Origin of the sequence: Pseudomonas sp. SWRI77, assembly GCF_014269105.1 — a bacterium.
GTDB lineage: Bacteria > Pseudomonadota > Gammaproteobacteria > Pseudomonadales > Pseudomonadaceae > Aquipseudomonas > Aquipseudomonas capeferrum.
Window position 1 is genome coordinate 114,050 of sequence record NZ_JABWRV010000009.1, and the last position, 55,394, is coordinate 169,443.

55 protein-coding genes (2 of these 55 running past the window's edge) are annotated in these 55,394 nt (G+C 63.5%); 22 read left to right on the top strand and 33 right to left on the bottom strand.

Features of this window, described 5'->3' with window-relative positions:
- From HU766_RS11595 to metG, 7 genes are all read right to left on the bottom strand, one after another.
- A protein-coding gene (locus HU766_RS11595) for a hypothetical protein (RefSeq protein WP_033702662.1) crosses the window boundary here: on the bottom strand, positions 1-86 show its beginning. 91 nt of this gene lie to the left of the window's left edge; 86 of the gene's 177 nt are visible here — the first part of the coding sequence; it begins with the start codon at positions 84-86; its stop codon lies off the left edge, out of view.
- A gap of 104 nt (positions 87-190) precedes the next feature.
- Positions 191-829, bottom strand: a complete 639-nt coding sequence (gene nth / locus HU766_RS11600; RefSeq protein ID WP_033702661.1) for an endonuclease III — start codon at positions 827-829, stop codon at positions 191-193.
- Between the two features lie 4 nt (positions 830-833).
- On the bottom strand, positions 834-1,358 hold the full coding sequence (locus tag HU766_RS11605; RefSeq protein ID WP_186656779.1) for an Rnf-Nqr domain containing protein: 525 nt from the start codon (positions 1,356-1,358) through the stop codon (positions 834-836).
- Positions 1,351-1,953 carry an RnfABCDGE type electron transport complex subunit G gene (locus HU766_RS11610; protein ID WP_186656794.1) on the bottom strand — a complete coding sequence of 201 codons (603 nt, stop codon included), beginning with the start codon at positions 1,951-1,953 and terminating at the stop codon, positions 1,351-1,353. Before HU766_RS11610 ends, HU766_RS11605 begins: the two co-directional genes overlap by 8 nt.
- A complete protein-coding gene (locus HU766_RS11615) occupies positions 1,950-2,918 on the bottom strand; it encodes an RnfABCDGE type electron transport complex subunit D (RefSeq protein ID WP_238338604.1) in 969 nt (322 codons plus the stop codon). Before HU766_RS11615 ends, HU766_RS11610 begins: the two co-directional genes overlap by 4 nt.
- On the bottom strand, positions 2,915-3,463 hold the full coding sequence (locus HU766_RS11620; protein WP_033702989.1) for an Rnf-Nqr domain containing protein: 549 nt from the start codon (positions 3,461-3,463) through the stop codon (positions 2,915-2,917). The genes HU766_RS11615 and HU766_RS11620 overlap by 4 nt, the downstream gene beginning before the upstream one ends.
- Before the next feature lie 87 nt (positions 3,464-3,550).
- Positions 3,551-5,596 (bottom strand): methionine--tRNA ligase, encoded by a 2,046-nt coding sequence (metG, locus tag HU766_RS11625; protein ID WP_186656809.1) that lies wholly within the window; start codon positions 5,594-5,596, stop codon positions 3,551-3,553.
- Between the two features lie 158 nt (positions 5,597-5,754).
- On the opposite strand from metG, the gene apbC reads away from it, so the two are divergent.
- Positions 5,755-6,849 (top strand): iron-sulfur cluster carrier protein ApbC, encoded by a 1,095-nt coding sequence (gene apbC / locus HU766_RS11630; RefSeq protein ID WP_186656823.1) that lies wholly within the window; start codon positions 5,755-5,757, stop codon positions 6,847-6,849.
- Positions 6,850-6,980: 131 nt separating this feature from the next.
- Here apbC and HU766_RS11635 read toward each other — a convergent pair whose 3' ends face one another.
- A complete protein-coding gene (locus HU766_RS11635) occupies positions 6,981-7,190 on the bottom strand; it encodes a cold-shock protein (RefSeq protein WP_012273869.1) in 210 nt (69 codons plus the stop codon).
- 338 nt (positions 7,191-7,528) lie between these two features.
- On the opposite strand from HU766_RS11635, the gene dcd reads away from it, so the two are divergent.
- Both dcd and HU766_RS11645 read left to right on the top strand, forming a co-directional pair.
- Entirely contained in the window at positions 7,529-8,095 is a 567-nt protein-coding gene (gene dcd / locus HU766_RS11640) for a dCTP deaminase (RefSeq protein WP_012313046.1), read from the top strand.
- Positions 8,096-8,189: 94 nt separating this feature from the next.
- Positions 8,190-8,414: a hypothetical protein gene (locus HU766_RS11645; protein WP_033702655.1), complete on the top strand. Its 225-nt coding sequence runs from the start codon at positions 8,190-8,192 to the stop codon at positions 8,412-8,414.
- A 10-nt stretch (positions 8,415-8,424) separates the two neighbouring features.
- Here HU766_RS11645 and pdeM read toward each other — a convergent pair whose 3' ends face one another.
- The 11 genes from pdeM to HU766_RS11700 form a co-directional block, all read right to left on the bottom strand.
- Positions 8,425-9,078: a ligase-associated DNA damage response endonuclease PdeM gene (gene pdeM / locus HU766_RS11650; protein ID WP_186656829.1), complete on the bottom strand. Its 654-nt coding sequence runs from the start codon at positions 9,076-9,078 to the stop codon at positions 8,425-8,427.
- Positions 9,075-11,528: a ligase-associated DNA damage response DEXH box helicase gene (locus HU766_RS11655; protein ID WP_186656839.1), complete on the bottom strand. Its 2,454-nt coding sequence runs from the start codon at positions 11,526-11,528 to the stop codon at positions 9,075-9,077. Before HU766_RS11655 ends, pdeM begins: the two co-directional genes overlap by 4 nt.
- A gap of 68 nt (positions 11,529-11,596) precedes the next feature.
- Positions 11,597-12,712, bottom strand: coding sequence for a succinylglutamate desuccinylase/aspartoacylase family protein (locus tag HU766_RS11660; RefSeq protein ID WP_186656840.1), 1,116 nt, complete (start codon positions 12,710-12,712; stop codon positions 11,597-11,599).
- An 83-nt stretch (positions 12,713-12,795) separates the two neighbouring features.
- Positions 12,796-14,454: an ATP-dependent DNA ligase gene (locus HU766_RS11665; RefSeq protein WP_186656842.1), complete on the bottom strand. Its 1,659-nt coding sequence runs from the start codon at positions 14,452-14,454 to the stop codon at positions 12,796-12,798.
- The gene (locus HU766_RS11670) at positions 14,451-15,467 is read right to left on the bottom strand and encodes a ligase-associated DNA damage response exonuclease (protein WP_186656844.1); all 1,017 of its coding nucleotides are present in this window, start codon (positions 15,465-15,467) and stop codon (positions 14,451-14,453) included. Before HU766_RS11670 ends, HU766_RS11665 begins: the two co-directional genes overlap by 4 nt.
- A gap of 100 nt (positions 15,468-15,567) precedes the next feature.
- Entirely contained in the window at positions 15,568-15,909 is a 342-nt protein-coding gene (locus HU766_RS11675; protein ID WP_186656846.1) for a hypothetical protein, read from the bottom strand.
- Between the two features lie 104 nt (positions 15,910-16,013).
- A complete protein-coding gene (locus HU766_RS11680; RefSeq protein WP_186656848.1) occupies positions 16,014-18,455 on the bottom strand; it encodes a penicillin acylase family protein in 2,442 nt (813 codons plus the stop codon).
- A 209-nt stretch (positions 18,456-18,664) separates the two neighbouring features.
- Complete coding sequence (locus HU766_RS11685) at positions 18,665-18,868, bottom strand: SEC-C metal-binding domain-containing protein (RefSeq protein WP_033702646.1); 204 nt, start codon at positions 18,866-18,868, stop codon at positions 18,665-18,667.
- A 7-nt stretch (positions 18,869-18,875) separates the two neighbouring features.
- Positions 18,876-19,352 carry an LEA type 2 family protein gene (locus HU766_RS11690; protein WP_033702988.1) on the bottom strand — a complete coding sequence of 159 codons (477 nt, stop codon included), beginning with the start codon at positions 19,350-19,352 and terminating at the stop codon, positions 18,876-18,878.
- Positions 19,353-19,354: 2 nt separating this feature from the next.
- Positions 19,355-19,831: a YchJ family protein gene (locus HU766_RS11695; RefSeq protein WP_186656851.1), complete on the bottom strand. Its 477-nt coding sequence runs from the start codon at positions 19,829-19,831 to the stop codon at positions 19,355-19,357.
- Positions 19,832-19,833: 2 nt separating this feature from the next.
- Positions 19,834-20,328, bottom strand: coding sequence for a DUF6231 family protein (locus HU766_RS11700; protein WP_033702644.1), 495 nt, complete (start codon positions 20,326-20,328; stop codon positions 19,834-19,836).
- 161 nt (positions 20,329-20,489) lie between these two features.
- On the opposite strand from HU766_RS11700, the gene HU766_RS11705 reads away from it, so the two are divergent.
- From HU766_RS11705 to HU766_RS11715, 3 genes are all read left to right on the top strand, one after another.
- Entirely contained in the window at positions 20,490-21,182 is a 693-nt protein-coding gene (locus HU766_RS11705; protein ID WP_033702643.1) for an OmpA family protein, read from the top strand.
- 157 nt (positions 21,183-21,339) lie between these two features.
- A complete protein-coding gene (locus HU766_RS11710) occupies positions 21,340-21,615 on the top strand; it encodes a DUF1145 domain-containing protein (RefSeq protein ID WP_033702642.1) in 276 nt (91 codons plus the stop codon).
- Positions 21,608-22,366 carry a collagen-like protein gene (locus tag HU766_RS11715; RefSeq protein WP_186656853.1) on the top strand — a complete coding sequence of 253 codons (759 nt, stop codon included), beginning with the start codon at positions 21,608-21,610 and terminating at the stop codon, positions 22,364-22,366. Before HU766_RS11710 ends, HU766_RS11715 begins: the two co-directional genes overlap by 8 nt.
- A gap of 36 nt (positions 22,367-22,402) precedes the next feature.
- Here the strand turns inward: HU766_RS11715 and HU766_RS11720 are convergent, their stop codons facing one another.
- Positions 22,403-22,867, bottom strand: coding sequence for a CopD family protein (locus HU766_RS11720; protein ID WP_033702640.1), 465 nt, complete (start codon positions 22,865-22,867; stop codon positions 22,403-22,405).
- 98 nt (positions 22,868-22,965) lie between these two features.
- Between HU766_RS11720 and dinG the strand changes: the two genes are divergently transcribed.
- The 5 genes from dinG to pdxH all read left to right on the top strand — a co-directional run bounded on the left by dinG (position 22,966) and on the right by pdxH (position 30,450).
- Entirely contained in the window at positions 22,966-25,110 is a 2,145-nt protein-coding gene (dinG, locus tag HU766_RS11725) for an ATP-dependent DNA helicase DinG (protein WP_033702639.1), read from the top strand.
- A gap of 81 nt (positions 25,111-25,191) precedes the next feature.
- Positions 25,192-27,429 carry a beta-galactosidase gene (locus HU766_RS11730; RefSeq protein WP_186656856.1) on the top strand — a complete coding sequence of 746 codons (2,238 nt, stop codon included), beginning with the start codon at positions 25,192-25,194 and terminating at the stop codon, positions 27,427-27,429.
- Between the two features lie 120 nt (positions 27,430-27,549).
- Entirely contained in the window at positions 27,550-28,695 is a 1,146-nt protein-coding gene (locus HU766_RS11735) for a serine hydrolase domain-containing protein (protein WP_186656859.1), read from the top strand.
- Between the two features lie 98 nt (positions 28,696-28,793).
- The gene (locus HU766_RS11740; protein ID WP_186656861.1) at positions 28,794-29,783 is read left to right on the top strand and encodes an OmpA family protein; all 990 of its coding nucleotides are present in this window, start codon (positions 28,794-28,796) and stop codon (positions 29,781-29,783) included.
- A gap of 19 nt (positions 29,784-29,802) precedes the next feature.
- Entirely contained in the window at positions 29,803-30,450 is a 648-nt protein-coding gene (gene pdxH / locus HU766_RS11745) for a pyridoxamine 5'-phosphate oxidase (RefSeq protein ID WP_033702635.1), read from the top strand.
- Positions 30,451-30,488: 38 nt separating this feature from the next.
- Here the strand turns inward: pdxH and HU766_RS11750 are convergent, their stop codons facing one another.
- Complete coding sequence (locus tag HU766_RS11750; protein WP_033702634.1) at positions 30,489-30,722, bottom strand: hypothetical protein; 234 nt, start codon at positions 30,720-30,722, stop codon at positions 30,489-30,491.
- Between the two features lie 150 nt (positions 30,723-30,872).
- Between HU766_RS11750 and HU766_RS11755 the strand changes: the two genes are divergently transcribed.
- Positions 30,873-31,337, top strand: coding sequence for a glycine zipper 2TM domain-containing protein (locus tag HU766_RS11755; protein ID WP_033702633.1), 465 nt, complete (start codon positions 30,873-30,875; stop codon positions 31,335-31,337).
- 80 nt (positions 31,338-31,417) lie between these two features.
- On the opposite strand, the gene nhaA is transcribed toward HU766_RS11755, so the two are convergent.
- From nhaA to HU766_RS11795, 8 genes are all read right to left on the bottom strand, one after another.
- Positions 31,418-32,593: a Na+/H+ antiporter NhaA gene (gene nhaA / locus HU766_RS11760; protein ID WP_186656864.1), complete on the bottom strand. Its 1,176-nt coding sequence runs from the start codon at positions 32,591-32,593 to the stop codon at positions 31,418-31,420.
- A gap of 248 nt (positions 32,594-32,841) precedes the next feature.
- The gene (locus HU766_RS11765) at positions 32,842-34,449 is read right to left on the bottom strand and encodes an NAD(P)/FAD-dependent oxidoreductase (RefSeq protein WP_033702631.1); all 1,608 of its coding nucleotides are present in this window, start codon (positions 34,447-34,449) and stop codon (positions 32,842-32,844) included.
- A 103-nt stretch (positions 34,450-34,552) separates the two neighbouring features.
- Entirely contained in the window at positions 34,553-35,227 is a 675-nt protein-coding gene (locus HU766_RS11770) for a membrane protein (RefSeq protein ID WP_033702630.1), read from the bottom strand.
- Positions 35,228-35,363: 136 nt separating this feature from the next.
- Complete coding sequence (locus tag HU766_RS11775) at positions 35,364-36,065, bottom strand: ABC transporter ATP-binding protein (protein ID WP_033702629.1); 702 nt, start codon at positions 36,063-36,065, stop codon at positions 35,364-35,366.
- Positions 36,066-36,833, bottom strand: coding sequence for a high-affinity branched-chain amino acid ABC transporter ATP-binding protein LivG (gene livG, locus HU766_RS11780; protein ID WP_033702628.1), 768 nt, complete (start codon positions 36,831-36,833; stop codon positions 36,066-36,068).
- A complete protein-coding gene (locus HU766_RS11785; RefSeq protein WP_033702627.1) occupies positions 36,830-38,086 on the bottom strand; it encodes a high-affinity branched-chain amino acid ABC transporter permease LivM in 1,257 nt (418 codons plus the stop codon). Before HU766_RS11785 ends, livG begins: the two co-directional genes overlap by 4 nt.
- Positions 38,083-39,006 carry a high-affinity branched-chain amino acid ABC transporter permease LivH gene (gene livH, locus HU766_RS11790; RefSeq protein WP_008097482.1) on the bottom strand — a complete coding sequence of 308 codons (924 nt, stop codon included), beginning with the start codon at positions 39,004-39,006 and terminating at the stop codon, positions 38,083-38,085. Before livH ends, HU766_RS11785 begins: the two co-directional genes overlap by 4 nt.
- Positions 39,007-39,191: 185 nt before the next feature.
- The gene (locus tag HU766_RS11795; protein WP_012313074.1) at positions 39,192-40,307 is read right to left on the bottom strand and encodes a branched-chain amino acid ABC transporter substrate-binding protein; all 1,116 of its coding nucleotides are present in this window, start codon (positions 40,305-40,307) and stop codon (positions 39,192-39,194) included.
- A 360-nt stretch (positions 40,308-40,667) separates the two neighbouring features.
- On the opposite strand from HU766_RS11795, the gene HU766_RS11800 reads away from it, so the two are divergent.
- Complete coding sequence (locus tag HU766_RS11800; protein WP_033702624.1) at positions 40,668-40,973, top strand: DUF2288 domain-containing protein; 306 nt, start codon at positions 40,668-40,670, stop codon at positions 40,971-40,973.
- Between the two features lie 169 nt (positions 40,974-41,142).
- Positions 41,143-42,030 carry an NAD(P)-dependent oxidoreductase gene (locus HU766_RS11805; protein ID WP_186656866.1) on the top strand — a complete coding sequence of 296 codons (888 nt, stop codon included), beginning with the start codon at positions 41,143-41,145 and terminating at the stop codon, positions 42,028-42,030.
- On the opposite strand, the gene HU766_RS11810 is transcribed toward HU766_RS11805, so the two are convergent.
- Both HU766_RS11810 and rapA read right to left on the bottom strand, forming a co-directional pair.
- On the bottom strand, positions 41,930-44,194 hold the full coding sequence (locus tag HU766_RS11810; RefSeq protein WP_047583679.1) for an EAL domain-containing protein: 2,265 nt from the start codon (positions 44,192-44,194) through the stop codon (positions 41,930-41,932). The genes HU766_RS11805 and HU766_RS11810 overlap by 101 nt on opposite strands.
- Positions 44,195-44,418: 224 nt before the next feature.
- Complete coding sequence (gene rapA / locus HU766_RS11815) at positions 44,419-47,265, bottom strand: RNA polymerase-associated protein RapA (protein ID WP_186656868.1); 2,847 nt, start codon at positions 47,263-47,265, stop codon at positions 44,419-44,421.
- Between the two features lie 151 nt (positions 47,266-47,416).
- Here rapA and HU766_RS11820 point away from each other — a divergent pair, with 151 nt between their 5' ends.
- The 7 genes from HU766_RS11820 to HU766_RS11845 all read left to right on the top strand — a co-directional run bounded on the left by HU766_RS11820 (position 47,417) and on the right by HU766_RS11845 (position 52,253).
- Positions 47,417-48,112, top strand: coding sequence for a hypothetical protein (locus HU766_RS11820; RefSeq protein WP_186656871.1), 696 nt, complete (start codon positions 47,417-47,419; stop codon positions 48,110-48,112).
- Positions 48,113-48,173: 61 nt separating this feature from the next.
- The gene (locus HU766_RS11825) at positions 48,174-48,503 is read left to right on the top strand and encodes a hypothetical protein (RefSeq protein WP_033702619.1); all 330 of its coding nucleotides are present in this window, start codon (positions 48,174-48,176) and stop codon (positions 48,501-48,503) included.
- 67 nt (positions 48,504-48,570) lie between these two features.
- Entirely contained in the window at positions 48,571-48,732 is a 162-nt protein-coding gene (locus tag HU766_RS11830; RefSeq protein ID WP_077068735.1) for a hypothetical protein, read from the top strand.
- Between the two features lie 135 nt (positions 48,733-48,867).
- Positions 48,868-48,984, top strand: coding sequence for a cytochrome c oxidase subunit CcoM (gene ccoM / locus HU766_RS26505; RefSeq protein WP_003254862.1), 117 nt, complete (start codon positions 48,868-48,870; stop codon positions 48,982-48,984).
- 182 nt (positions 48,985-49,166) lie between these two features.
- Positions 49,167-51,155 carry an FUSC family protein gene (locus HU766_RS11835; RefSeq protein ID WP_186656873.1) on the top strand — a complete coding sequence of 663 codons (1,989 nt, stop codon included), beginning with the start codon at positions 49,167-49,169 and terminating at the stop codon, positions 51,153-51,155.
- Entirely contained in the window at positions 51,142-51,348 is a 207-nt protein-coding gene (locus HU766_RS11840; RefSeq protein WP_047583681.1) for a DUF1656 domain-containing protein, read from the top strand. The genes HU766_RS11835 and HU766_RS11840 overlap by 14 nt, the downstream gene beginning before the upstream one ends.
- Positions 51,349-51,383: 35 nt before the next feature.
- A complete protein-coding gene (locus HU766_RS11845) occupies positions 51,384-52,253 on the top strand; it encodes an HlyD family secretion protein (RefSeq protein WP_186656876.1) in 870 nt (289 codons plus the stop codon).
- 33 nt (positions 52,254-52,286) lie between these two features.
- On the opposite strand, the gene HU766_RS11850 is transcribed toward HU766_RS11845, so the two are convergent.
- Positions 52,287-53,501: a GAF domain-containing sensor histidine kinase gene (locus HU766_RS11850; protein WP_033702614.1), complete on the bottom strand. Its 1,215-nt coding sequence runs from the start codon at positions 53,499-53,501 to the stop codon at positions 52,287-52,289.
- 183 nt (positions 53,502-53,684) lie between these two features.
- Here HU766_RS11850 and HU766_RS11855 point away from each other — a divergent pair, with 183 nt between their 5' ends.
- Complete coding sequence (locus tag HU766_RS11855) at positions 53,685-54,005, top strand: DUF2025 family protein (protein WP_033702613.1); 321 nt, start codon at positions 53,685-53,687, stop codon at positions 54,003-54,005.
- Positions 54,006-54,049: 44 nt separating this feature from the next.
- On the opposite strand, the gene HU766_RS11860 is transcribed toward HU766_RS11855, so the two are convergent.
- On the bottom strand, positions 54,050-55,394 hold the 3' portion of the coding sequence (locus tag HU766_RS11860; protein WP_186656880.1) for an EAL domain-containing protein. The gene runs 1,244 nt beyond the window's last position; the window shows 1,345 of its 2,589 coding nt (coding positions 1,245-2,589); its start codon lies off the right edge, out of view; it ends in the stop codon at positions 54,050-54,052.

The window sequence follows — 55,394 nt, forward strand, 5'->3', positions numbered from 1 at the left end:
TTTGCAGTTTCTACCTGGGGCTCCGCTTCATCATCCACGGCAACAAAATCATCTTCGATTGACAGGTCGTCTTTATCGGCACTCATGAGTCGCTCCAAGCCAAGGGGCCATTGGCCGTCCTTATAACCAGAAAGCTGACGCTGGTAAAAAAGATTTTTTCAATCGTGCCGGGTGGTTTTTCGCTATCGGCTCAATCGTCAGACGTCTTCTGCTTGTATTCGCAGAGGTCTTCGATCCGACAGCTCCCGCACCTGGGCTTGCGTGCCTGGCATACGTAGCGCCCATGCAGGATGAGCCAGTGGTGGGCATCGAGCAGGTAGTCCTTGGGGACGAACTTGACCAGCTTCTTCTCGACCTCAAGCACCGTTTTGCCGGGTGCAATGCCGGTGCGATTACTGACCCTGAAAATGTGCGTGTCCACCGCCATGGTCGGCTGCCGGAACGCCGTGTTGAGCACCACGTTGGCAGTCTTGCGCCCAACGCCAGGCAGCGCTTCAAGGGCTTCCCGTGTTTCTGGCACCTGGCTGTCATGGCGCTCGATCAGCAGTCGGCAGGCCTCGATCACGTTCTTGGCTTTGCTGTTATAGAGCCCGATGGTCTTGATGTATGCGCTCAGCCCTTCGACGCCCAGGGCGTAGATCGCTTCTGGCGTATTGGCCACGGGGAACAGGCGAGCGGTGGCCTTGTTCACGCCTACGTCAGTGGATTGCGCTGAAAGCGTGACGGCGACGAGCAGTTCGAACGGTGTGGTATAGGCCAGTTCCGTTTTCGGGTCGGGGTTGTCTTCGTGCAGCCTGCGAAAGATCTCCAGGCGTTTTGCGGCATTCATGGAATCAGCGCTTTCCTTGACGACGTGGGTGGGCGGTGCCCGGACGCAGGTGATTGTACAAGGCCAACAGCAGTCCGAGCAGTAGCAGCGCGCCAGGGGCGAGGCTGGCAAGGTGCAGGCCCAGCCCTTCGGCTAGCCATTGGCGGCAGGCGCCGAGCAGCAGGCAGGCGGCCAGCAGGCCAGCCAGATTCAACAACAGTGAGCGCCAACGCCCTTCTTGTGGCAGCAGATAGTCTGCTACCAGGCACGGCAGGCACAGTAGCGCAGGGTACGGGCCCAGCAGCAGTGCTACCGGCAGCAGCCAGGCCCGCAGGGCCAATTGCAGGCAACTGGCCAGGGCCGCCAATAACAGCAGGCTTGCGAGCATGTGTGCGGCGCCCTTCAGGCGGTTGCGCAACGGCACCAGCGCTACTTGATGCAGGCCGATCATCATCACCGCGCACGCACCTATGGCCGTGGCCAAGGGCAACGTTTGCGTGGCCCCTAGAAGGGGGGCAAGGCTGGCGGCCAGCAGGTAGCCCTTATTCATTGGCAGGGTCCCCAAGGAGGTCGTGGCGATGTTCATCGAAATAGACCAAGGCATCTTGCAATGCCTCGATAACTGCCCGCGAGGTCACTGTTGCGCCTGCGAGTTGGTCGAAATCGCCCTGGTCACGCTTCAATGCCCAGTGATCACTCAGGCGGCGATTGGCAAATTGCTTCAGCCAGTTCACTTGCGGGTCGGCAAGGCGACCACCGAGCCCGGGGCTTTCCTGCTGTTCGACCACCTGGCTACCGATCAGTCGCCCATCAGGGGCGATGGCGATGCTTAGCACCACTGGCCCGGCATAGCCTTGGGCCTGGGTCACCAGGACGATGGCCGCAGGCTTACCCGCCAGCGTAGCCCGGTAGGCCGCCACGATGCGACTGTGCGGGCGATGCGAGGCAGGCCGTGGCAGTGGGGTATCCAACGGCAGGTTGTCGTAACTGCCCTCCGGCAGGACGGCGAGCCTCTGACGGCTCTGCAGCTGCTTTTCGGCTTGGCTGACGGCGGGGAGGGTCCACTCGCGCCAGATCAGCGTGGTCGACAATGCCAGTACCGCAGTCACCAGCAGCAACCCTGCCGTGCGCACATGGGGGCTCACCGGGCAGCCTGCTGGCGGCGCAAGGCAAGCCGTTCAAGGCTGGGGACCGCAAGGTTCATCAGCAGAATGGCGAACGCCGTGCCGTCGGGGTAACTGCCCCAGGTGCGGATCAGGTAGATCAACAGGCCCACAGCAAAGCCGAACACCAGCTTGGCCCAATCGCTCCTGGGGCCGGAGACAGGCTCGGTGGCGATGAAAAAAGCGGCGAGCATGGTCGAGCCAGATAACAGGTGCAGCAAGGGGGAGCCATTGGAGTCCGAGCCTGAGCCGTTCCAGGCCAGCAGGCTGAACAGCGACAACCCCGCCAGCAAACCTGCTGGCGCATGCCAGCTGAACACCTTGCGCTGCAACAGAAACAGCCCACCCAGCAAAAACGCCAGGTTGGCCCATTCCGCGCCGCGCCCGCCGATATTGCCGAAGCCCGGGTGGGTGGCGAACAATTCATCAACGGTCAGGCTGCGGTTATGGCGCAGGCCATCGAGTAGGGTCGGCTGGGCCCAGGCATCGATGTGCTCGGCGCCGCCAAATACCTGCTGCAGGGTCTCGTACAAGCCAGCTGGCTGACCTGGCCAATGGTTCATCTGTGAGGGAAAGCTCAGCAACACGAAGGCATAGCCCAGCATGGCCGGGTTGAACAAGTTGCGGCCGACCCCGCCAAAGGCCTGTTTACCGATGCCGATAGCCGTGCCAGCGGCGATCATGGGCAGCCACCAAGGGGCCAGGGTGGGCAACGCCGCCGTCAGTAGCACGGCGGTCACCAGTGCACTGCCGTCGGTCAGTGCCAGGCTGACGGGCTCGCCACGCAGCTTCAATAGCAGTGCTTCACAGAGCAGCGCTGCACTGGCGCATAGCAGCAGGTTGCACAGCAGCCCCCAGCCCTGCTGCCACAGTAGTGTCAGCAAACCGGGGAGGCAGGCCAGTAGCACCAGGGTCATGCTCGTGCGCAGGCGGGGGTCGGGCTTCATTGCGCAAAGAGTCCGTTGAAGCCGGAAAATGCCATGGCCATCACTCCGGCGCCAAGCAGCTCTATGGGCAGGCCGCGCAGGGCGACAGGGATGTCGGCCTGGGCGCTGCGCTGGCGCAAGTCGGCGAAAAGAACCAGAGCAAGCCACAAACCTGCGCCTGCCAGCAGGCCTTTGGTCAGTGTTGCCGACCAGGCATTGCCGTCACCTGCCCCTTGCAGCGCCAGGCCCAGCACGCTGGCGTTGCACAGCAGCAGCGTGGGCAGGTCAGCCACCGGCCAAGCAGGGCGCAGCCTTGCCAGTGCCCAGGGGATGCCGAAGGCCAGAAGCGCCAGCCAGGGCAGCAACAGGAACAGGCTCAGTTCGTGGAGTTGCCAAGGGTCGAGCACCAGCCACCTCAGCAGGTGGGCGCCAATCAGCCCCAGCACGATGGCCAAGGCGCACGCCAGCCCGAGCACATGCAAGCGCAGCCGGGAAGTCGGCTGTTGCGCCAAGCACAGATGATTGACCAGCGTGGCGCTGACCAGAACCAGAATGTAGTCACTCATGAACTGACGATAGCCGGGAATCACAGCGATTGTCCGGCATTCAGCGGGGGATGGAACTGCCCCGGCACTGAGGCCGGGGCAGGGGGCTTACTTGATGCGCTGGCCTGGTTTGGCGCCGCTGTCGGGGCTGAGCAGGTAGATCTCTTCACCGCCAGGGCCGGCAGCCATGACCATGCCTTCGGACACGCCAAAGCGCATCTTGCGAGGCTTGAGGTTGGCTACCATCATGGTCAGGCGGCCTTCCAGCTTGGAGGGGTCGGGGTAGGCCGACTTGATACCGGAGAACACGTTGCGGCGTTCGTCACCGATGTCCAGTGTCAGTTGCAGCAACTTGTCGGCACCTGCGACGGCCTCGGCCTTGACGATCAGGGCCACGCGCAAGTCGACGGCGGCAAAGGTGTCGAACTCGATTTCCGCCGACAGCGGCTCCTTGGTCAGCTCGCCATTGCCGGCCGGGGCCTGGGCCTGGCCGGCAGCAGCCAGCAGGTCTTCTTTGCTTGCGGCGACCATGGCTTCGACCTTGGCCGGTTCGATGCGGCTCATCAGCGCCTTGAAGGCGTTCAGACGGTGGTTTTCCAGGCGCGACTGGTGGTCGTTCCAGGTCAGCGGCGCGACATTGAGGAAGGCCTCGGCGTCGGCAGCCAGTAACGGCAGTACCGGTTTGAGGAAGATCACCAACTGGCGGAACAGGTTTACGCCTTGAGCGCAGATGGCTTGCACCTCGTCCTGCTTGCCTTCCTGCTTGGCCAGCGACCAAGGGGCCTTGTCGGCGATCCAGGCGTTGGCGCGGTCGGCCAGGGCCATGATTTCGCGCATCGCACGGGCGAAGTCGCGGCTCTCGTAGGCCTCGGCAATGGACGGTGCGGCGGCCAGGAAGGCCTCGGTCAGCTCAGGTGCGGCATCGCCGGCCACCATCACACCTTCGTTGCCTTTGTGAATGAAGCCTGCGCAACGGCTGGCGATATTGACCACCTTGCCGACCAGGTCGGAGTTGACCTTCTGCACGAAGTCTTCCAGGTTCAGGTCCAGGTCATCCACGCCACGGCCCAGTTTGGCCGCGTAGTAGTAGCGCAGGTATTCCGGTTGCAGGTGGTCCAGGTAGGTGCGCGCCTTGATGAAGGTGCCGCGCGACTTGGACATCTTGGCGCCGTTGACGGTCAGGTAGCCGTGCACATTGACTGCGGTTGGCTTGCGGAAACCCGCGCCTTCGAGCATGGCTGGCCAGAACAATGCGTGGAAGTTGACGATGTCCTTGCCGATGAAGTGGTACAGCTCGGCAGTGGAGTCTTCTTTCCAGAACGCATCGAAGTCCAGCTCCGGCCGGCGCGCGCAGAGGTTCTTGAAGCTGGCCATGTAGCCGATTGGCGCATCCAGCCAGACGTAGAAGTATTTGCCCGGCTCGCCCGGGATCTCGAAGCCGAAGTACGGCGCATCGCGGGAGATGTCCCACTCCTGCAGGCCCGAGTCCAGCCATTCGGCGAGCTTGTTGGCGACGGCCTCCTGCAAGGTGCCGCTGCGGGTCCACTGCTGCAGCATCGCCTGGAAGTCGGGCAGCTTGAAGAAGAAGTGCTGGGAATCACGCAGCACCGGGGTGGCACCGGAGATGGCCGACTTGGGGTTCTTCAGCTCGGTGGGGGCGTAGGTGGCGCCGCACTTTTCGCAGTTGTCGCCGTACTGGTCTTCGGCCGCGCACTTGGGGCAGGTGCCCTTGATGAAGCGGTCGGCCAGGAACATGCCCTTTTCAGGGTCGAAATACTGGGTCACCGAACGGGTGGCAATGTGCCCGGCCTCACGCAGGCGCGTGTAGATCAGGCCGGACAGCTCGCGGTTCTCTTCGCTGTGGGTCGAGTGGAAGTTGTCAAAGTCCACCAGGAAATCGGCGAAGTCGCCGCTGTGCTCGGCCTGGACGTTGGCGATCAGCTGTTCGGGCGTGATGCCTTCCTTTTCGGCGCGCAGCATGATGGCCGAGCCGTGGGCGTCGTCGGCGCAGACGTAGATGCACTGGTTGCCGCGTAGCTTCTGGAAGCGGACCCACATGTCTGTCTGGATGTACTCGAGCATATGGCCAAGATGGATTGATCCATTGGCATAGGGCAAGGCGCTGGTGACGAGAATCTGACGTGGCTCGGACATGGTGGCTCGGCTACTTATCTGGCTACGGGGTAAAAATGAGGGTGATCGGCCACTATAAAGGGCTGGCGAAGATATTTCACCCCACAGTCGCACCTGCTGACGATTGACGGGTTAGGATAGGCGCCTGTTTTACATTCAGTTTGCCAATGGGAGTCTCCATGAGTGCCGTCACCCGTGCCGCCGTCGAAGGCGTGCTTCGCCAGTACACCGACCCCTATCTGAACCAGGATCCGGTCAGCGCCGGTTGTGTGCGCGCCGTCGATATCCAGGGCGGTCAGGTCAGTGTGCAGTTGCAACTGGGGTATGCCGCAGGGTTGTTCAAGAACGGCTGGGCCCAGGTACTGCAGACAGCAATCGGCAACCTTGACGGCGTCACCAGTGCCCAGGTGTCGATCGACTGCGCGGTCGCCGCGCACAAGGCCCAGGCCCAGGTGCCGGCCATGGCCAACGTCAAGAACATCATCGCCGTGGCCTCGGGCAAGGGTGGCGTCGGCAAGTCGACCACTGCTGCCAACCTGGCCCTGGCCCTGGCCCGTGAAGGCGCCCGGGTAGGTATTCTCGACGCGGATATCTATGGCCCAAGCCAGGGCGTGATGTTTGGCATCGCAGAAGGCACCCGGCCACAGATTCGCGAGCAGAAGTGGTTTGTGCCGATCAAGGCGCATGGTGTGGAAGTCATGTCCATGGCGTTTCTCACCGACGACAACACGCCGATGGTATGGCGTGGCCCGATGGTGTCCGGTGCGCTGCTGCAACTGGTGACCCAGACCGCCTGGGATGACCTCGACTACCTGGTGATCGACATGCCGCCGGGCACCGGTGACATTCAGCTGACCCTGGCGCAGAAAGTACCGGTGGCCGGCTCGGTGATCGTCACCACCCCGCAAGACCTGGCCCTGCTGGACGCCAAGAAGGGCGTGGAAATGTTCCGCAAGGTCAACATCCCGGTGCTGGGTGTGGTGGAGAACATGGCCGTGCACATTTGTTCGAACTGTGGCCATGCCGAGCACCTGTTCGGCGAAGGTGGCGGTGAAAAGCTGGCGGCCCAATACGGCGTCGACCTGCTGGCCTCGCTGCCGCTGTCGATGCTGATCCGTGAGCAGGCCGACAGCGGCAAGCCGACGGCGATTGCCGAGCCGGAAAGCCAGATCGCCATGGTCTATCAGGAGTTGGCCCGCCAGGTGGGCGCGCGCATCGTCTTGCAGGAAGCGGCGGCACCGGCGATGCCGAGCATTACCATCAGCGAGGATTGATATCCTCGCCGCTGCAGCGGTCTCTGCAGGAGCGGCCCGGCAAGGCCGCTTCTACAGGGCATGCCATTGCAGGAGGCATAAAAAACCCGCCAGAAGGCGGGTTTTTTGAAAGCTTGTAAGCTTAGATCGACTTAGGCGATCTGAACTTCTTCAGCCTGCATACCTTTCTGGCCGCGGGTAGCGACGAAGGTAACAGCCTGGCCTTCTTTCAGGGTCTTGAAGCCGTCAGCTTGGATGGCTTTGAAGTGTACGAAGAGGTCGTCACCCGACTGAGGGGTGATGAAGCCGTAGCCTTTCTCATCGTTGAACCACTTAACGGTACCGTTTTGGCGATTGGACATGTTTCTGTCTCCTTGGACAAAGTTGATTACGGTCAGGAAAAACCCTGCCCGGGACTGAGTGCAAAGAGAGCAGAAAATTCAGAGATGGGCCGATCAGATCGTGCATCAAACTAGAGATTCTCGGTGTCACGTGCAGCACAGTGGCGTCACCTTACCCCACTTTCTGCAGCCTGCCAATGGCCAGAAGCCGCTTTACTGAAATTCAGATCGGCGGCGGCTGTAGGCCCCGCCCGGCGGGGATTATAGCCAGAATGCAGGATGGAACTTTGAAGCGAGCGCCGGGACCGGTAAGATGCGCCTCACGATTTTCACCTAGCAACTCTTCAGGACACCCCGCCATGAGCATCAAATCGGACAAGTGGATTCGCCGCATGGCGCAGGAACACGGCATGATCGAACCGTTCGTCGAGCGCCAGGTGCGCGGCGAGCACGACAGCCGGGTCATCTCCTTCGGCGTCTCCAGCTACGGCTACGACGTGCGCTGCGCCGACGAATTCAAGGTGTTCACCAACATCAATTCGGCCACCGTCGACCCGAAAAACTTCGACGCCGGCAGCTTCGTCGACGTCAAGAGCGACGTCTGCATCATCCCGCCAAACTCCTTCGCCCTGGCCCGCACTGTGGAGTACTTCCGCATTCCACGCAACGTGCTGACCATCTGCCTGGGCAAAAGCACTTACGCGCGCTGCGGCATCATCGTCAACGTCACCCCGCTCGAGCCGGAATGGGAAGGCCACGTGACCCTTGAGTTCTCCAACACCACCACCCTGCCGGCAAAAATTTATGCCAACGAAGGTGTGGCGCAGATGCTCTTCCTCGAATCCGACGAAGAGTGCGAAGTGTCGTACAAGGACCGCGGCGGCAAGTACCAGGGCCAGCGCGGCGTCACCTTGCCACGCACCTGAGCCGACGAGCGCGGGGAATTCCCCGTGTGTTTGGTACTCCAACGGGTAACTGCCGATGTGCATGACGCGTATCGGCGCCCGTCAGGAGCCGCCAATGAAACTCCATCCCGCAATCAGTGCCAAGCTGGCTGGCTTGCAGCCCAATCAGGTCGGGTTGTTGCCGTGGTCATTGCTGGCGCATCCGCTGCCGATGCAGGCGGGGGGCGTGCCTCACCAGCCAGGTCCCGATACCCCGCAACCATCGCAACCCGGTGAAACGCCCATGGAGCCAGGTGAACCGACCTTGCCCGATGAGCCGCCTCCCGCGCCGGTCGCCTAAGCCGCTGCTGCTATAGCGCCCATACCCGTTCAGCGCCGGTCAGGAACACTCGGCTGTTGCTATCGGGGTGGACGCGCCAGCCACCGGTGAACTCACCGAAGGCGGGTAGCAGGCTGACTTTGTCATCGATCAGAAAGCAAGGCAGGCGCAGTCGCTGCCTGGCTCGCCCCTGCAAGACGAACACAGGGTGAACATGCCCCGCCAGCACCGGGTACTGGGGGTGGGCGAGAGGCTCGTGCTGCAAGGCAAAAGGTGCCAACACCCACGGCTCTTCCACCACGTCGATACCCAGTTCAGCCGGCGGGTCGCCCGCGTGGCGATCATGGTTGCCACGCACCAGCACGATCCGTAGCTCGGCATGCCGTTGGCGCCACGCCTGCAGCCTGGCCAGCGTCGCAGGTGCGCGGCCGGTGCGGGCATGCAGGAAATCGCCGAGCACGACCAGTAATTGGCAGTCATGGTTGGCCAGCAGGGTATTCAGGCGTGCCAAGGTGGCTTCGGTAGTACCGCGCGGCACGGGTTGATGAAGGGCGCGATAGCTGGCGGCCTTGCCGATATGCACATCGGCTACCAGCAGGGCGCGGCGGGCAGGCCAGTAAAGGGCTTTGTCCGGCAACAGCCAAAGCGTTTCTTCGCAGTGTTCGATGGCCAGGTAATCATTCATCGCGTGCCACTCGCTGCGTTCTCCAGGTCTGCCACCATTCGCGCAATGCGGTCAGCCAGCTTTTCAGTGCTCAAGGTTTCGCGCATGCCTTCCACCAGCAAGGCGAAGGCCAATGGGCCGGGGCGGCGCAACTCACGCAGGTCCAGCCGCAGTTGGCCCATCTTCAGCAACTGGCGCTGCAGCCGATCGATCTCCAGTTCTTCGCGCAGCACTTCGTCCCGGGCCTGGCCCAGCAGCAGATTGTCGGCATCGTGCTTGCGAAACACCTCGTAGAAAAGCCCGCTCGACGCCTGGATCTGCCGGGTGCTCTTTTGCGCTGCCGGGTAGCCGCCAAACACCAGCCCGGCGATCTGGGCGATCTCGCGAAAGCGCCGCAGCGCCATCTCGCCCGCGTTGAGGCTGGCCAATACGTCCTCCAGCAGCTGCTCGGGCGATAGCGCAGTGGGCAAGTGCGCCGCCCAGTCCACGGCGCTCGGGCTGAGCAGTTCAAAGCCATAGTCACTGACGGCGATGGACAAAGACAGTGGCTGTACCCGGCTGACCCGCCAGGCAATCAGGTTGGCCAGCCCCAGGTTGGCCATGCGCCCGGCGAACGGATAGAGAAACAGGTGCGAGCCCTGGCGTGATTTCAGGGTTTCTGCCAGCAGCGTGCCGGTGGTTGGCAGGGCCGACCAGCGCGCCTGCAGCTCCAGCAGGGGGCGTACGGCGCGCATTTCCGGGCCGTCGTAATGTTGGTGGGCGGCGGCATCTAGCTGTTCGACCAGGGCGTCGGCCAGTTCGCTGGACAGTGGCATGCGCCCGCCATTCCAGCGTGCCACGGCGGCTTTGCGCGAGGTGCTGCGACGTACGTAGGCGGTCATGTTTTCGACCCGCACCAACTCCAGCACCCGGCCGGCGAAGACCAGGCTGTCACCCGGACGCAGGCGGGCGATGAAGGCCTCTTCGACACTGCCCAGCGACTTGCCGCCCCCGCCCTTGCTCCAGTACTTGAGCTGCAGGCTGGCGTCGCTGACGATGGTGCCGATGCCCATGCGGTGCCGGCGTGCCAGGCGCTCGCTGGCAACCCGCCAGACGCCGTCGGCCTGGGCCTCGACACGCTGGTAGTCCGGGTAGGCGCTGAGCGAGTTGCCGCCGTGGCAGACGAAGTCCAGCGCCCACTGCCACTGGCTGTCGCGCAACGTGCGAAAGGCCCAGGTGCTGCGCACTTCGTCAAGCAACTGATCGGGCCGAAAGCCGCTGCCCAGGGCCATGCTGACCAGGTGTTGCACCAGCACATCCATGCACAGGCGTGGCGAACTTCTGGCCTCGATCTGCCCGGCAAGCAGCGCCTTTCGGGCCGCCGCCGCCTCCACCAGCTCCAGGCTGTGGGTGGGCACCAGGGTCACCCGCGAGGGGCGCCCGGGTGCATGCCCGGAGCGCCCGGCACGCTGCATCAGGCGGGCGATACCTTTGGCCGAGCCGATCTGCAACACCCGCTCCACAGGCAAGAAGTCCACGCCCAGGTCCAGGCTGGAGGTGCAGATGACCGCTTTCAGCGTGCCTTGCTTCAGGTTGCGTTCGACCCAGTCGCGGGTATCGCGGGCCAGTGAGGCATGGTGCAGGGCGATCAGGCCGGCCCAGTCTGGGCGTGCATCGAGCAATGCCTGGTACCAGAGTTCGGCCTGGGCGCGGGTATTGGTGAAGACCAGGCTGCTGGCGCTATTGTCGATTTGCGTGCTGACCTGGTCGAGCATCTTCAGGCCCATGTGCCCTGCCCAGGGGAAACGCTCGATCTCTGGCGGCAGCAGGGTGTCGACTTGCAGTTGTTTGTCCTGTCGGCCTTGCACCAGCAACCCTTCGTGAGGCAACAGCACTTCAAGCGCATGTTGCAGGTTGCCGAGGGTCGCCGAAAGCCCCCAGGTCAGCAACTGCGGGTGCCAGTGGCGCAGGCGCGCCAAGGCCAGCTGCAATTGCACGCCACGCTTGTTGCCGAGCAGCTCATGCCACTCGTCCACCACCACCAGGCGCAGGCCAGCGAAGTCCTCGCGGGCCTGCGCCCGGGTCAGCAGCAAGGTCAGGCTTTCGGGTGTGGTGATCAATACGCTGGGCAGGCGTCTTGCCTGCCGCGCACGCTCTGCGCTGCGGGTATCGCCACTGCGGACTCCAACGCTCCAGTTCAGCCCCAGTTCATCGAGCGGTGCTTGCAAGGCGCGCGCGGTATCGGCGGCCAAGGCGCGCATGGGCGTGACCCAAAGCACCTGCAAGGGGGCCGGCTGGCGGCCAGAGATGCCGGCGGCGAACGCGCGAAGCGCTGCCAGCCAGACCGCGTAGGTTTTACCGGCGCCGGTACTGGCGTGCAACAGCCCGGATTCACCGCGCTCGACGGCCGCCCAGACACGCCGCTGGAAGGCGAACGGCTTCCAGCCGCGCTGGGCGAACCAGGCATTGGCGAGGTCGGTGGAGGCGGGCATGGGGGCAGGCGATCCTTCGAAGGTTGTGCTTCTACTGACCGCTTGCCCGGCCGATTGGTTTTACCGGATCAGTTACCCAGTAGGTAGCCGCTGCGGCACACCTGCTCGCCGGCCACATGGGCGATGACCATGCCCGCCGTCGCCATGCGCCGCACGCTGCGGGCGTACAGCAGGCCGGGTTGGCTGTTGCGCACGGCGGTTACCCGGTCGTTGAGCGGGTCGATGACTTCGGCGATCAACTGGTCGGCTTGCAGGTGCTGGCCTGGGCGGGCGTGGTACACCAGCAAGCCGCCCAGCGGCGCAGATATCGGTTCCACGGCGGCTAACGGCGTGGCCGGGCGGGGCAGCGGTGGAAGGGGCGCGTGGGCCCCTTCGATGACGCCGGCATGGGTCAGGAAGTCGAGTATCGCCTGGCAGTCCTTGCTGGCCAGTTCGTGGCTCACATCCGCCTGCCCGCGCAACTCGACGGTCACCGCACAGCAGCCCAGGGGGATCGGGAAACGCTTGCCGAAGCGTTGCTGCAACTGCCACCAGACCAGGCTGAAACATTCATCGAACGATTGCCCGCCGGAGTCGGTGGCCAGCAAGCTGGCCTGGGCCCCCAGGTAACGGGCCAGTGGCTCGATCTGAGGCCAGGCTTCGGGGGTGGTGTACAGGTGCTCGACCGCCTCGAAGTCGCAGTGCAGGTCCAGTATCAGGTCGGCGTCACAGGCCAGGCGCTGCAGAATCAGGCGCTGGGCCTGGAGGGGCGTGCGGGCGGGGTATGCGTCCAGCCCGCGGCGCAGGTATTCACGGATCAGGGCAATGTTGTGGGCCGGGTCCTGAGTCAGGTGCTGTTCGATTTGATCACCGATGCTGTCCGACAGGTCGACGAAATTGCGATTGAAGTTCTCGCCGCTTTGCAGTTCGAAGCGCCCCAGCGGTGCGTCCAGCAGTACCTGTTCCAGGCCTACCGGGTTAGCCACCGGCACCAGGATGATTTCCCGTTGCAGACGGCCCTGCTGCTCCAACTCGGCCAGCCGCCGCTTGAGGTGCCACGCCACCAGCATGCCGGGCAGTTCGTCGGCATGCAGCGAGGCCTGGATGTACACCTTGCCGCCACCGCGTGGGCCAAAGTGGAAGCTGTGCAGTTGGCGTGAGATGCCCGGTACGGGGGCAAGCAGGTCGTGGGTCGAATGGTGCATGGGGGTCCTGGCTACGTGGCGAAAACGGTCTGCGACACGGGTCGGCACAAAGATAGAAGCATAGTTTGCCACTCTGTGCCTCTTCAGATCAGCAATGCCTGCAGGGTGGCCAGGTCGTCGGCTTCTTCCACCGGTTTGTCCAGGCGCCAGCGCAGCATGCGCGGAAAGCGCACGGCGATGCCGCTTTTGTGGCGGCTGGACAGGGCAATGCCCTCGAAGCCCAGTTCGAAGACCAGCGTCGGGGTCACACTGCGCACCGGGCCGAACGTTTCAACGGTGGTCTTGCGGATGATCGCGTCGACCTTGCGCATCTCTTCATCGCTCAGCCCGGAATAGGCCTTGGCGAAGGGAACCAAGGCCCGCTCGGGGCTGCCCGGGGGCGCGTTCCACACGGCAAACGTGTAGTCACTGTAGAGGCTGGCGCGGCGGCCATGGCCGCGTTGGGCGTAAATCAATACGGCATCGACGCTGAACGGGTCGATCTTCCATTTCCACCAGGTGCCCATGTCCTTGGTGCGGCCTACGCCATACAGGGCCTCACGCTGCTTGAGCATCAGGCCTTCCACGCCCAGGCTGCGCGACTGCTCACGCTGCTCGGCGAGGTCGGCCCAGCTCAGCCCTTCGAGTAACGGCGAGAGCAGCACCGGCGCCAGTGGGTATTCTGCCACCAGGCGCTCCAGTTGCCGCCGACGCGCGTGCTGCGCGCGGTTGCGCCAATCCTCGCCCTGCCATTCCAGCAGGTCGTAGGCCTGCAGCACCACGGGGGCATCGGCCAACAGCTTCTTGCCCAAGGTCTTGCGGCCCAGGCGCTGTTGCAGCAGGGCGAAGGGCTGCACGGCCAGCGCACCGTGGGTGGCGCCAGGCTTCCAGACCAGAATCTCGCCATCGAGCACAACGCCATCCGGCAAGGTTTGCGCCAAGCTGTGCAGCTCGGGGAAGCGATCGGTGACCAGTTCTTCGCCGCGTGACCAGACCCACAGCTGGCCGTCACGCTTGACCACCTGGGCGCGGATGCCGTCCCACTTCCATTCGACCTGCCAATCGCTCGGTGGCCCGAGCAGCGCATCGAACTGCTCGGTTGGCGCTTGCAACGCATGCGCCAGGAAGAATGGATACGGCTGGCCGCCGCGCTGGCTGTGCTCATCGGCCGACTCGGCGGCCACCAAACGGTGGTAATCGGCGGCGCTGGGGCGGTGGCCGATGTCGGTGTAGCCGACCAGGCGTTGGGCCACGCGCTTGGCGTCGAGGCCTGCCAGCTGAGCCAGGGCGCGGGTGACCAGCAGCTTGGACACACCAACGCGAAAGCTGCCGGTGATCAGCTTCAGGCACAGCATCAGGCTGGGCCGGTCGAGCTGTGCCCAGAGCGGTGGCAGGCGCTGGCGGACCTCTTCGGCCGGCAACCCGCGAAGGGGCAGCAGGTGGGCCTCGACCCAGTAGGCCAAGCCATCGTCGCTGCCCTGGCTGTTCTGAGGCAGCAGCAACGAAATGGTCTCGGCAAGGTCGCCCACGGCTTGGTAACTTTCTTCGAACAGCCAGTCGGGCAGTGCTGCCAGGGCAGTGGCCAGTTCACGCAGCACACGGGTGGGCACCAGTTGCCGGGGGCGGCCACCGGCGAGGAAGTACACGGCCCAGGCCGCATCGTCGGCAGGGGCCTGGGCAAAGTAATCGCGCAACGCTTCGAGCTTGGCGTTGCTGGAGGTGGTCGCGTCCAGGCGCAGGTACAGCGCGGCAAAGGCCTTCATGCCTCGGCACCGGCGGGTGTCGACTCGTCTTCATCGCCGTATTCGGTGGCGAAGGCACGGGCATCCAGGCCCTGCTCGTTGAGATAGCGCACCAGCACGTTGACCGAACCATGGGTGACCATCACCCGCTGTGCACCGGTCTGGCCGATGGCCCACAGCAGCCCTGGCCAGTCAGCATGGTCCGACAGCACGAAGCCGCGGTCGACGCCACGTCGGCGGCGTGTACCGCGCAACAGCATCCAGCCGCTGGCGAAGGCATCGCTGTAGTCGCCGAAGCGGCGCATCCAGCTGCTGCCGCCGGCTGACGGTGGGGCCAGGACCAAGGCCTGGCGCAGCAACGGGTCGTTGCGTGGGATATCGCCGGCATAGCGGGTTTCTGGCAAGTACACGCCTGCCTCTCGGTACACCCGGTTCAGCGGCTCGACCGCACCGTGCACCAGAATTGGCCCGATACTCGCGTCCAGCCCATGAAGGATGCGCTGCGCCTTGCCGAAGGCGTAGCAGAACAGCACGCTGGCTTTGTCCTGATCGCGGTTGGCCCGCCACCAGGCATTGATGCCGGCAAAGACCTCGGCCTGGCTGGGCCAGCGATAGATCGGCAGGCCGAAGGTCGACTCGGTGATGAAGGTGTGGCACGCCACAGGCTCGAAGGCTGCGCAGGTGCCGTCGGGTTCGACTTTGTAGTCGCCCGAAGCGACCCAGACTTGGCCCTGGTGTTCCAGGCGCACTTGCGCCGAACCCAGTACGTGACCCGCCGGGTGCAGGCTCAGGGTAACCCCGTGGTGGCGGATGCGCTCGCCGTAGGCCAGGGTCTGCAGGTCGATAGACTGGCCCAGGCGACTGCGCAAGATACCTTCGCCAGAGGCGGCAGTGAGGTAGTGGCGATTACCGGTACGCGCGTGATCACCGTGGCCATGGGTGATGATGGCACGGTCCACCGGCCGCCAGGGGTCGATGTAGAAATCACCGGGCGGGCAGTACAGGCCTTCGGGGCGGGCGATTACGAGGTCCATGGCACGGCGGCTGGCAAAGGGCTTGCTAAGTCAGAGCGTGGCAGGTATCGGGAAGTTCGAAATTGAACGGGCAGCCCTGGAGCAGGGCTGCCTGGGGGCATCAGGAAATCGCTATCTTCCAACCGGACAACTGAGCTTCGGAAACGCTGATTTTTGCAACGCGCGCAATGTTGAGGCGCTTGCCATCGTGCATGAGGTAGGGGGAGGTGTGGAAGTGGTCCCACACAGTTTCGGCGTCTTCGGGCAGCAGGTCTTCGGTATTGTAGGTGAACGCGATGGTGGCTGGCGAAGTGGTGGCCGGGGCAGCGACATCTTCATCGCAGATCAACCGGTAGCTGGCTGCCTCGGTGCCGACCCAGATTTGGGCGTTCACGGTAGCGCCAGCCGGGACGTCAAGCGTTTCTGGCCAGGAAATTTCTATGTTCAGTGTTTCAGTAGTCATGGTGGCATCCTCATTGGAAATGGCCGCACTCGATAGGAACTACCCAGTGCGGTGCCGAGGATGCTAAGAGCCCGACGCGCTGTTGATCAGAGGGAAACTGGCCTCTAGCGGCCAGGTACCAGGGTCAGCCGCGGGTTGCCATAGGCCCGCGCAAAGTTCTGCGGTTGCAGCGGCAGGCTCATGAAACGGCCCTTGAACCAGGCGTCCAGCCCATCGCCGTAGTGCTGGCTGGCCGGGTTGCCGGACTGGCCGTTGCTAGTCAGTACCTGCAAGGGTTCGGCCTGGCCGAAGTCGACGACCATGCGTGCCGAGGCCGGCAGGCGCGTGTCGAAGTCATTGCCCCAGGCGTAGGGTGTCAGGGCCAGGGTACTGAAATCGCCACCGGCAGCCAGCGGTGAGCGGCTGAGGGTGTCCCCCAGGCCGTGATAGGCCGGTGCTGGCCAGCGGTACTGGTGCAGTTTGCCCCATTGCCAGGCGCGGCGGTCGGCGCCGAGTTGCGCAGTGCCTGCATCCACCGCAGCGGCCAGGCTGCGGGCGAGAATTGCCGGCTTGTCTTCCTTCTGCGGTGTGCTGCGGTCATCCCAGAACGGGCTGTCCTCGCGGCCCAGCAGGTGGTCGGCCTGGGCCGAGTAGGACAAACGGGCATTGCTGACGAACGCCTGCCAGGCAGGGCTGGACACCGGCCCGAGGTCGTCGAGGAACGTTTCGCGGGCGAACGCCTGGAGGAACAATTCGTACAGTGCGGCATCCGCCGACACCGGGCTCAGGCGGCCATCGAACGCCTTGAGCCTGGCCAGGGCGTCGCGGGCTTTGTCGCGCTCAGCGGGCGACAGTGCGTCGATCGCCTGCTTGAGCGGCTGGGCCATGCCCGGGGCGTCGAACATCTGCTTGAGCTTGTCGGCCAGCAGGGTGACTTGGTCGTTCTGCAGGGCCATCAGGCTGCGGCTGTCGTGGCGGCCGTTAGCGGCCAACTGGGCCAGGCGCTCGGCGCGTTCGGGGTAGTACCAGGTGTTGGACAACTGCATGCCGTAGCCGCGCGGCAGGCTGCGCTGGTTGGCGTGGCCGATCCAGCCGGCGGGCGGGTCCTGGTCGTAAGGGTGCAGCATCGGGTCTGCGTAACCGTCCCAGTCGTAGCGCCCGTCCCAACCGGGCGAGGGTAGCAGGCCCTGGCCTTCGCGGCGGTTGGGGTAGCGCCCACTGACCTGCCAGCCGATGTGATTAGGCTCGGCGAAGACGAAATTGAGCGCCGCTGCAGCGACTTCACGGGTGCTGTCGAAGGCGCGTTCGACCGTTTTGGCACGCGTCAGGTCGAACAGCGCGTCGAGGCTACGGTCGCCCTTCAATTGCGGCAGGGCCAGGGCCAGGCCCAGGCTTGCGTTACCCGGCTGGGCGAGCAGGGTGCCGTGGCGTGTGTCGTACATCACCTCGCGCAGAGGGCGTTGGCCGCGCACGAAGAAGGTTTCGCTGCGCGCCCGGGCCGGCTGCCACTTGCCATCGACCAGGTAGCTAAGCTGGTTGCCTTGGCGGCGCAGTTGTTCCAGGTACAGGTCCTGGTTGTCGGCCATCACGGCACTGCTGCTCCAGGCGACTTTGCCGTTGAAGCCGGCCAGCACGATCGGCAGGCCTGGCAGTGACAGGCCGGCGACCTGGTACTTGCTGGTGTGGATCTGCACCGGGCTCAAGGCCCAGGCCGCTTGGCTGTCGCTGGCCAGCAGGCTCTTGCCGCTGCGGCTGCGCTGGGCTGCCAAGGCCAGGTTGGCCGAGCCGGGGCTGCCTAGCAGGTCGAGGTCGGCGAGTTTCTGGCTGGCCGCCGCCAGAGCCGGCAAACCGGGTAGCTGGCGGGCCAGGTTCAGGCCCTTGAGCTTGTCCACTTCGGCGTCGGCCAAGGGCTCGTCCGGAGCGCCGGGCAGCAGCCAGGCTAGCTTGTCGCTGCCGACCTTCTGCGCCAAGGTCAGGGCGCTGAGTTCCTCTTGCAGGTTCACCGATTGGCTGAAGGCGTACAGGCTGAAGATCAGCGCCGAGTCTTCCGGCTTCCAGTACTCGGGGCGATGGCCGCTGTTGGCCAGGCCGGCGGGCAGTTTGTCGCGGTAGCGGAACAGGTAGGCGTTGACCCCGCGGGCGTAGACCTCGAAGAAGCGCTTGAGCCGTGGCGACGCGTCGGCGTATTGCTGGGCGGCGCTTTGCTTGAGGTTGGCGGCCCGCATCAGGCGGTCGATGTCCAGTGCTTCGCTGCCGGCCAGTTCGGCAAGGCGGCCCTGGGCGAGCAGGCGCATGGCGACCATCTGCTCGATGCGATCGCCGGCATGTACATACCCCAGGCTGAACAGGGCGTCATGGAAGTTGCCGCTCTCGATCAGCGGAGCGCCCATGGCATTGCGCCGTACCGAGACGTTTTGCGCCAGGCCCTTGAGGGGTTGCACGCCGGTGGTCGGTGGCACGCTGCCCTGATAGCCGCCCATCTGGCAACCGGCGAGTCCGAGCGTGCCGAGCAGCGTGGCAGCGGTCGTGAACCGCAGGCGGAAGGGAGGAAAGGCGGGGGCGGCCATGACAAGGGCTCCTGCAAGGCGTGGCGGGGGGTTGGAAGGCGCTAAGGTAGTGAGCGCGCAGGCGCGGTGCAAGGTGCTGAGGCGGTTTATTTACGAATGGTAGGGGGCTTCGAGGTGCTTGGCTTGGGTGTTGAGGTGCTGTCGAGATCGAGCGCCCTCATGCTCAAGGCATGTACGAGGCGCTCGATATCATCAGCACAGCGGTCGCATCAAGCGCCGTGGCACTTCTTGAATTTCTTCTCGCTGCCGCAGGGGCAAGGATCGTTGCGGCCAACGTCCTTCAGGGCGTTACGCACCGGCTCCTGATGGCCGTGGTTGCAGTGCGGGCCGTGCACATGGCCATGGTCGTGATCGTGCGGGTGATCATGATCGTGGTTGCAGTCAGGGCCATGAACATGGGGTTGCTGGGTCATTGCAGGGTTACTCCGGTAAGAAATCACCAGGGATTATCTCACCACTGCGCGACAAGTGCAGGTCCCGATGGATGAGAAGCCCCGTGGCCAGTTCCCCCTGCAGGGTGTAGTGCAGCGGTTGTTCGCTTTTGAGCAGCTTGGCCAGTGGTTTGAGGTGCTGCCACAAGTTGGTCCGCGCGGTGATCTTGAACGTGCGCCGAGCATGACCGCCAACGCTGCGCCAGACACTGGTCTCATCCTGCACCAGCAGCAGGTCGTTGAGCCGTATCGAATACGCCAGGCTACGGATGAACAGCCGGCTGTCGTTCGGGTTGTCGACACGCAGGTGCAGCACGAATTCCTGCTGCAGCAACTTGGCCTTGACCGTCTCGACCTTGACCAGATGTACCTCGGGTTCGCGCCAGTCGTCGCCGCCCCAGCTGGCGCAGCCGGCCAGCAGGGCCAGCAAGGCGCCAAGCACGAGTACGCGGGCCTGGGCGATCATGTTCAGCTGGCCACGTAGCTTGCGCAGCATTTCTTGAATTTCTGACCGCTGGCGCACGGGCAAGGGTCGTTGCGCCCGGCCTTGAGCCCGACCGTGGGGTCGATGAAGTACCAGCGCCCATCATGCTGGACGAACGCCGAACGCTCGCGGTGTTGGTGATCGCCCTCCTGATCGTGCCAGCGAGCGGTGAAGGTGACAAAGCCGTGCTCAGGCTGGCCACCCAGCACCTCGGCGTTTTCCACTTCCAGCCCCAGCCAGGTGCTCTGTGCGCTCCAGCTGGCCATCGCGGCACGGTCCAGTGCCGCCTGCTGGGCCGGCAGGGTGGTGTGCACCAGGTAATCGATCAGGCCCAGCACGTAAGCGCTGTAGCGCGAGCGCATCAGCGTCTGGGCATCGGGGGCCGGGGTTCCGGCATGGTAGTGCCCGCAGCAGGCGTCCAGCAGGTTGCCACTGCCACAAGGGCAGACCGAGACACTCATCATCACCACCAGTACTTTCCAAAATTTTCAGGGTTGGCCCAGAACCGTGCATTGAGCCAGTCCGGGACTTGCTTGTAGTCATGTAGATCATAGGTGAACAGGCTCAGTACCTGCCCTTCACGACGGAATTTTTCGCTGGCCGACAAGGCCAGGGCGAAGAAATCGGTGTCTTGCCAGCCGCAAGCCGAGAGGTCGGCCAGCACGGCAACCCGGCTGGCATTGAGGTTGCGAATGCCACCGAGCAGTTCCAGGCCCGTGCGTTTGGGCAGGTGTTCCAGGCAGTCCACCAGTACCGCCAAGTCGAAGCGCTGGTTTGCCAGGTCAACCGGCAGCGGCCCAGGCGCGGTCGTTGCGATCACCACCTGCGGGTGAGCCTGGGCAAAGGCGTCCAGCGCGGGGAAGCGTGTGCCTACCAGCAACAGGCGTTGGGGGGTGAAACGATCGAGCAGGGCTGCCAGGGCCTGCTGGGGGGTGCGCTGGGAGAAACCGTCGGTCATTGCCAATCCTCGTTCAAGTCGTCCAAGACTAGCGGGCCGCAGCGCGTGGGCAAAGCGTCATGTGACTGGTGTCGTGGCTTATTGCTGGCAGGGATGGAATGTGCGGTCTTTACTGCCAGAGATCGGCCTTATGCCGATTCCCCCTAGGAGATGCGACGAAAATGAGCATAGTACGCACAGCGATACCCCTGGTACTGCTCACCAGTGTGTTGACTGGTTGTGCAGGTTTGCAAAAGACCGACTGGCCGAAGTGTGCTGCCGTCGGGGGTGTAGGCGGCGCCGCCTTGGGCGCCATCGAGAGTTCCAGCTGGGCTGGCTGGGGCGCGTTGCTGGGCGGTGGCCTGGCGGCGGGCTATTGCTGGGCCCATGGCGATGGCGACGAGGATGGTGACGGCGTGCCGGACAGCCGAGACAAATGCCCAGGCACCCCGCGCGGCGTGCAGGTCGATGCCAATGGCTGCCCACCGGAGCCGGTCGCGGTGGTCGAGGAAGTGGTGGTGCAGAAGGAAGAAGTCATCGTCATCCGTGACGTGCACTTCGAGTTCGACTCTGCACGCCTGACTGCAGCCGATAAAGAGCGCCTCAATACCATCTCCACCCGCCTCAAGCAGGAAGCACCCAGTGCGCGGCTGAGTGTCAGTGGCCATACCGACAGTGTCGGGTCAGACAGCTATAACCAAAAACTGTCCGAGCGCCGTGCTCATTCGGTGACCGATTACCTGGTCGAAAGCGGCGTACCCCGCAGCAGCTTCGTCTCGGTGGTCGGTGCGGGTGAAACCCAACCTGTGGCAGACAATGCCACCGCCGATGGGCGCGCCATGAACCGTCGCACGGAGATCAAGATCCAGCGCTGACGGCCCGCGCCCGCGCCTTGGGCAGTGGCGCGGGCGCGCTTTCAAACCGGCAAGCCGGGTGTGGCCAATGACACAGGCAGCCAGTGCAGGTACTGTTGGCCGCACGGCCCGCTCGAACGGGCCGTTTAGACAGAACAATAAATGCAGGGGGCGGGGCATGAAATTCATCCTGGGCCTGGGCAAGGTCCTGACGGTTGTCTTCTGGGGTGTGGTGCTGTTCAATCTGCTGCTGCCACAACCACTGCCATTCAATCTTCTGATCAATACGGCAGGCATTGTCCTGCTGAGCCTGCATGTGCTCGAGGTGCTGTTCTTCAACGCCAGCCTGCGTGGCCGTAGCCACCGGTGGTTCGACCGTCTGCAGATCCTGCTGACGGGTATTTTCCATGTCATGTCCATTCCTCGTGCGCAGGAGGCGCCGCGCAATGCGTAATCTGATGTTGCTGGCCATGTTGGCTGCTCCCCTGGCCCAGGCCGAAACCCTTGAAGTGGCGTCCAATTCCATGCTGCGCCTGCCCGACAAGTCGGCCAGCGTGCACTTGGAGCATTTGCGCGTGGCCGATTCGGCGACGTTGCTGCTGCCTGCCACGCTGACCGAGTTGACCATCGATCATCTGCAATTGGGGCGTGATGCGCGTATCGCCATTGCCCCTTCTGACCACCCGTTGCGCATCGAGGTGCGCAACGCCCAAATGGGCGAGGGTAGCGAGATCAGTGCCCCGGGTGCGTCGGGCACCTACCAGCGTGCGGCCCGTTCCGGTCGAAGCCTGGACCTGAAGCTGGAGGAGGTCGATGCCGGGCTGTTGTCGATCGACGCACGAGGTGGCGCGGGTGCGCCCGGTTATGCCGGGCTCGACGGCGCCAACGGCCAGCCTGGCGGCTGTACCTGGGGCCAGGCCAGCCGCGGCGCCAATGGCGATGACGGAGGCAATGGGCACGATGGCGCGGCGGGTGGGCGAATTCGCCTGAGCCTGCCGCAAGGTTTTGCCCAGGAGCGCATCGTGGCGCGCCTGGATGGCGGTGCGCCAGGCCAGGCCGGTGCCGCTGGCAAGGCCGGCAAGGGCGGGGCGAGCAAAGGGTGCCTGGTGTATCGCACCGATGCCGGCGCCAGTGGCCGGCCAGGGCAACCGGGCCAGCCAGGCCTGGCCGGCGCTTCAGGTGAGTTGATCCTGCAACGCCTTTGACGTTAAAGGGCGGCGTGGCCCAAGGGGGCGCGTCGCCTACAGCATCAATCGCGAACTGGCCACTGCCACCACGGCGATGCCCAGCAGCAGGTTGATCCCGACCATGCGTCGAATCCTTCCCAGCACCGCAGCCCCCGCTGGCCAGTCCTCTGCTTGCACGGCCGTTTTCAGCTCCGGCAACAGTAACGCCTGGATGCGCATGAACAGGGCGAACATGGCGATACCGCCACCGATCATCACCTGCACGTACTTGGGCGCGGTCTCCAGGCCCGTGAAGCGCATGTGCAACATGCCGATACCACTTATCGCCAAGATCGCCACTGCCACCCAGACCCAGCCGAAGAAGCGTCGGAAAACTTCCACCCACAGCCGCAGGCGAGCAGGCCCGTCGAGGGCTGCAACCGTTGCCGGGCGCAGCACCAGCCAGGCGAAGAACATGCCGCCGACCCAAACCAGGGCGGCCAGGACATGCAGTGTGTAGGGCAGGGCAAAGGCAAGCATCCGGATCTCCATGCGGCATAAAGGGCAATAGCGGGGTATGATAGCCGCCCCATGCGAAACACTGAAAATATATCCAGCCCTTCGGGCGCCTGCAGACCATGATCAGCAACGAACTCAAAGCCACTATCCAAGGCGCCTACTCGCGTTTTCTCGAAGCCAAGAGCCTCAAGCCGCGTTACGGCCAGCGCCTGATGATCGCCGAAGTGGCCAAGGTACTCGGCGACATCGCCTGCGACGATGAAGGCCGCCGCGCCGGCGAGCCTGCCGTGGTCGCGGTGGAGGCCGGTACCGGTACCGGCAAGACGGTCGCCTATGCGCTGGCCGCGATTCCGGCTGCCAAGGCGGCCGGCAAACGCCTGGTCATCGCCACCGCCACCGTCGCCCTGCAGGAGCAGATCGTCTTCAAGGACCTGCCCGACCTGATGCGCAACAGCGGGCTGAACTTCAGCTTCGCTTTGGCCAAGGGGCGCGGCCGTTACCTGTGCCTGTCCAAGCTCGACGTGCTGCTGCAGGAAGGCCACGCGCAGTCGGCCACCGCCCAGTTGTTCGAGGAAGAAGGCTTTCATATCGAGGTCGACGAGCGCAGCCAGAAGCTGTTCAACAGCATGATCGAGAAGCTGGCGGGCAACCGCTGGGATGGCGATCGTGACAGCTGGTCCGAAGCCCTGGAAGACCAGGACTGGTCACGCCTGACCACCGACCATAGCCAGTGCACGGGCCGCCACTGCCCGAACTTCCAGCAGTGCGTGTTCTACAAGGCGCGCGAAGGCATGGGCAAGGTCGACGTGATCGTGACCAACCATGACATGGTCCTGGCTGACCTGGCCCTGGGGGGCGGCGCGGTGCTGCCCGACCCCCGCGACACCCTGTACGTGTTCGACGAAGGCCACCACCTGCCGGACAAGGCCATCGGCCATTTCGCCCATTACTCGCGCCTGCGCTCCACCGCCGACTGGCTGGAGCAGACCGCCAAGAACCTGACCAAGCTGCTGGCCCAGCACCCGCTGCCGGGGGACCTGGGCAAACTGATCGAGCAGGTGCCGGAGCTGGCCCGCGAGATCCGTACCCAGCAGCAGTTCATGTTCACCCTGTGCGAGCAAGTCGCGGACTTCCGCCCCAGTGAAGACACCGAGGGCCGTGAGCGCCCGCGCTATCGCTTCGAAGGCGGTGTGGTGCCGGAGCAGATCCGCGAGGTGGGCATCGAGTTGAAGAAGGGCTTTGCCCGCCTCAACGATCTGTTCACCCGCCTGGCCGACCTGTTGAAGGAAGGCATGGACGGTGAAGTCAATATCGGTATCGCCAGCCATCAGGCCGAGGAATGGTACCCGCTGTTCGGCAGCCTGGTGACCCGTGCCCAGGGCAACTGGGAACTGTGGACGGCATTCACCGCCGAAGACCCCGAGGACAGCCCGCCCATGGCGCGCTGGCTGACCCTGGCCGAGAGCGGTGCGCTGTTCGACATCGAAGTCAACGCCAGCCCCATTCTGGCGGCCGAAATGCTCCGTCGCAGCCTGTGGAGCGTCGCCCACGGTGCGCTGGTAACCTCCGCCACGCTTACCGCACTGGGCAAGTTCGATCGTTACCGCATGCGCTCTGGCCTGCCTCGCGATGCTGTTACCTGCGTGGTGCCCAGCCCATTCGTGCATGGCGATGCCGGCGTGCTGCGGGTGCCCGACCTGGGCGCCGATCCGCGTGATGCGACGGCGCACACCGCGGCGATCATCCGTGAACTGCCCAACATGCTCGATGATGCCCGTGGCGCGCTGGTGCTGTTCTCGTCGCGCAAGCAGATGCAGGATGTGTTCGACGGCCTGGACCGCGACTGGCGCAAGCTGGTGCTGATCCAGGGCAACCTCTCCAAGCAGGAAACCCTGAACAAGCACAAGGCGCGGGTCGATGATGGCCAGCACAGCGTGTTGTTCGGCCTGGCCAGCTTTGCCGAGGGGGTCGACCTTCCCGGCGCTTATTGCGAGCACGTGGTGATCGCCAAGATTCCCTTCGCGGTGCCTGACGACCCGGTCGAAGCGGCCCTGGCGGAGTGGATCGAGGCCCGTGGTGGCAACCCGTTCATGGAAATTGCCGTGCCCGACGCCTCTTTGCGCCTGATTCAGGCCTGCGGCCGGCTGCTGCGTACCGAGCAGGATCGCGGTGTCATCACCTTGCTCGATCGACGTCTGGTCACCCAGCGCTACGGCAAGGCTATTCTCAATGCGCTACCGCCGTTCCGGCGGGAGATTTCCTGACGGCCGGAGCACTCTGCACCGGCTTGTTGTCCATCACTCAGTCTTGGGCTCATGAGGGCCCTGAAGGAGAGCCCCAGCCTTATGGTCCGCCGTACCCTGCCTGTCGTATTCGCCCTGTTGTTCAGCTCGCCATTATTGGCTGGGCAGCAGACGCTGTTCAGCTTCGTGCGCCCGGCCTCGGTGGTCAATGTGGTGACCGAGGACGCCGGCATGCCGCAGTACAACGCAGAGCAGACGGCCGGGGGTGAGGTGTTGCGGCGCGTGGTGTTCAACCCGGCCGAGCGCCCGACCTTGCGCCTGAGCCCGCAGAGCGGTGTGTGGGACTGGTCAGCCGGGCAGTTCCTGACCTTGCGCCTGCAAAGCGCAATGGACTGGGCGCTGACCGTGGACGTTACCGTGTTGGGCAGTGATGGCCGCACGCTGACCAGCCGCATCGACCTGCCTGCAGGCCCCGCCCAGACGGTGATGGTACCGCTCAAGGCCAGCTCGCCGTTGAGCCAGGGCATGCGCGCCGGGCCGCCGATGCCATGGGCGTACGCAGGCCAACGCCTGCTGCTGACCAGCAGCGCGGGTGCGGTCGACCTCAAACAAGTGGCGTCTGTCAGCCTGACGATCCCCAACCCCAAGGTGGCGCAGAACCTGCTGATCGAGAAAGTGGGTATTCAGGATGACGACCAGGCCTACCAGGCCGCCTACCATGAATTGATCGACGCTTACGGCCAGTCCACACGCGGCCAATGGCCAGAGAAGATTGCCAGCGACGAGCAGCTCAGGGCTGCCGAAGGCCGTGAGCAGCAGCAACTCAAGGGCTGGTTGGCAGGGCACGGCAAGCAGCAACTGGACAGCTATGGCGGGTTGCTGGGCGGGCCGGCGTTCGAGGCCAAGGGTTTTTTCCGTACCGAGAAGCGTGATGGCCGCTGGTACTTGGTCACGCCAGAGGGCAACCCGTTCTACTCGCTGGGCGTCAATGCCGTGGCCGCTGATGGCGGGCGCACCTACGTCGAAGGCCGGGACGGCATGTTCAAGGCGCTGCCGGCCGAGGGCGATCCGCTGGCGGCGTTCTATGGCAAGGGTAACAACGACGACGGCAATGCCTCTTCGCAAGGGCGTAACTTCAAGCAGGGGCGCTGGTTCGACTTTTATGCCGCCAATATCCAGCGCACCTATGGCAAGCCTTGCCTTCCCAGCGTCGAGGGCCAACCGGCAGCCGATTGCCCACCGCAGGTGCTGGATGCCACGCGCTGGCAGGCGCACGCGCTCGACCGCCTGCAAGCCTGGGGTTTCAATACCCTGGGTAACTGGAGCGACCCTGGCCTGGGCCAGGCCAAGCGCATGCCCTATACCTTGCCGCTGTCAATCGTTGGTGACTATGCCAGCATCAGCACCGGCATGGACTGGTGGGGCAGCATGCCCGACCCCTTCGACCCTCGCTTTGCCATGGCTACAGAACGTGCCGTCGCCATCGCCGCCCGGGACCACCGCGATGACCCCTGGCTGATCGGCTACTTCGCCGACAACGAACTGGCCTGGGCCGCACCGGGCAATGACCCCAAGGCGCGCTACGGGCTGGCCTATGGCACCTTGCGCCTGACCACCGATGTGCCCGCCAAGCGCGCCTTCCTCAAGCAGCTGCGTGACAAGTACCGCAACCAGGAGGGGCTGTCCAAGGCCTGGGGGATCGAACTGTCCGCCTGGGAGCTGATGGAAGACCCAGGGTTCGAGGCGCCTTTGCCCAACCCCGAGCACCCGGAGATCGAGCGGGACTACCAGCACTTCCAGCAGGTGTTCGCCGAGACCTACTTCAAGACCATCGCCGACTCGCTGAAGTGGCATGCGCCCAACCACCTGTTGCTTGGCGGCCGTTTTGCGCTCAGTACACCAGAGGCGGTCAAGGCCTGCGCCGAGTTCTGCGATGTGCTGAGCTTCAACTTCTATACCCTCAAACCCGAGGACGGTTACGACTTCGCTCGCCTGGCCGAGCTGGACAAGCCGGTGCTGGTGTCCGAGTTCCAGTTCGGTTCCCGCGACCGCGGGCCATTCTGGCCGGGGCCGCTGGAGGTGGCGCGTGAAGAGGACCGAGGGCCTGCCTATGGCAACTTCCTCAAGGCCGCGTTGGCGCAGCCGATGATCGTCGGCGCGCACTGGTTCCAATACCTGGACCAACCGGCCAGTGGGCGGTTGCTCGATGGCGAAAACGGCCACCTGGGGCTGGTGGCGATCACCGATGTGCCGTATCCGGGGTTCGTCGAGGCCGTACGCAAAAGCAACCAGCAGGCCATTGGTCAGTTGCGCACGCAACTGGCCAAGCCGCTCCCCTGAGCCATCGGGGCCGTCAAACGGCCCCTTTGCTGGCGACCATCGAGCCTAAGCCAGTTTGCAAAACCGCCAACTACTGAAACAATGCACGCCATTTTCAGACGGTCGTACGGAGAACAGCGGGTGCAGATCCAGGGTCACTATGAGCTGAAGTTCGAGGCGGTGCGTGAAGCCTTCGCCGAGTTGTTCGATGATCCCCAGGAGCGTGGTGCGGCGCTGTGCATCCAGGTGGGCGGCGAGACCGTGATCGACCTGTGGGCGGGCACCGCCGACAAGGACGGGCAGCAGGCCTGGCACAGCGACACTATCGCCAACCTGTTCTCCTGCACCAAAACCTTCACTGCGGTCACCGCCTTGCAGTTGGTGGGCGAGGGCAAGCTGGCACTGGACGCTCCGGTGGCCCGTTACTGGCCCGAATTCGCCCAGGCCGGCAAGCAGTCCATCACCCTGCGCCAGTTACTCAGCCATCGTGCGGGCCTGCCGGCCATCCGTGAACTGCTGCCTGCCGAGGCATTGTATGACTGGCAGGCGATGGTCGATGCCTTGGCCGCCGAAACCCCTTGGTGGACGCCTGGGGTCGAACACGGTTATGCCGCCATCACGTACGGCTGGCTGGTCGGTGAGCTGATCCGCCGCGCTGATGGTCGTGGCCCAGGCGACTCGATCGTGGCACGTACGGCGCGGCCGCTGGGGCTGGACTTTCATGTCGGCCTGGCCGACGAAGAATTCCATCGCGTGGCGCATATTGCGCGCGGCAAGGGCAACCCCGGCGATGCCGCTGCCCAGCGCTTGCTGCAGGTGACCATGCGCGAGCCTGAGGCGCTGTCCACCCGCGCCTTTACCAACCCGCCGGCGATTCTCACCAGCACCAACAAGCCCGAGTGGCGGCGCATGCAGCAGCCGGCGGCAAACGGCCACGGCAATGCCCGTAGCCTGGCCGGGTTCTATGCCGGCCTGCTCGATGGCAGCCTGCTTGAATCCGAGCTGCTCGACGAACTGACGCGCGAGCACAGTATCGGCCAGGACCGCACGCTGCTGACCCAGACCCGTTTCGGCCTGGGCTGCATGCTCGACCAGCCCGAAGTGGCCAATGCCACCTTTGGCCTCGGTGCCCGCGCCTTCGGGCACCCTGGCGCGGGCGGCTCGGTAGGTTTCGCCGACCCGGAGCACGATGTGGCCTTTGGCTTTGTGGTCAATACCCTGGGCCCCTATGTGCTGATGGACCCAAGAGCGCAGAAACTGGTACGCGTGCTTGCCAGTTGCCTTTGATCGGGTAATGCGGGTATTGGCCAACCCCTTTGACTATCCTCAATGCCAACGCCTGAATGCGTAGGCAAAATTTCTTTCTATTTCATGGTGTATCGCTGATGTCTTCACATAAAACCTTAGCACTCGCCCTGTGTCTGACCGCCGTTACCGGCTGCGCCAGTCACTCCCCGGACGCCGCGAAGGGCAGTGGCTCCAGCTGGTGGCCTTTTGGTTCGGACCAGGTTGCCGAGCAGGAAGTGAAGGAAGCCGTCACCGAAAAAGTGGCCAAGGCCGATGCCAAGTCGGAAAGCGCTAGCCGCTGGTGGTGGCCATTCGGCGGTGACGACAAGCAGGCCAAAGGGCCGGTCGTGCCGAAGATCGACCAGAAGGCTACCCAAGCCTGGCTGGACGAATACGAGCCCAAGCTGCGTGAAGCCATCAAGGACAGCAAACTGGAGCTGGAGCGCCGTGACAATGTCCTGGCGGTGACCATCCCGGTGGACAGTTCGTACAACCCTGACCGCCCGAACATGCTGCTGCCGATGACCCTGGGGCCGATCACCCGTGTAGCCAAGAGCGTCGAGGGCGATGCCAAGACCGCGGTGCTGGTATTGGGCCATGCCGACAGCAGCGGTGCTGCGGCTGTCAACCAGAAGCTCAGCCTGGAGCGCGCCGCTTCGGTGTCGGCGATCTTCCGCCTCAGTGGCCTGCAGCGTGATCGCCTGATCCTCAAGGGTATGGGTTCGGTCATGCCGCGTGCCGCCAACGACAGCGCCGAAGGCCGTGCCTTGAACCGCCGTGTGGAAATGCTGCTGACGCCGCAGAACACCATGGTCGCGCTGTTGGCCAAGTACCAACAGGCCACGCCGGCACCTACCCCAGCTTCGATGGTTGCTGTTCAGGATGCCAAGGCGCCTGCCGCCAAGGCTGCCACCAGCAAGCCCGCCGCCAAGGGCGCTACCAAACCTGCCGCGAAAAAGCCTGTCGCCAAGGCCAAGGCACCTGCCAAGACTGTTGCCAAGAAGAAGGCCGCACCGGTCAAGCCCGCCGCCAAGAAGGCGACCGTTGACAAAAAAGTAGCCGCCAACAGCCCTGCGAAGACCAACTGATCGTCAAGGAAACGCAGCCATGACCCAATCCCTGGCCGATATGCGCCGCGACTACACCCGTGATGGCCTGGCTGAAGCCCAGGCCCCGGGTGAGCCGTTCGCTTTGTTCCACCAGTGGTTCGCCGATGCGGTGAAAACCGAGCAACCCCCGGTCGAAGCCAACGCCTTGACCCTAGCCACGGTCGATGGCGAGGGTCGCCCCCATTGCCGCGTACTGCTGCTCAAGGGGCTCGATGAGCGTGGCTTTACCTTCTTTACCAACTACGAAAGCGCCAAGGGCCAGCAGTTGCAGGCTAACCCTTTCGCCGCCATGACGTTCTTCTGGCCAGCGTTGGAGCGCCAGGTGCGCATCGAAGGGCGGGTTGAAAAGGTCACGGCCAAGGAGTCGGATGACTACTACCAGGTGCGCCCTCTGGGCAGCCGCCTGGGAGCCTGGGCCTCGCCTCAGAGCCAGGTCATCAGTGGCCGTGAAACGTTGGAAGCGTTGGTGAAGGCGACCGAAGCACGGTTCTCCGACACTCAGCCGCACTGCCCGGAGCATTGGGGCGGGTATCGCCTGTTGCCTGAGCGGGTCGAGTTCTGGCAGGGGCGTACCAGCCGCTTGCATGACCGGATGAACTATCGTCTGGTCGATGGGCAATGGCTGCGGGAGCGGTTGGCGCCTTGAAATCCTTGGGGCTGCGCAGCAGCCCCAAGATTGCAACGCTACCCCTGATAAGCCGCCGCCTCACGCGCCAACCACTCCGCCAGCGCCTTGCGCCTGACCTTCTGCACCCGCGCCTGCTCCAGCCGCCGCAGCATGTACTCACGCTTGCGCACATCCTCCCCGGCCAGCGACAGCGCCAGGTCGCGGTCCATCCAGCGGCGCATCCGCACATACAACCACCCATGGAAGTACAGCCCTGCGACAGTCGTGACCACGACGATGAAGTAATCCATGGCTATCCTTGGTCTCACTTGAAAGGCCCACGATACAGTCCAGGTAGGCTGTACCCAGGCTGAATGAAAACAATTTTATTACGTCTGTGCCGTGACAGCCGTCAATGTGCAGCGTCTAATGAACACCGATGACTTATGGAGACTTTACCCATGCGTAAATCCGCTTTGCTGGTGGCGACCTTCACCACCATGTCGCTGTTGCTGGGGGGCTGTGCCTCGAGCCTGACCGGCGATAGCTACTCCCGTGATGAGGCCCGTCGCGTGCAGACCGTACGCATGGGGACCATCGAATCCTTGCGTCCGGTCAAGATCGAAGGCACCAAGACCCCGATCGGCGGTGGCGCGGGTGCGATTGTCGGCGGCGTTGCCGGCAGTGCAGTCGGGGGTGGCCGTGGCAGCATCGTCGCGGCAGTGATTGGTGCGGTTGCCGGTGGCCTGGCAGGTTCTGCCGCCGAAGAAGGCATCACCCGTACCCAGGGTGTGGAAATCACCGTGCGTGAAGACGATGGCAGCATGCGTGCCTATGTGCAGGCCGTTCAGGAAAACGAGATTTTCCGGGTTGGCGAACGTGTTCGCATCATGACCGTCGACGGTACCAGCCGCGTCTCGCACTGAGCCTTGCACCGGCTGTAGCGCAAAAACGCAAAACCCCGATCTGGCCACGCCAGTCGGGGTTTTTTTATGCCGCTTCTACTTTAGTGCGTGCGGGGGGCGCGGCTGGCCATGGCGGTAACGGCATAGCCGACGACCGCAGCGATGAACGAGCCGGTGAGAATGCCCATACGGTCCATGCCCGCATAGTCACTGCTGCCTGGCACGAAGGCCAGGGAACCTACGAACAGGCTCATGGTGAAGCCGATGCCGCAGAGTATCGCCACCCCCAGCAACTGCCCCCAGCTTGCACCCGTAGGCAACGCCGCCAGGCGAAGCTTGATCGCAAGCCAGGTCAGGCCGAACACCCCCACGGTCTTGCCCGCCAGCAAGCCGACAGCGATACCCAGCGGTACCGGGTGGGTGAAGCTTTCTAACGTCATGCCGGCCAACGAGACACCGGCGTTGGCGAACGCGAACAGCGGCAGAATGGCATAGGCCACCCAAGGGTGCAGGGCGTGTTCCAGCGACAGCAGCGGCGAGCTTTCCGCATTGCGTGTGCGCAGTGGAATGCACAGCGCCAGGGCGACGCCCGCCAACGTGGCGTGGACACCGCTCTTGAGCACGCATACCCAAAGCACCAGGCCGACGATCAGGTAAGGCCCGAGCTTGATTACGCCAAGCCGGTTCATGGCTATCAGCGCTACCAGGCAGGCCGCTGCCAGCATAAGTGACACGCTGGACAAGGTACCCGAGTAGAACAGGGCAATGACAATGATTGCACCCAGGTCATCGATGATCGCGAGGGTCATCAGGAACAGCTTGAGCGACGCCGGGACACGCTTGCCCAGCAATGCCAGCACGCCAAGGGCAAAGGCGATATCGGTGGCGGTGGGGATGGCCCAGCCGGCGACAGCTGCAGGGTTGTCGCGGTTGATGAACCAGTAGACCAGTGCCGGTACCACCATGCCACCCACTGCGGCGGTAGCGGGCAGGATGACCTGCGAGGGCTTCGACAGCTGGCCGTCGACCACCTCGCGCTTGACCTCCAGGCCGATGAGTAGGAAGAACAGCGCCATGAGGCCGTCGTTGATCCACAGCAACAAAGGCTTGGCGATCTCCAGTGCGCCAACCTTGACGGCGACCGGGACGTCCAGCAGGCCGTTGTACAGGTAGGACAAAGGTGAGTTGTTGATGACCAGAGCAAGGATGGCCGCAGCGATCAGCAGCAGGCCGCTGGCGGCTTCGAGCTGAAAGAATCGGGTGAAGAGGCTACGCACGGGCTATGGGCTCTCCATGAGAGGTTGATTACGGAACGGGCGTACACCCTAGCTTGTGGCGATATGCTTTAGAACAAAAACTATATTCGTTTTTGTTATATCGTATTGCCGCCTTGGCTGTGGGAAGCCTAGACGCAGCTGAGGAATGGTGAGGTAGGGGAAATCTGATTATTCGCGCAGACTTTTCTGGCGATGGTCATGCTCCCTGCGCAGGCTTGCCCGCGCAGGGGCGCATGAAACTTGCTGCCTTACAGCCCGAGCATGTCCCGCGCTACCGCCTCGGCAATGCGAATGCCATCGACGCCTGCCGACAGGATACCGCCCGCGTAGCCTGCGCCTTCACCCGCCGGGAACAACCCCCTCATGTTCAGGCTCTGGTAGTCCTCGCCACGGGTAATGCGCAGCGGCGAAGAGGTACGCGTCTCGATACCGGTCAATACCGCGTCATGCAGGTTGTAGCCCTTGATCTGCCGATCGAATGCCGGCAACGCTTCGCGGATCGCCTCGATGGCGAAATCCGGCAAGCTGGGCGCCAGGTCACCCAGGGTCACGCCTGGCTTGTACGAAGGCTCGACACTGCCCAGGGCAGTGGACGGCCTGCCGGCTACGAAGTCACCGACCAACTGCGCCGGGGCCTGGTAGTTGCTGCCACCCAGTACATAGGCGTGCGCCTCCAGGCGTTCCTGCAGCTCGATGCCGGCCAGCGGGCCGCCCGGGTAGTCGCGCTCGGGGTCGATACCGACGACGATGCCGGAGTTGGCATTGCGTTCGTTACGCGAATACTGGCTCATGCCGTTGGTCACGACGCGGCCAGGCTCGCTGGTGGCGGCGACCACGGTGCCGCCTGGGCACATGCAGAAACTGTAGACCGAACGGCCGTTCTTGGCGTGATACACCAGTTTGTAGTCGGCAGCGCCCAGTTTCGGGTGGCCGGCATACTTACCCAGACGGGCCTTGTCGATCAGCGTTTGCGGGTGTTCGATACGGAAACCGACCGAGAACGGCTTGGCCTCCATGAATACGCCCTTGGCATGCAGCATGCGGAAGGTGTCGCGGGCACTGTGCCCCAGGGCCAGAACCACATGGCGTGACTGCAGCTGCTCGCCGCTTGCCAGCACCACGCCGGTCAGCTGGCCGTTATCGGTCAGCAGGTCGGTGACTTTCTGCTCGAAACGCACTTCACCGCCCAGGGCGATGATGTCCTGGCGCATCTGCTCGACCATGCCGGTCAGGCGGAAGGTGCCGATGTGCGGTTTGTTGATGTAGAGGATCTCATCCGGCGCGCCGGCCTTGACGAACTCTTCCAGCACCTTGCGGCCGTGGTGCAGCGGGTCCTTGATCTGGCTGTACAGTTTGCCGTCGGAGAAGGTCCCGGCGCCGCCTTCGCCGAACTGCACGTTGGATTCGGGGTTGAGCACGCTCTTGCGCCACAGGCCCCAGGTGTCCTTGGTGCGCTGGCGTACTTCCTTGCCGCGTTCGAGGATGATCGGCTTGAAGCCCATCTGCGCCAGCAGCAATCCGGCAAAGATGCCGCAAGGGCCAAAGCCGACCACGATCGGGCGCTGTGCGAGCTCGGCGGGGGCGTGGCCCACGTACTTGTAGGTGACGTCGGGGGCTACGCCGATGTTGCGATCGTCTTCGAACTTGCGAAGCAGCTCGGCCTCGTTGCTGGCTTCGAGGTCGATGGTGTAGATGAACAGCAGTTCGCTGTTTTTCTTGCGTGCGTCGTAGCTGCGCTTGAACAGGTTGAAGCTGAGCAATTGCTCATCGTTGATGCCCAGGCGCTGGACGATGGCTTCGCGCAGGGCTTCGTCGGGATGGTCCAGGGGCAGCTTCAGTTCGGTGATTCGTAGCATGGCAGGGTCCAGTATCCCGGCCATGGGCGGCCGGCGGCTTTACACAAACCGCCAAGTATAAGCTGTTCGCCGCCCCGACTGGCAGGATAAAAGCGTCCGGTGATCAGTTGTCGCGCGCACCGCCGTAGTAACCGCAGCCTTGCAGGGTCTTGCCGTCGATGCGCAGCTCGGCGCGCAGGTGGCGCACCGCCCCGGTGGCGACGTCCACGCAGCGTTGCGGTGCGACCCAAAGCTCCACGTGCTGGCCGTTGGCCTCGCTGGTCAGGGTCAGGCCACCACCTGGCACTTCCTCTTCCAGAAACGGCAGGGGCAGCGGCGCTTGGCCAACCCGGCTGACGACCATGCCCTTGCCGCTGGCCTTGATGTCCCAGTCAGGTTCGTGGCCATTGGCGCGCAGGGTCAGTTGCTTGAAGTTGGGGTCTTCGCAGGCGCGGGTCGAGGGCTCCAGGCGGTACAGCCGGCGCACTTCGAGCTGGCCGTCGTTGGTGGCCTGCTTGCTGCCGGTAAGGCGCCCGCGCACATCGGCGAACAGCTTGTCGCCGGCATCCTTGGCGAGGTTGGCGGCTTCCTGCAGGACCCCGGTGCCAGCGACGTCGTTGATCACGAAACGGCGGCTTTCATTGCAGGGCTTGAACAGCAACTGGCCACCGGCGGCGCTCAGTTCGCCCTGCATGCGCGTGGTGCCGATGTTCGGGTCGCTTGGGGTGTCAGCCATCAGTTGGCAACCGGCGAACAGGGGCAGCAGGGCGGTGAGCAGCAGGGTAGGGGTGAGGCGCATGGGGCGGGCTCCGGCGATGTTCCTGAAAGCAGGCCACGTTACGCAGGGTGCACGGGGATCACAAGCATTGTCGGTATCCGACTCAGGCCACATGAACCCAACAGGCAGAAAAAAGGGCCCGAAGGCCCTTTGTTCATCAACCCCCCAGGTACGCGTCACGCACCTTGGGGTCACTCAGCAGTGACTCACCCGTTCCTTGCATCACCACCCGCCCGTTTTCCAGGACATAGGCACGGTCGGCGATCTTCAGCGCCTGGTTGGCGTTCTGTTCCACCAGGAACACGGTCACGCCGTCACGGCGCAACTGTTCGATGATGTCGAAGATCTGTTGGATGATGATGGGTGCCAGGCCCAGCGATGGCTCGTCGAGCAGCAGCAGCTTGGGTTTGCTCATCAGCGCCCGGCCAATGGCGAGCATCTGCTGCTCGCCACCGGACATGGTGCCGCCACGCTGGATGTAACGCTCCTTCAGGCGCGGGAACAGCTGCAGGACTTTGTCCAGCTGCTCCTGGTAGTCGCCCTTGTCGGTGAAGAAACCGCCCATGGCGAGGTTTTCTTCCACCGTCAGGCGGGCGAACACACGGCGCCCTTCCGGGACCACGGCGATACTCTTGCGCATGATGTGCGAAGAGGTCTGGCCGACCAGCTCTTCGCCCAGGTACTTGATGCTGCCGCTATGGGCCTGCGGCGAGCCGCACAAGGTCATCAGCAGTGTTGATTTGCCCGCGCCGTTGGCACCGATCAAGGTGACGATCTCGCCCTGGTTGATCTCCACGTTGACGCTGTGTAGCGCCTGGATCTTGCCGTAGAAGGTGGAAACGTTCTCGAACTTCAGCATTTACGCTTCCCCCAGGTAAGCCTTGATCACTTCAGGATTGTCGCGAATCTGCTCCGGCGTGCCATCTGCCAGGGGGGTGCCCTGGTTGATCACCACGATATGGTCGGAAATGCTCATCACCAGCTTCATGTCGTGCTCGATCAGCAGCACGGTGACGTTGTGTGACTCGCGCAGATAGGCGATCAGTGCCTTGAGGTCTTCGGTCTCTTTCGGGTTAAGGCCTGCTGCTGGTTCGTCGAGCATGATGATCCGTGGCTGGGTCATCATGCAGCGGGCGATTTCCAGGCGGCGTTGCTGGCCGTAGGCGAGGGTGCCGGCGGTACGGTTGGCAAACTCGGTCAGGTTGACCTTCTCCAGCCAGTACTGCGCGCGCTCCATGGCCTCCTTCTCGCTGCGGCGGAAGCTCGGGGTCTTGAACAGGCCGGCGAAGAAGTTGGTGTTCAAGTGCCGGTGCTGGGCGATCAGCAGGTTCTCCAGCGCGGTCATTTCCTTGAACAGGCGCACGTTCTGGAAGGTCCGCACCACGCCCTTGCGGGCGATCTGGTGGCCGGCCAGGCCCTGGATCGGCTGGCCATCGAGCAGGATGGTGCCACCGCTGGGTTTGTAGAACCCGGTGAGGCAGTTGAACACCGTGGTCTTGCCTGCGCCGTTCGGGCCGATCAGCGCCACCACCTGTTTTTCCTTGACGGTCAGGGCCACGCCATTGACCGCCAACAAGCCGCCGAAGCGCATGCTCAGGCCGCTGACTTGCAGAATTTCGCGGCTCATCGACGCAGCTCCATGTGTGGACGTTGCATAGGCAGCAGGCCTTGCGGACGCCAGATCATCATCAACACCATCAGCGCACCGAACATCAGCATCCGGTATTCGCTGAACTCACGCATCAGCTCGGGCAGCAGGATCATCACGATGGCCGCGAGAATCACGCCCAGTTGTGAACCCATGCCACCGAGCACGACGATGGCGAGGATGATCGCCGACTCGATGAAGGTGAACGACTCCGGTGTCACCAGGCCTTGCCGGGCAGCGAAGAAGCTGCCGGCGAAACCGGCGAAGCAGGCACCCAGGGTGAATGCCGAGAGCTTGATCACAGTGGGGTTCAGGCCCAGTGCGCGGCAGGCGATCTCGTCTTCACGCAAGGCTTCCCAGGCACGGCCGATGGGCATGCGCAGCAGGCGGTTGATGACGAACAGCGCCAGCAGGGCCAGCAGCAGGGCCACCAGGTAGAGGAAGATGACCTTGTTGATCGAGTTGTACGCCAACCCGAAGAACTCATGGAAGGTCTGCATCCCCTCGGCCGCACGGCGTTCGAAGGTCAGGCCGAAAAGCTCGGGCTTGGGGATGTTGCTGATGCCGTTGGGGCCGCCGGTCCAGTCGGTGAGGTTACGCAGGAACAGGCGGATGATCTCGCCGAAGCCGAGGGTCACGATCGCCAGGTAGTCACCGCGCAGGCGCAGCACCGGAAAGCCGAGCAGGAAGCCGAAGGTGGCGGCCATCAGGCCGGCGATCGGCAGGCAGACCCAGAAGCTCCAGCCCAGGTAGTGCGAGAGCATTGCGTAGCTGTACGCGCCCACGGCATAGAAGCCCACATAACCCAGGTCGAGCAGGCCTGCCAGGCCGACCACGATGTTCAGGCCCAGGCCCAGCAACACGTAGATCAGGATCAGCGTGGCAATGTCGACCGCACCGCGCGAACCGAAGAACGGCCACACCAGCGCGACCAGGATCAGCCCGATGATGATCCAGCGCTGAGTCTTGGGCAGGGTCAGGTAGTTGCTCACGGCCGGCGAGATCAGCTTGCGGTCCGAGCGGCGGCTCATGACCGAGCTCCACTGCTTGTCGAACAGCACGCGCAGGAACATCAGCACCGAGCACACGGCGATGATGCTGATGGTGAACGAGCCCTGGCTGTGCACCACCAGGCTGATGCCGTCGATGCTCAGTTTTAGGCCCAGTACCGGGAAGGCCACGGCCCATACCAGCAAGGCGCTGAAGAACGCCTGTTTGAGATTTTTGTTCATACTTTTTCAACCTCCGGGCGGCCCAGGATGCCGGTCGGCCGGAACAGCAGGACAAGCACCAAGAGACCGAATGCCACTACGTCCTTGTACTGGTCGCCGAAGATATCGGCGCCGAAGGCCTCGGCCACACCCAGCACCAGCCCACCGAGCATGGCGCCCGGAATGCTGCCGATGCCACCCAGCACCGCTGCGGTGAAGGCTTTGAGGCCCACCAGGAAGCCGGCGTTGGGGTTGATCACCCCGTACTGCATGCTCAGCAGCACGGCCGCTACCGCTGCCAGTGCGGCACCGATGACGAAGGTGAGGGCGATGATGTTGTTGGTGTTGATGCCCAGCAGGTTGGCCATCTTGATGTCCTCGGCGCAGGCGCGGCAGGCGCGGCCCAGACGGGAACGGGAGATGAACAGGGTGAGCAGGGTCATGGCCACCAGGGTGACGACGAACACCAGGATCTGCATGTAGCTGATCAGTACCTCTTCAGCGCCGCCCGGCCCGAAGGAGAAGCTCCCGGGGATCAGGTTGGGGATGGATTTGTCCTTGGAGTCCTGCGAGAGCAAGACCGTGTTCTGCAGGAAAATCGACATGCCGATGGCGGAAATCAGCGGGATCAGACGGTTGCTGTTGCGCAGGGGGCGGTAGGCAACCCGTTCGATGCTGTAGCCATAGGCACTGGTGACGAAGATCGTCGCGACGAAGGCGACGGTCATCAGGATCGGCAGCGAATGGATACCCATCATGGCCAGGCCCGCCAGGGCGATGAAGGCCACGTAGGAACCGATCATGTACACCTCGCCGTGGGCGAAGTTGATCATGCCAATGATGCCGTACACCATCGTGTAGCCGATGGCGATCAAGGCATAGGTGCTGCCGATGGTCAATCCATTAACCAGTTGTTGGAAGAAATGGTAGATCTCAGGCATTACAGCGCTCCTAAAAACCTGATTTGCATTTCGCTGGCGGGGGTAGGCCAGGAAACCGCGAGTGACGGTTTTAAGATTTTCAGGTGGCCGGCTCCCGGATCGCGGGAATCACGGCCATGAACCTCGTAAAACAAAGCCCACTGCTCGCACAGTGGGCTTTTACGGTCAGCTATTTAGTCACGCAGTTACTGAGGGGAGACTTCGGTCTTCGGCTTGCCGAAGTGCCATTCGTAGACCACGAACTTGAAGTCTTTGAGGTCGCCTTTTTCGTCGTACGACAGCGTGCCGGTAGGGGTCTTGAAGGAGCCGGCGTGGATGGCGGCTGCCACCTTGTCGGTGTCTTCGGACTTGGCGGCCTCGATGCCTTTGGCGATCAACTCCACGGCGGAGTAAGCCGGGAACACGAACGGACCGCTCGGGTCCTTGCCGTCAGCCTTGATGGCATCGACGATGGCCTTGTTCTCAGGGTCGGCGTCGAACGACTTCGGCAGGGTGACCAGCAGGCCTTCGGAGGCGTTCTGGGCGATCTGCGAGATCGAGTCGTTGCCTACACCTTCTGGGCCCATGAACTTGGCTTTCAGGCCTTTTTCCTGAGCCTGGCGCAGGATCAGGCCCAGCTCTGGGTGGTAGCCGCCGTAGTAGACGAAGTCGACGTTGTTTTGCTTGAGCTTCTGGATGATCGAGGAGAAGTCCTTGTCACCGGCGTTCAGGCCTTCGAAGACGGCAACCTTGGTGCCTTTGCCTTCCAGGGTCTGCTTGACGGCGGTGGCGATGCCTTCACCGTACTGCTGCTTGTCGTGCAGCACTGCAACGACCTTCGGCTTGACGTGGTCGGCGATGTAGTTGCCGGCCGCAGGGCCTTGGGCGCTGTCCAGGCCGATGGTGCGGAAGATCAGCTTGTAGCCACGGGCGGTGATTTCCGGGCTGGTGGCGGCGGGGGTGATCATGATCACGCCTTCGTCTTCGTAGATGTCGGACGCAGGCTGGGTAGAGCTGGAGCACAGGTGGCCGATGACGAACTTGACGCCGTCGTTGACCACTTTGTTGGCGACTGCCACGGCCTGTTTAGGGTCGCAGGCGTCGTCGTATTCCTTGGCTTCGAGCATCTTGCCATCGACGCCGCCCTTGGCGTTGATGTCTTTGATGGCTTGCTTGGCGCCGATGAACTGCATGTCGCCGTACTGGGTGACAGGGCCGGTCTTAGGCCCCGCGATCCCGATCTTGATGGTATCGGCGGCAAACGAATGGCTGGCTACCCCTGCCAGAACCATTGCGGCGAACAGCTTGGAAATCTTGATCATAGTGCTCCACTCATTCTGTTGTAATTCTTATAGTCCTGGCGGCCAGGGCTACAGACCGGGCGGGAATTGCGGTATGGCCACGCCATACTGCATGCCCACCTTCCCCCGGAACATGTCCCGGAACTGTACCGGTACAGTGTAGAGCGCTGTTCGAGCGCTTGAAAAGCGGTCAAAAAGTACCTGGTTCCTGGGTTGTCGCTTGATCGACACAAAGATACAGAAAAGCGCCATCAATTTGCCTGTACCTGCGGCCCAACCCCACAAGTTCGGGGCCGATCGACCAAATTACGTATTTGAAACCGGGTTTTTCTGCAAAAATAGTGGCCTTTTTTATTGGCCGATTTTTGCGGGTAGCAACCCATGACTGATCAAACAAGCACCCTCTATGCCAAATTGATTGGCGAGACGGCAATCATCGAGTGGAAAGCGCTGGAGCGCTTCTGGGCAAAGGGTGACCTGATTTGGGTCGACCCCAGCCTGGACCTGATCGCCGTTGCCGAAGCGATGGCCGAGAATCGCGGCGAGATCTTCGCCAAGTGGCGTAGTGATGGCGCTGTTGGCCCGGTGACTGCCGAGCAGGCGCTGGACCTGCAAAACCGCGATCCAGAGATCTGGGCGGTGGTGGTTTCACCGTTTATCGTGATTCAGGTGAAGCGCGCTGAGTGAACGCGATCGTTTTTGGTGCGTGAAAATGCGCAGCCGCCTCAATCTGGTGCTTGGGGGCGATCAGATGGGTGGAGGTAAGTAACAATTCGGCGTGGCGGTAACAGTTTACGGGATGCGTAATGGGGCCGCTGCGCGCCTTGAAAATAACAAAATGTGCCAGGAGTCGTTCATGAGCTCACAACTACCTTCGCTAGCCTTCGCCGGAATCGGCCTGATGGGCTTGCCCATGTGTCGGCGCCTGCTGGCTGCCGGTTACCCGCTGACGGTGTGGAACCGCAGCCCCGACAAATGCGCCGAGCTGGTAGCAGCTGGCGCGCGACTGGCGGCAACCCCGGCCGAGTTGTGCCGCGACAGCGACATGGTGCTGCTGTGCCTGGCCGATACGGCGGTGGTGCGCGAAGTGGTGTTCGGTGAGCAAGGCATCGCGCAGGGTGGGCGCAGTGGCCAGTTACTGATCGATTTTTCGAGCCTCGAACCGACCGCCACCCGGGAGATGGCCGCTGCGCTCGCTGCCTTGTCTGGCATGGCTTGGCTGGATGCCCCGGTGTCCGGTGGCACGCCGGGCGCCGAGGCCGGCACCTTGGCCATCATGGTCGGTGGCGAGGCCGCCGACCTGCAGCGTGCACTCCCCGTACTGCAGGTCCTTGGCCAGCGAGTGACGCACATGGGCGCCGTTGGCGCCGGCCAGGTGACCAAGGCCTGCAACCAGATGATCGTGGCCTGCAATGCCCTGGTGATCGCCGAAGTGGTGGCATTGGCCGAGCAGTCAGGCGTGGACGCGACACTGATCGCCGAGGCCTTGGCGGGCGGCTTTGCCGATTCGAAACCGCTGCAGATCCTTGCCCCGCAAATGGCCGAGAGCCGTTTCGAGCCGATCAAGTGGCATGTGCGGACGTTACTCAAAGACCTCGACAGCGCAGTCAAATTCTCTCGCGAGCAAGGCTCTGCGACACCGCTCAGTGGCCTCGCCGCGCAATTGATGCGCCTGCACGGTAGCCAGGGCTATCTGCAAAAAGATCCGGCGACCCTGGTAGCGCTGTATCGCAGTAAGGGCTGAGCAGGCCATTGCGCCGTTGCAGCCGCTCCAGGATCGGCCGCAATTCGCCCAGCGGCACCGGGCGGCTGAGCAAGTAGCCCTGCAGGTAGTCGCAGCCGTGGGTTTCGAGGAATTCCAGCTGTTCGACGGTTTCGACGCCCTCGCTGACCACCTGCAGGTGCAGGGTGTGGGCCATGACGATGATGGCCTGGACGATCTCGCGGTCTTTCTGGCTGCCTGGCACATCCTGCAGGAAGGTTCTGTCGATCTTCAGGATGTCCAGCGGCAAGCGTTTGAGGTAGGCCAGCGACGAGTAACCGGTACCGAAGTCATCGATCGACAGGGCCACGCCCTGGGCGCACACGCGCTTGAGCAGGCTGACAGTGCGCTGGATGTCCCCCATCAATGCGTTTTCGGTGATTTCCAGCTCCAGGTGGCGGGGCGCCAGGGCTGAGTGAAACAACGCTTTCTCCACCTCGCTGGCCAGTTCATCGTGACTGAGCGTGACTGCCGAGCAGTTCACCGTGACCTTGAGGTCGCCATAACCGTGGCGGTGCAGTTGCGCCAGGTCGGCACAGGCGTGGCGCAGCACCCACAGGTCGAGGTCGATGATCAAACCATTGGCTTCGGCGATGCCGATGAAACGGTCGGGCCCGAGCAGGCCGTGTTGTGGGTGCTGCCAGCGCACCAGGGCTTCGAGCTTGGCCACCTGGCCATTGTGCAGGTCGAAGATCGGTTGGTAATGCACGCACAGCCCGCGTTCTTCCAGCAGCGCGATGCGCAGTTCCTCTTCCAGTTGCAGGGCAAGCGTGGCCCGGGTTTTAAGGCTGTCGTTGAAGAAGGTCAGGCTGTTGCGCCCGTTGCCCTTGGACTGGTACAGGGCAAGGTCGGCGTGCTTGAGCAACTCTTCGGCGGTGTTGCCATCGTCGGGGAAAATGCTGATACCGATACTGGTGGTCATGACCATGCGCCGGCCACCCAGGTCGATGGGGTCCTTCATTCGCTGCATGATGCGCTGCGCCAGGTGGCGTGCTTCATCACGGTTGTTGAGGCTGGTGACCACGCAGAACTCGTCGCCACCAAAGCGCGCCACCAGGTCCTGGCTGCGGGTGGCTGCCTTGATGTGGTTGGCGATCACTTTGAGCAGTTCGTCGCCGGCAGCATGGCCAAGGCTGTCATTGATGCGTTTGAAATGGTCGATGTCGAGAAACATCACCGCCAGGCGGTTGTCATCGGCGTTCTGTTCGGCGAGGCGCTCGGCGAACACTTGATTGAAGCCGCGGCGGTTGATCAGATTGGTCAGGGCGTCGTAGTGCGCGGCCTGTTGCAGCGAGGCTCGCGCCTGGTCCAGTTGGTTGAGCAACATGCTGACCCGGCGCAGGTCGTGCTCCTTGCTTTGCAGCTTCTTGTCGGCCAAGGCCGCACTGATGCTGGCACCACTGATCAGCAGCGTGATGAATGCAATGGTCAGCCCCAGTTGCAGGCTGTTGTCGGCTGACGGCAGACGCAGCGCAGTGTCGGCGGGGATGACCAAGGTCATGGCCGACATGGCCGTGAAGTGGGTCGCGACGATGCCGCCGGCCATCAGCAGGCTAGCGCCGTACTTCAGGGCCTGGTGCAAGGTGCCGCTACCGTTGCGAAAGCGCCGCGCCAGCAGCAGCGCTGCGAGGCTGGTGAGCAGGGCGATGGCCATGGAGGTCAGTAGCAGCCCGGTCTGGTAGTACTGTTGAGCGCCGGTTTCGAGGGCGGCCATGCCGACAAAATGCATGAAGATGATGCCGGCTGCGATGAGTACTGCACGCTTCAGATAATGATACGGGCGCATGTGCCTACGGTTGATGCTGTTCATGCCCACCCAGGCGACGATCAGGGCAATGAGCAGCGACAGCACGGTCAGCGACACATCGTAGTGAACTTCGAGCGGGGCCTGAAAGGCCAGCATGCTGATGAAGTGCATGGCCCAGATACCGCCGGCGAGGCAGCAGGCGCCGAGCATGCGCCATTGGCGTTGCGCCGTGGCCTGTTCGCTATGGGACTGGCGCTCGGCCATGTCCAGGGTCGCAAAGCACCCCGCGCAGGCCACGGTATAGGCGAGCAGTACCAGGAAGGGTTCATGGCGACAATCGATGACGATTCGTCCGGTTGCCGGAAGATCGGCGAACAGTTGCAGACCCAGCCATTCCATTGCGTGCCTCTTGGTCGAGTTTTCACTCGTCTGCGGTACAACCCTTGGCAGACTGTCCAGAGGCAGTATAGGAAGAGGTAGTTAGCCCTTCCTGAATAATGGCAATTTGATTTCTATGATTTGGTTATGAGGCCAATCGCAGCAAGGCATATGGCCGCTCCCGTTGCAGGAGCAGCCTTGTGTTGCGATGGGCTGCCAAGCAGCCCAACTTGTCGCTCGTATAGTCAGCCAGCCACCAGCACGCGAATGGCTTCCAAGCGCAAGGCAGCTTTGTCCAGCATCGCCAGGCCTTCTTCACGCTGCTTGCGCAAAGCGTCGATTTCGCTGTCGCGTACGCTCGGGTTGACCGCCTTGAGCGCGGTCAGGCGGGCCAGTTCTTCGTCCGCTTCGGCAGCCAGGCGGCGCTGGGCTTCGGCCACACGCTCGACGTGGGTCGGCATGATCTTGGCCTCACCGCCACTGATGCGCTGGGCCAGTACATCCCGCTGGGCCTGGATGAACTTGTTGGCGCTGGCGCGCGGAACGCTTTCGAGTTGGTCGTTGAGCGTTTCGAAGGCCACGCGCGACGCCAGGTCGTTGCCATTGGTGTCGAGCAGGCATCGCAGGGCTGCCGGGGGCAGGTAGCGACCAAGTTGCAGGCTGCGTGGCGCCACCACCTCGCTGACGAACAGCAGTTCGAGCAGCACGGTGCCAGGCTTGAGGGCCTTGTTCTTGATCAGCGCGACAGCGGTATTGCCCATCGAGCCGGACAGCACCAAGTCCATGCCACCCTGAACCATCGGGTGCTCCCAGGTCAGGAACTGCATGTCTTCGCGGGACAATGCCTGGGTACGGTCGTAGGTGATGGTCACGCCTTCGTCGTCACCCAGCGGGAAACTGGCGTCGAGCATCTTCTCACTTGGCTTGAGGATCAGGGCGTTTTCCGAATGGTCTTCGCTGTCGATGCCGAACGCGTCGAACAGGGTCTCCATGTAGATCGGCAGGGCGAACTGGTCGTCCTGTTCGAGAATCGCCTCCACCAGTGCCTGGCCTTCGCCGGCCCCGCCCGAGTTGAGCTCCAGCAGCCGGTCGCGGCCGCTGTGCAGCTCGGCCTCCAGGCGCTCGCGCTCGTTGCGGGCATCGGCCATCAGGGCATCCCAGGCTTTGCTGTCACCGCTTTCAAGAAGCGGCAGCAGGCGCGGGCCGAACTGATGCTGCAGGGCATTGCCGGTCGGGCAGGTGTTGAGGAAGGCGTTGAGCGCTTCGTGGTACCACTGGAACAGGCGCTGTTGCGGGCTGTCCTGCAGGTAGGGCACGTGCAGCTGGATGGTGTGCTTCTGGCCGATCCGGTCGAGACGGCCGATACGCTGTTCGAGCAGGTCAGGGTGGGCCGGCAGGTCGAACATTACCAGGTGATGAGAGAACTGGAAGTTGCGGCCTTCACTGCCGATCTCGGAACAGATCAGCACCTGGGCGCCGAATTCCTCGTCCGCGAAATAGGCGGCGGCGCGGTCACGCTCCAGAATGCTCATGCCTTCATGGAAGACCGAAGCGGGGATGCCGGAGCGCACGCGCAGAGCGTCTTCCAGGTCCATGGCGGTTTCGGCATGGGCGCAGATGACCAGCACCTTGGTGCGCTTGAGCATCTTGAGGGTATCGATCAGCCAGTCGACCCGAGGGTCGAAACGCCACCAGCGCTCGTCGTCAGTGGTGTCGCCGTGTGCCTGGAAGGCGACTTCCGGGTAGAGCTCGGCCTTTTCGCCAGGCGGCAGGTCGCGGTACTGCTCGGGCATTGCCACCGGGTAGGCATGCAGCTGGCGCTCGGGGAAACCCTGGACCGCAGCACGGGTGTTACGGAATAGCACGCGGCCAGTGCCGTGGCGGTCGAGCAACTCGCGGATCAGGCGCGCGCTGGCCTGGGTATCACCATCGTTGACCGCCGCCAGCAAGGCTTCGCCTTCGGCGCCGAGGAAGCCATGGATGGTGGCGTGGGCCTTGGGCGAAAGACGGCCTTCATCCAGCAGCTCCTGCACGGCTTCGGCCACCGGGCGATAGTGCTCGCTCTCGGCGCGGAAGGCCGCCAGGTCATGGAAGCGGTTGGGGTCGAGCAGACGCAGCCGGGCGAAGTGGCTGTCCTGGCCAAGTTGTTCGGGGGTGGCGGTGAGCAGCAACACGCCAGGGATGACCTGTGCCAGTTGCTCGACCAAGCCGTACTCCGCGCTGACCTGGTCTTCATGCCAGACCAGGTGATGGGCTTCATCGACCACCATCAGGTCCCAGCCCGCAGCAAACAGCGCATCCTGGGCCTTCTCGTCGTCGACCAGCCATTCCAGGGCGACCAACGCGAGCTGGGCGTCTTCGAACGGGTTGCTGGCGTCGCTCTCGATGAAGCGTTCGGCGTCGAACAGCGCCACTTGCAGGTTGAAGCGCCGGCGCATTTCCACCAGCCATTGGTGCTGGAGGTTTTCCGGGACCAGGATCAGTACGCGGCTGGCACGCCCGGACAGCAGCTGGCGATGGATGACCAAGCCGGCCTCGATGGTCTTGCCCAGGCCGACTTCGTCCGCCAGCAGAACCCGTGGCGCGCTGCGGTCTGCGACTTCGCGGGCGATGTGCAACTGGTGAGCGATCGGTTGCGCACGGCAGCCACCCAGGCCCCAGAGCGACGATTGCATCTGTTTGCTGGTGTGATGCAGGGTGTTGTAACGCAGGCTGAACCACGACAGCGGGTCGATCTGGCCGGCGAACAGGCGGTCGCTGGCCAGGCGGAACTGAATAAAGTTCGACAGCTGGGTTTCTGGCAGGGTGCGCGGCTGGTTTTGCGCGTCCAGGCCATGGTAGACCAGCAGGCCGTCGACATCGTCGACCTCGCGCACGGTCAGCTTCCAGCCGTCGAAGTGGGTGATCAGGTCACCTGGCGAGAAGCGCACGCGGGTCAGCGGCGCATTGCGCAGGGAATACTGGCGGGTGTCGCCAGTGGCCGGGTAGAGCACGGTCAACAGGCGGCCATCCTGCGCCAGGATGGTACCCAGGCCGAGCTCTGCTTCGCTGTCGCTGATCCAGCGTTGCCCCGGTTGATACTGCTGCGCCATACTGCCTGAACTCCCGCGATGAAAAGCCGGCTATGTTAACGGATCGGCCGGTCAGACCAAAGTGTTGAAGTGCACCGATGGGTGCCAAAGACCAACAGTCTAGCCGTTTCATCGACCAACACCGTCTTGCCGACGAGGGCTGCGCACCGACATGTCCGCCAAGCACCGCTGGTTGAACGCTTCCCTGGCCGTGGGCAGCCTCGTGCTGCTGGCTGCGTGCGAGCAAAAAAACTTCGAGACCTTGCCGGCCATTGCGCCCGAGCAGCTTGAGGCGCTGGGCGTGCAGACGCCGATCAAGAGCGTGCATTTTCGTGACCGCGAGGGTGAAGGCCTGTTGGTGCTCAGCCGCACCGATGGCCAGGCCACCGACGCCGAAAACCAGCAGGAAGTCGACAAGGTGGTGCTCAAGGCCACGCTGTATGGGCGCACGGCAGAACGCGATGCGTTCAAGGCACGCTGGCAGGTCGAACAGGAAACCACCTGCCCAGGCTTGGACCTGGATGTCGACTTCTATACCGATGTCAGCGATGTCAGTGACCTGAACAAGGACGGGGTCGCCGAACTGACGGTAGCTAGCCATGCCTTCTGCGGCGGGGGGATCGACCCGCACGATATCGCCATCGAGATGCGCGAAGGGCAGGCCAGCTACACCATTACCGGGGAGTCGCTGATCACGCCCGCCGGCGAAGACCCGATAGGCGGAGTACGCGAGGACAGTGCCTCGCTCAAGGCCGCGCCGCAGGTACTGCGCGACCACATGGACGCGGTCTGGCAACAGGTCTACAAGCGGCCCTGGAGTGAGGCCAGCCCGCCGAGTGACGACGACCCTGACGACGAAACCGAGTAAGCGTTGTCTGTATTCAAGGTAGGTGACCAGCCGCCGATACAGGGGTAATAGGAGACTTTCCATGTTGCCGCCGATCATTCCGCTCAGTGCAGCACCGGTAACCTCGCAACAGGACCCGGTCAAGCCAACCCCCGACATCAAGCCGGTGGTTCCCACGCAGCCTTCGTCCGGTGAAAGCGCGATCGACCTCAAGCAGCAGCGCGACCCGCAAGAGCAGGCCTTGCTGCTGCGTGATGAACAACGACGGCAACAGCAGCGTCGACAAAAAAACGACGGCGAGCGTTACAGCGCGCTACCCGGCGATGAGGTCAACGCCGACAATACCGTACCGGTGGCACCGCTGATGGGCGAGCGCCCGCGTCAGGGGCTGCTGGTCGACATCGAAGTCTGACGCGGGGCTGGTCAGCGTCCGCGCCTGGCTTCATCATGCAAGCCTCTGTTGATCGTCGAGCCCACCCATGAGCCAAGACAACCTCATCGATTTCGATGCCGAACGTGCCAAGCGCGTCCACGACCTCAAGGAAAAGCGCCTCAACGAAGTGCGCCAGGCCTTCGAGCAGGCCATGCCCTTGAGCGCAGCCAAGAAAAAGAAACCCAAGGGCAAGCCCAAGAAGCGCTGAAACTTGACGCAGGTCAAACCTGCGCCCGCCTCGCGTGCCCGGTCTCGGGCACCATTGACCCCGATCAATTTTCTGTGCCCCCACATTCGTTACCTTGCATCCATCGGACAACGGCAAACGAAGAGGGAGGCCGACATGTTCTTCGACAACGTGGTTATCGCAGGTGTGGTAACGGTCGGGTTGATGGTCGCGTTCTTTGCCGGTCTGGGCATTTTCATCTGGAAGGACTCGAACAAGCGCAAGCCGCGCTGACCTTCTGGGTTCACGAGCACGCAAGGCATTTAGGGCGACTTCGGTCGCCCATTTTTTTTTGCCTGGAAAATGCCACGCAGCACAGTCCCTAAAAGATGATTAGCTAGCTAATTAATCGTTTGCGCATTATCCTTCTCTTCATTGTCTATCGTTTACCTGACCATCCCCGCAAGGTCCGCCTCGTGCCCATCACTCTCCAGGCCCTGTTCGCACCCAGCAGCCTCGCCCTGAAGTTCGCCATCAAGACCGTACTTGGCGGTGGCCTGGCGCTATGGCTGGCGATGCGTTGGGGGCTGGAGCAGCCTTCATGGGCACTGATGACCGCCTTTATCGTGGCCCAGCCGCTGTCGGGCATGGTGGTGCAAAAGGGCCTTGCACGTCTGGCCGGCACCTTGGTCGGCACCTTCATGTCGGTGCTGTTCATCGGCCTGTTCGCCCAGACCCCAGGCCTGTTTTTGATCACCCTGGCGCTGTGGCTGGCCCTGTGCACGGCGGCTTCGACCCAGATGCGCAGTGCCTGGGCTTACGCCTTCGTGCTGGCCGGCTACACCGCAGCGATCATCGCCTTGCCGGCGATCGACCACCCGTTGCAGGTGTTCGATCAGGCTGTGGCCCGCTGCACCGAGATCTGCCTGGGGATTTTTTGCGCCACCGCCACCAGTGCCCTCATCTGGCCCATGCGCGTGGAACAGCAATTGAGCGGGCAGGCCCGGCAGGCTTGGCACAATGGCCTGCAGGCAGCCAGCGCCATGCTCGGCGGCGAAGATGACGCGCGCAAAGGGTTGCTGGAAAGCCTGGGGCGTATCGTTGCCATCGACAGCCAGCGCGAACATGCCTGGTTCGAAGGCAACCGCGGGCGCCAGCGCGCCCGCGCCATCCGTGGCCTGAGCCAGAAGCTGATGGTACTGCTGCGTATCTCCCGCGCGGTGCGCCGGCAGTGGCGCCAGCTTGATGAGCAGGAAACTCGGCACCTGGCGCCCTGGTTGGAAGCGTTGCGCGCGCAGTTGGGCAACCCCGATCAACCGAGCCTGTTGCTGTTGCGTCAGCGCATCTGGGATGCCGCCCATGACGAGCAGATCAGCTCTGCAGAACATTACTGCCTGGCACGCATGGCGCTGTTGCTGGATTACGCCATGGCCGCGACCCAGGCGCTGGACGACGTCGAAGCGGGCAGGGCGCCCAAGGATGTGCCCCAGGGCCTGGCCGCGCACCGCGATTGGTCGCTGGCCCTGTTGTTCGGTTCACGCAGCGCGTTGGCGTTTCTGGTGATGAGTGGTTTCTGGCTGGCAACAGCCTGGCCATCGGCGCCGGGTGGGCTGATATTGACCTGTGTGGTCTGCAGCCTGTTCGCCAGCCGCGAAAACGGCGCCCAGATCGGCCTCAGTTTCTTGCGTGGCATCTTTTTGGCGATCCCGGCGGCATTCTTGGTCGGGCAAATTCTGCTGCCCCAATGGAGCAGCTTCGCCATGCTCTGCCTGGGCATGGGCGTGCCGCTGTTTCTGGGCGCGCTGGGCATGGCCCACCCGCGTACCGGCGCTACCGCCACCTCTTATTGCCTGCACTTCATTGTCCTGGTGTCGCCGCTCAATGCCATGCAATTTGGCGTGGCCAGCATGCTCAACAGTGCGTTGGCCATGCTGGTGGGTGTGTCTGCGGCGGTCATGGCGTTCCGTTTGCTGGTGTTTCGCCACCCGGCGTGGCTTGGCCGGCGCCTGCGGGCAGCGACCCAGCACGACCTGGTGCGCCTGACCCGGCGCGAACTGCGTGGCGCCGACAGCTGGTTTGGCGGGCGTATGGCCGACCGCCTCATGCAGCTGGCGCGGCATGCCAGCGAGTTGCCTGAAAGCGAGCGCAAGCGCTGGGACGATGGCCTGCATGGCCTGGACATCGGCGACGAACTGGTGCACCTGCGCATGTGCCTGGCGGTCGCCCAGGCGCCGTTGGGCCGGGCCGAACGCGAGTACCTGCAACAGGTAGAGGCCGTGCTGGCCAAAGGGCCTGCGCCTGGGCGCGGGCAGCGACTGGACAACGCCAGCGCGCAATTCATCGAAGCGTTGCGCCGGCTGCCTGCGAGCGATCCGCTGCGCCTGGCCGAAGGCGCGGTACTGCAGTTGCAGAAGAGCTGGGGCAAGTGGTGCCGCTGGCAGGAGGACGTGCATGGGGTTGCGTGAATGGGCGCTGGGCGGCGTGCTGTTGAGCCCGTTTCTGGTTTATGTACTGCTGGCGCTGGTGTGCACCGGGCTGCTGCGCTTGTTGGTACAGGCCACGCCGTTGGGCCGCTGGATCTGGCATGAAGCACTGTTCGACGCGGCATTGTTTGTGTGCGTGTTGTACCTGGTAGTGCGCGTGCTGGGCGCTGCATAAGGGTTTTTGTCAGGGTTCAAGTAAGGAGTGATTCGATGCGTACCGTCGTACGTACCTTGGTGACACTGTGTGTGGTGGCCCTGGCCCTGTTGGCAGGCTACCAGCTGTGGCAGTACTACATGCTCACCCCCTGGACCCGCGATGCGCGTGTGCGCGCCGACGTGGTGGTGATCGCGCCGGACGTGTCCGGCTGGGTGCGCGAGCTGAAGGTGCATGACAACCAGCAGGTGAACGCGGGTGATCTGCTCATGAGCATCGACAGCGAGCGCTTTCAGGCAGCATTCGACCAGGCCAGCGCCGTGACCGAGACCCGCGCGCAGCAACTGCGCCTACGCGAGCGCGAAGCGGCGCGGCGTACTGCCTTGGGGCCGGAGGCGATCAGTGCCGAGCTGCGGGAAAACGCCCAGATCAATGCCGCCATCGCCCGTGGCGAACTGCATGAGGCCCAAGCGCAATTGCAGGTGGCCAAAATCAACCTGGCGCGCAGTGAAGTGCGCGCGCCGCGCAGCGGGCACATCACCAACCTGCGCTTGGCCCAGGGCAACTACGTGAACACCGGTGAGTCGGTCATGGCCCTGGTGGATGACTCGACTTTCTATATCCAGGCTTACTTCGAAGAAACCAAGCTACCGCGCATCCGTGTGGGTGACCGGGTGAAGGTGTGGCTGATGGGGGCGGGCGAGGCGATGCAAGGGCATGTGCAGAGCATCAGCCGCGGTATTACCGACCGCAACAGCAACCCCGACAGCCAGCTGCTGCCGGAAGTCGAACCGACCTTCAACTGGGTGCGGTTGGCGCAGCGGATACCGGTACGGATCCGCCTCGACCAGATCCCGCAAGGGGTGAACCTCAGTGCTGGCATGACCGCCAGCGTGCAAGTGCATGAAGATCGGGGTCAACAGTGATCGCCCTGGCACGTGCCACGCGGGTGCAGGCCTTCATGTACTGGCTGGCGGTGCTGCTGGCGCCCCAGGTTGACCCAGCGGCAGACGGAAGCTGAACAAGGTACCGTTGTGTTCGTTGGAGAGCACCTCCATGCGCCCACCATGTGCCAGCGCGATCTGGTTGGCGATGTACAGCCCGAGCCCAAGGCCTTGCTGCGGTACCTGTGACAGCGGGCGGGAGAAGGGTTGGAACAATTGCGCCAGGGTCTGCACGGCGATGGGGGCGCCGTGGTTGTGCACGCTCAGCACGAACTCACCGGCCTGGAGGGCCGCCTTGACCGCTACCGGCCCTTGCGGGTCGCCGTGGGTCAGGGCATTGGCGATCAGGTTCGAGAGCAGTTGGGTGACCCGTTCGCGATCACAGTACAGCCCGCCGATGTCGCCGATGTCCAGCACGATCCGCCGCTGCGGATGCACCTGTTGCAGTTCCGAGGCGACATGCCGCAGGCCTTCGGCAAGGTCAGGGCAAGCCTGCAGGTTCAAGGGGATGCCGGCACCGAGGCGGCCGCGGGCAAAGTCCAGCACATCGCGCACCAGCTGCGAGGCACGCCGGCCGCAAGTGAGGATGTGCTGGGCGATAGTGCGCTGCTGGTCGTCCTGCAGGCGCTGGGTGAGCAGCTCGGCACCGGCGGTGATGGCGAACAGCGGGTTGCGCAGGTCATGGCCGAGCACGGCAATGAACTGTTCGCGCACTTCGGCCATGGCCCGCTCCTTGCGCAGGGCCTGTTCGGTGCGCTGGGCGCCTTCCTCGCTTTCGATCTGGATGGCCAGCAGCCGGGCGAAGGATTCCATCATCGGCTGGATGGCACTGCCTTTAAGCGCTGCGGGTAAAGGGTCGAGGGCGCAGATGGTGCCGAAGAAGCGGCCATCGGTCCGGAACACCGGCACTGAAATGTAGCTTTCGAAGCGATAGAGCTGAGGCGTGTGGTGCCGGCAGTACTGCTCGTCTTCGCTGGCCTTGTCGATCACGATGGTCTGGTGCGTGCTGCGGATTTCGTGGCACAGCGTGGTGGCGACATCGAGTTCACCGCCCGCGGTCAGGCCAAAACCCAGGGTGTCGAGCACGGCACATGCCGTCCAGTTGCTATCGGTTACCCGGGCCACGGCGGCGAAGCGCATGCCCGTTGTTTCGCAGATCACCTGGAGGATGGCGGGCACAGCATTAATGCGGCCGATCGTGGCAATGTCGGCATGGATGGCGTCGGTCATTAACAGTCCCAGTGTTGGCGACGAAGGGGGTTCAGGACCATTCTAGCGGGCCTTTGGCAGGATGATGAAAAACCTTGGCGAATGCTCTACCACTTGCGTTAGGCTGGCCTTTGCGAGTCGCCCGGCAGAGGCGACCGTTTGCAGCCCGGCGTGCGTCACTTCCTTTCATTGCGAGGTTACGTCATGGCCATCACTTCCCAGGACATCTGCAACGCCGCAGAGCAGCTCAACGGTTTCGTCGGCTTTCATGGCAAGCGCGGCGTTCATATCGTGCGTTTTTCCGAGGACGCGTTCGGCATGGACGTGGCCGACGACAGTATCACCCCCTGCAACGAATTCGTCTGGCGACCCGAGCAAGGGCCGCGCATGGCCTTGTGCCGGTCGCGCCTGGCACTGTTGCTGGAGCAGCATGTGGACGACCGCCTGAACATCGGCGAGCCCTTGCGTACCTACTTGCGGCGCAGCGATTTGCCGGAGATTGTGGCCGAACGCAATAAACGCTGATGGCCCCTGTGTAGGAACATCCGTGCACCGCGAATAGGTTGTTCCTACAACAGATGGTGTGCCGAGCCTTCGGGTGCCTGTCGCAGCAGCGCCTCAAGGCTTTCTTTCGTCAAAGGTCGGCTCAGGAAGTAACCCTGCACTTCATGGCAGCGATCCTTCTCCAGCGTCCTGAGCTGTTGTTCACTCTCCACGCCCTCGGCGGTCACCGTCAGCCCCATGGCTTCGCCCAGGTTGATGATCGCCTGGACCACAGCGCGATCATTGCCACTGGTGTTGTTCAGGCCGGCGATGAAGCGTTTGTCGATCTTTATGCTGTCGAACGGGTAGGTGCGCAGATAGCCCAGCGACGAGTAACCGGTGCCAAAGTCGTCCATGTTCAGGCGCACGCCAAGCTCCTTGAGTGACAGCATGGTGCTGAGTGCGCCTTCGATGTCGTTGAGCATCACGTTCTCGGTGATCTCCAGCTCCAGGCGCTGGGCGGGTAGCGCGGTTTCCAGCAGGATGTCGCGCACATCGGCCACCACATCGCTGCGCAAGAACTGGGCGGGCGACAGGTTCACCGAAATCACCAGGTCTGCCGGCCAGTCGTGGGCCGTGCGGCAGGCTTCGCGCAGCACCCAACGGCCCAGCGCAACAATGATGTCGCTCTGCTCGGCCAGCGGGATGAAGGTGTCTGGCCCCAGCAGCCCTTCGTGCGGGTGCTGCCAGCGCAGCAGGGCTTCGACCGCGACGATGCGCAGGTCGCCCAGGCGATAGCGCGGTTGGTAGTGCAGCTCGAACTCCTGGTTCTGCAGGGCACGGCGCAAATCGTTTTCCAGTTGGCGGCGGTACTGGATCTGCTGGTTCATTTCGGCGGCGAAATAGCGCCAGGTGCTCTTGCCATCTGCCTTGGCCTGGTACAGCGCGATATCGGCGCAGCGGATCAGCTCGCCGGCATCGAAGCCCAGGGTGCGGCTTTGCGCGACGCCGATGCTGGCGCCAATGTGCAGAGGCTGGTTGTCAAACACGATAGGTTGCTGCAACAGGCTGATCAGGCGTGCGCAGAAGCGATCGACCTCGCTGCGGTTCTCCATGCCAGTCAGAACCAGGATGAACTCGTCACCCCCCAGGCGTGCGACCAGGTCGACATCGCGGGTGGTGTCGCGCAGGCGTGTCGCCACCTCTTGCAGCACGGCGTCACCGGCGGCGTGGCCGAGGGAATCGTTGATCGGCTTGAAGTTGTCCAGGTCCAGCAGCAGTAAAGTGAGTGGCGGCGAGTCGCTGCCGCGCAGCAGTACCTGTTCGAGATGCCGGGCGAGTTTGTTGCGGTTGGCCAGCCCGGTCAGTGGGTCGTGCAGCGAGAGGTGCTGGATGCGCGCATGGGCGTCGACCTCGTCCGTGATGTCGCTG

What these genes read in the sequence shown, in the direction of transcription:
- apbC (WP_186656823.1), top strand. Translation starts at nt 5,755, where the DNA reads ATGAGTGCCGTCACCCGTGCCGCCGTCGAAGGCGTGCTTCGCCAGTAC.
- HU766_RS11690 (WP_033702988.1), bottom strand. Translation starts at nt 19,352, where the DNA reads ATGATCGCCCAGGCCCGCGTACTCGTGCTTGGCGCCTTGCTGGCCCTG.
- HU766_RS11845 (WP_186656876.1), top strand. Translation starts at nt 51,384, where the DNA reads ATGCGTACCGTCGTACGTACCTTGGTGACACTGTGTGTGGTGGCCCTG.
- HU766_RS11635 (WP_012273869.1), bottom strand. Translation starts at nt 7,190, where the DNA reads ATGTCCAATCGCCAAAACGGTACCGTTAAGTGGTTCAACGATGAGAAA.
- HU766_RS11830 (WP_077068735.1), top strand. Translation starts at nt 48,571, where the DNA reads ATGAGCCAAGACAACCTCATCGATTTCGATGCCGAACGTGCCAAGCGC.
- HU766_RS11615 (WP_238338604.1), bottom strand. Translation starts at nt 2,918, where the DNA reads ATGAAGCCCGACCCCCGCCTGCGCACGAGCATGACCCTGGTGCTACTG.
- rapA (WP_186656868.1), bottom strand. Translation starts at nt 47,265, where the DNA reads ATGGCGCAGCAGTATCAACCGGGGCAACGCTGGATCAGCGACAGCGAA.
- HU766_RS11740 (WP_186656861.1), top strand. Translation starts at nt 28,794, where the DNA reads ATGTCTTCACATAAAACCTTAGCACTCGCCCTGTGTCTGACCGCCGTT.
- HU766_RS11750 (WP_033702634.1), bottom strand. Translation starts at nt 30,722, where the DNA reads ATGGATTACTTCATCGTCGTGGTCACGACTGTCGCAGGGCTGTACTTC.
- HU766_RS11795 (WP_012313074.1), bottom strand. Translation starts at nt 40,307, where the DNA reads ATGATCAAGATTTCCAAGCTGTTCGCCGCAATGGTTCTGGCAGGGGTA.
- HU766_RS11730 (WP_186656856.1), top strand. Translation starts at nt 25,192, where the DNA reads ATGGTCCGCCGTACCCTGCCTGTCGTATTCGCCCTGTTGTTCAGCTCG.
- HU766_RS11655 (WP_186656839.1), bottom strand. Translation starts at nt 11,528, where the DNA reads ATGCCCGCCTCCACCGACCTCGCCAATGCCTGGTTCGCCCAGCGCGGC.
- metG (WP_186656809.1), bottom strand. Translation starts at nt 5,596, where the DNA reads ATGTCCGAGCCACGTCAGATTCTCGTCACCAGCGCCTTGCCCTATGCC.
- HU766_RS11700 (WP_033702644.1), bottom strand. Translation starts at nt 20,328, where the DNA reads ATGACCGACGGTTTCTCCCAGCGCACCCCCCAGCAGGCCCTGGCAGCC.
- HU766_RS11810 (WP_047583679.1), bottom strand. Translation starts at nt 44,194, where the DNA reads ATGGAATGGCTGGGTCTGCAACTGTTCGCCGATCTTCCGGCAACCGGA.
- pdeM (WP_186656829.1), bottom strand. Translation starts at nt 9,078, where the DNA reads ATGAATGATTACCTGGCCATCGAACACTGCGAAGAAACGCTTTGGCTG.
- HU766_RS11825 (WP_033702619.1), top strand. Translation starts at nt 48,174, where the DNA reads ATGTTGCCGCCGATCATTCCGCTCAGTGCAGCACCGGTAACCTCGCAA.
- HU766_RS11850 (WP_033702614.1), bottom strand. Translation starts at nt 53,501, where the DNA reads ATGACCGACGCCATCCATGCCGACATTGCCACGATCGGCCGCATTAAT.
- HU766_RS11775 (WP_033702629.1), bottom strand. Translation starts at nt 36,065, where the DNA reads ATGCTGAAGTTCGAGAACGTTTCCACCTTCTACGGCAAGATCCAGGCG.
- HU766_RS11765 (WP_033702631.1), bottom strand. Translation starts at nt 34,449, where the DNA reads ATGCTACGAATCACCGAACTGAAGCTGCCCCTGGACCATCCCGACGAA.
- HU766_RS11800 (WP_033702624.1), top strand. Translation starts at nt 40,668, where the DNA reads ATGACTGATCAAACAAGCACCCTCTATGCCAAATTGATTGGCGAGACG.
- nth (WP_033702661.1), bottom strand. Translation starts at nt 829, where the DNA reads ATGAATGCCGCAAAACGCCTGGAGATCTTTCGCAGGCTGCACGAAGAC.
- HU766_RS11645 (WP_033702655.1), top strand. Translation starts at nt 8,190, where the DNA reads ATGAAACTCCATCCCGCAATCAGTGCCAAGCTGGCTGGCTTGCAGCCC.
- livH (WP_008097482.1), bottom strand. Translation starts at nt 39,006, where the DNA reads ATGCCTGAGATCTACCATTTCTTCCAACAACTGGTTAATGGATTGACC.
- HU766_RS11715 (WP_186656853.1), top strand. Translation starts at nt 21,608, where the DNA reads ATGCGTAATCTGATGTTGCTGGCCATGTTGGCTGCTCCCCTGGCCCAG.
- HU766_RS11820 (WP_186656871.1), top strand. Translation starts at nt 47,417, where the DNA reads ATGTCCGCCAAGCACCGCTGGTTGAACGCTTCCCTGGCCGTGGGCAGC.
- HU766_RS11605 (WP_186656779.1), bottom strand. Translation starts at nt 1,358, where the DNA reads ATGAATAAGGGCTACCTGCTGGCCGCCAGCCTTGCCCCCCTTCTAGGG.
- HU766_RS11720 (WP_033702640.1), bottom strand. Translation starts at nt 22,867, where the DNA reads ATGCTTGCCTTTGCCCTGCCCTACACACTGCATGTCCTGGCCGCCCTG.
- dcd (WP_012313046.1), top strand. Translation starts at nt 7,529, where the DNA reads ATGAGCATCAAATCGGACAAGTGGATTCGCCGCATGGCGCAGGAACAC.
- HU766_RS11620 (WP_033702989.1), bottom strand. Translation starts at nt 3,463, where the DNA reads ATGAGTGACTACATTCTGGTTCTGGTCAGCGCCACGCTGGTCAATCAT.
- HU766_RS11805 (WP_186656866.1), top strand. Translation starts at nt 41,143, where the DNA reads ATGAGCTCACAACTACCTTCGCTAGCCTTCGCCGGAATCGGCCTGATG.
- HU766_RS11770 (WP_033702630.1), bottom strand. Translation starts at nt 35,227, where the DNA reads ATGCGCCTCACCCCTACCCTGCTGCTCACCGCCCTGCTGCCCCTGTTC.
- HU766_RS11785 (WP_033702627.1), bottom strand. Translation starts at nt 38,086, where the DNA reads ATGAACAAAAATCTCAAACAGGCGTTCTTCAGCGCCTTGCTGGTATGG.
- HU766_RS11675 (WP_186656846.1), bottom strand. Translation starts at nt 15,909, where the DNA reads ATGACTACTGAAACACTGAACATAGAAATTTCCTGGCCAGAAACGCTT.
- HU766_RS11705 (WP_033702643.1), top strand. Translation starts at nt 20,490, where the DNA reads ATGAGCATAGTACGCACAGCGATACCCCTGGTACTGCTCACCAGTGTG.
- HU766_RS11665 (WP_186656842.1), bottom strand. Translation starts at nt 14,454, where the DNA reads ATGAAGGCCTTTGCCGCGCTGTACCTGCGCCTGGACGCGACCACCTCC.
- HU766_RS11755 (WP_033702633.1), top strand. Translation starts at nt 30,873, where the DNA reads ATGCGTAAATCCGCTTTGCTGGTGGCGACCTTCACCACCATGTCGCTG.
- dinG (WP_033702639.1), top strand. Translation starts at nt 22,966, where the DNA reads ATGATCAGCAACGAACTCAAAGCCACTATCCAAGGCGCCTACTCGCGT.
- HU766_RS11710 (WP_033702642.1), top strand. Translation starts at nt 21,340, where the DNA reads ATGAAATTCATCCTGGGCCTGGGCAAGGTCCTGACGGTTGTCTTCTGG.
- HU766_RS11670 (WP_186656844.1), bottom strand. Translation starts at nt 15,467, where the DNA reads ATGGACCTCGTAATCGCCCGCCCCGAAGGCCTGTACTGCCCGCCCGGT.
- HU766_RS11695 (WP_186656851.1), bottom strand. Translation starts at nt 19,831, where the DNA reads ATGAGTGTCTCGGTCTGCCCTTGTGGCAGTGGCAACCTGCTGGACGCC.
- ccoM (WP_003254862.1), top strand. Translation starts at nt 48,868, where the DNA reads ATGTTCTTCGACAACGTGGTTATCGCAGGTGTGGTAACGGTCGGGTTG.
- HU766_RS11855 (WP_033702613.1), top strand. Translation starts at nt 53,685, where the DNA reads ATGGCCATCACTTCCCAGGACATCTGCAACGCCGCAGAGCAGCTCAAC.
- HU766_RS11680 (WP_186656848.1), bottom strand. Translation starts at nt 18,455, where the DNA reads ATGGCCGCCCCCGCCTTTCCTCCCTTCCGCCTGCGGTTCACGACCGCT.
- livG (WP_033702628.1), bottom strand. Translation starts at nt 36,833, where the DNA reads ATGAGCCGCGAAATTCTGCAAGTCAGCGGCCTGAGCATGCGCTTCGGC.
- pdxH (WP_033702635.1), top strand. Translation starts at nt 29,803, where the DNA reads ATGACCCAATCCCTGGCCGATATGCGCCGCGACTACACCCGTGATGGC.
- HU766_RS11840 (WP_047583681.1), top strand. Translation starts at nt 51,142, where the DNA reads ATGGGGTTGCGTGAATGGGCGCTGGGCGGCGTGCTGTTGAGCCCGTTT.
- HU766_RS11685 (WP_033702646.1), bottom strand. Translation starts at nt 18,868, where the DNA reads ATGACCCAGCAACCCCATGTTCATGGCCCTGACTGCAACCACGATCAT.
- HU766_RS11660 (WP_186656840.1), bottom strand. Translation starts at nt 12,712, where the DNA reads ATGCACCATTCGACCCACGACCTGCTTGCCCCCGTACCGGGCATCTCA.